Source organism: Rhizobium sp. 01T444 (genome assembly GCF_056398305.1).
The window spans coordinates 1-57671 of the sequence record NZ_JBFTPD010000001.1 but is presented as its reverse complement, the minus strand read 5'-3'; the positions used below and the strand labels follow the sequence as shown (position 1 = coordinate 57671).

Here is a 57671-nt window from a genome sequence, read left to right as displayed (position 1 = left end):
ATCCTGAAGCTCTGCGTCGATGCTGGCGGCTGCCTGACCGGCGAGCATGGCGTCGGCATCGAGAAACGCGATCTGATGCGTCATCAATATTCCGAGGCCGATCTTGCCCAGCAGATGGCGGCGCGCGCCGCCTTCGATCCGCAATGGCTGCTGAACCCTTCCAAGGTCTTCCCGCTCGAGGGGCGTCCTGCCGCATGATCGATCTGGTGCCTGCAAGCGAAGAAGAAGCCGCAGCAATCATCCGCGCGCATGCGCAAGAGGGTCGTGCGCTCGCCATCAGCGGCGGCGATACGCGTTCTGGTTTCGGTAACGCGGTCGACGCGGAGGATCGCCTGCGCTCGACTGGCCTGTCCGGCATCGTCTCCTACAATCCCGGTGAGATGGTGATGACAGCAAAGGCGGGTACACCAATCGCCGAAGTCGAGGCGGCCCTTGCCGAAAACAACCAGATGCTGGCTTTCGAACCCATGGATCATCGCGCCGTGATGGGCACCTCGGGCGAACCGACGATCGGCGGCGTCTTTGCCGCCAATGTCTCCGGCCCGCGCCGCTTCGTGGCGGGGGCTGCTCGTGACAGCCTGCTCGGCATCCGCTTCGTCAACGGCAAAGGTGAGATCATTAAGGCAGGCGGCCGCGTGATGAAAAATGTCACGGGCCTCGATCTGGTCAAGCTGCTCGCCGGCTCGCATGGCACGCTCGGCTTCCTGACCGAGGTGACTTTCCGTGTGCCGCCGCGTGCGAAGACGGAGGAGACTGTCGTCATCTCCGGTCTCAACGATGCCGAGGCCGCAAATGCTATGGCAGCGGCCATGGCTTTGCCGGTGGAGGCCTCGGGTGCTGCTCACCTGCCTTTGACGGTGACCTGGAAATTTCTCGGCGGCAACCTGCCCGAGGGCGAGGCGACGGTGCTGCGCATCGAAGGCCTACCCGGCTCGGTGGAATCGCGCGTGGCAAAGCTTCTGTCGGCGATGGCGCCCTTCGGGCAGGTCGCGAGCCTGGATCGAGCCGCCAGCCGCCAGCTCTGGCAGGAAGTCCGCGATGTGGCGCCCTATGCCGATGGCACCGCCCGACCTGTTTGGCGTGCTTCCGTCGCACCGGGCATTGGCCATCAGCTTGTTGCGGCCCTGCGGCTGGAAGCCGGTGTCGATGCTTTCTACGATTGGCAGGGTGGTCTAGTCTGGATGCGCATGGAAGCCGATCCGGAAGCTGATCTGGTCCGCCGCTTCATCAAGGCGCTCGGTGGCGGCCATGCGACGCTCATCCGCGCCTCGGCTCAGGCAAGAGCGGCGACGTCAGCCTTCCATCCGGAGGAAGAGGCAGTGGCACTGCTTTCGCGCCGCGTGAAAGAAAAGTTCGATCCGTCGGGGATCTTCAACCCGGGGAAGATGGCGGGACACTGAAATGCAGACCAACTTCACCCTTGCCCAGCTTGCCGATCCGCATGTGGCCGAATCCGAGCAGATCCTGCGCAAATGTGTGCATTGCGGTTTCTGCACCGCCACCTGTCCGACCTATGTCACGCTCGGCAACGAACTCGACAGCCCGCGCGGGCGCATCTATCTCATAAAGGACATGCTGGAAAACGGCCGCGCGGCGGATACGCAAGTCGTCACCCATATCGACCGCTGTCTCTCCTGCCTTGCCTGCATCACGACCTGTCCTTCCGGTGTCGACTACATGCATCTCGTCGACCATGCACGGGTTCACATAGAGAAGACCTATAAGCGGCCGTTCATGAACCGGCTGACGCGCGCCATTCTGGCGGCAGTGCTGCCCTATCCCGGCCGTTTTCGTGCAGCACTTGCGGTTGCCCGCATCGGTCGTCCCTTTGCCGGCCTGATGCGCGGGGCGGCACTGCAGCCGTTTGCAGCCATGCTGGCGCTTGCGCCAACAAGCATTCCGGCGCCGTCGCCTTTTGCTCGGCCTGGCCGGCATGAGCCACAGGCCGAGCGCCGCGGCCGCGTCGCGATCCTCACCGGCTGCGCGCAGCCCGTTCTCGATCCCGCCATCAACGAGGCGACCATCCGGCTGCTGACACGATTGGGCGTGGAGGTGGTCGTCCCCGAGGGCGAGGCCTGCTGCGGCGCTCTCGTCCATCATATGGGGCGCGAAGAGCAGGCTCTCGCCTCGGCCCGTCTCAATGTCGATGTCTGGACCCGCGAGATCGAGGCTGGCGGCCTCGACGCGATCATCATCACCGCCTCCGGCTGCGGCACGACGATCAAGGACTATGGCCACATGCTGCGCCTTGACCCGGCCTATGCCGGCAAGGCGGCGCAGGTTTCTGCCCTTGCCAAGGACGTCACAGAATATCTGGCCGGCCTCGATCTGCCCGCCCACATGCCGAAAGGCATCACCGTTGCCTATCACTCAGCCTGTTCCATGCAGCATGGGCAGAAGATCACCATGGCGCCAAAGCATCTGCTCAAGGCGGCAGGTTTTACCGTTCGCGATCCGGCCGAGGGCCATCTCTGCTGCGGCTCGGCCGGCACCTACAACATCCTGCAGCCGGATATTTCCGCTACCCTCAAGGCCCGCAAGGTCAAGAATATCGAGGCGACCAAGGCCGATATCATCGCGACAGGCAATATCGGCTGCATCACCCAGATCGGGTCAGGCACATCAACGCCAATCCTACACACCGTCGAGCTTCTGGACTGGGCTTATGGCGGTGCTGTGCCTGAAAAATTAAGGGATTTGCCGCTAGCCTGAGAGCATCGATTCATTGGCCGATCTCAAGGGCCGATCTCAGGAGTTCTGGCTATGTGGCGTGGATTGACGATGCTTGCCGTATTGCTCGGCGCGGCTGGTGCGGCGCACGCCGACAGTCGCTATTTCTGTTCTGCAGACGACAAGGACGTGCGCTTCACGCTCGAAAGCGCTTTTGAAGATGGAGGCGGTCACAAGCTGATCCATTTCCGTGGCGCGCTGATGCTCAAGGACGCCAATAAATCCAAAAACTTCGGCAAGCGGATCCTCGAATCGAAGGATTTGACAAACCGCTGGTCGCGCGATGGCGATCTGCGCCTGGAAGTCTTCACGACGGAAGGTACTGACGCTGAAAGCGAGTCTCTGGATCTCGCGGTTCTCGCCGGCGAGCACGGCAAGGCTTCGCCGAATTTCAGCGGCACTTATGCTTTGCGCATCGAAGGCAGCACAAGCTTCTTCGTCGTCGAAGGCAAGGTGAGCTGCGGCACCAAATAGTCCCGCAGCTCTATCTCTTTGTTTTTACATAATTCCGGACGCAAGACCGCTGTACGCTTTTGCTGGAATTGCTCCAGATTACCAGTGGTAGGAAATACCGACGTTGACGGCGTTGGTGACGATGTTCGTCTTCAGGCGGTCGCCACTGTCGATCGGAACGTCGACGCGCGAATAGGTGCCCTTGTATTCCACGAAGGTTGACCAGTTGTCGGTGACGCGGAAGTCGACGCCAGCCTGCGCCTGGAAGGTCACGCCGCCGAACTCATAGTCGAAGGTCGTGCCCTGCGGACGGGTGACTTCGACGTGCGGAATGTTTACCCCGACACCGGCGCCGAGATAGGGGGTCCAGCGGCGGGCCGGGTCCTTGAAGCGATAGAGGCCGTTGACGGTCAGGAGGTTCAGGCCGTCGGTGAATTCGAAATGCGTCCAGCCCGGCGAACGTGCCATGGTCTCGTCATCGGCATAGACCTTGTCATGGGTATAGTCGAGCGACACGCCCCAGTTCGGCAGGTTGAAGTCGCCCAGCCACCAGGTGACGCGGCCGCCGTAATAGGGTGGGCTGCCGAACGACTTGCCCTCCCAGCCGGCGCTGAAGGAGGTGCCGTCGGAAACATCGACGTGGCTATGCGGCGCCGTCTGGTAACCGCCATAGATGGAAAATTCCAGATCCTCGGCCGAAGCTGTGCCGGCCACCGATGCAAGCGCGGAAAACGCAATGCCCGCCAGAAGCACGGCGGAAAGACGCAATGCAAGTCTCATTGGATACTTTCGGATTAGATTTCTTTAAATACGCCACGCTTTTTGAAAGCGCTGACTAAGCCTGTGAGGGCGAGAACGGCCGCAAGCAGCAATACCAGCACGATTGCACGGGCTTGTTCCTGCTCCGTAATCGAGCCGACTGCGACCCTGTAAAACTCGGTTGCCAACAGTGCGATAAAGGTTGACGACACCGTGGAATAGTCCTTCGCCACGACCCGTTTCAGGTTGAACGCCATCCCCCTCGTCGATTCGTCAAAGGCGCCGCGCTTAAATGTCCATCGCGGGACATCTCGGCAGTAGGCTTTGTAGGCTGCGCCGAACTTATCATGGAGGAAAGCCTCTTCGGCGTAGACAATGCACTGGTAGAAAAAGGCGAAGAGAGTGCATCCGACCACGATCACGACCGGATTGCCGTGGAAGACGAACAGTCCGACGTAGATCAGCATGTTGCCTACGTAGAGCGGATTTCTGCAGACGCCGAACATGCCCTCGGTGACAAGCTCATCGGCGTAAACACGTTTGTTCAAGCCGCCCCGCCTGATGTAGGCATAGCCAATGACGCTTGCCCGCAAGATCAGCCCACTGACCACGATGAGCAGGGCCAGCGCGTCCTTCGCCTGTTCAAGCGCAGGATTTCCCCATGGCGCGGTCGACGGCGGCGCGGCGATAAAGAGCGCTATGATGATCAGCGGGAAAGCCTGATTGCGATACTTGAAGAGGAACGTGCCGATCCTCAGCATGATGTCTTTCATGATGCTCACTTGATTGCGACGATCCCGCAGAAATTGTACCAGCGGAAGAAGACCTCTGTGCTCTTGAAGCCGACCTCACGAAGGAGCTGGATGTTTTCCTCCAAGCGGTAAGGAATAAGGACGTTTTCCAGCGCCTCCCGCTTCTTCGAGATCTCGATGGTGGAGTAACCGTTCCGTCGCTTGAAATCGTAGTAGTGATCAATAAACAGGCGGTTGAATGTCGTGTCTTCACTGGTCAGCTTTTCAACCAGGAGCAGGCACCCCTGGTCGTTGAGCCCGTCGTAAATCGTCCGCATGACCCGCTCGCGGTAGAGTGGACGAACAAACTGCAGCGTCAGCACCATCGTTACGACGCTTGCCTTCTCAATCGAGAAGCCGCGATGAAGGTCGACCGTGTGAAGATCGATTGAGCGGTTGGTTCCTGACTCCGCGATCTTTTCGGCAGCTTTCTTCAGCATCTCCGGAGCATTGTCGATCCCGACGAAATCGATGTGATTGTCGACTTCACGGTCCAGCGCCAGAAGGGTCGTGGCCGTGGAGCAGCCGATGTCATAGAGTTTCGACTGAGGCTGTGCGAAATCCCTGGCGAGCTCGCAAACCATCCGTTGCATCTCGCCATAAAAAGGAACCGATCTGCTGACCATATCGTCAAAGACATTCGCGACGGTCGAGTTGAACGAAAAGTCGGCAACGGAATCGTGTTCTTCAGCAAAAACTTCGTCTCGCGAATTGGTATGCAATATTAGACGGTTAGACTGTTCGGTCATATCCGCTCCCAGGTCGATGAATGGAAATTGGACGCGTCATTCCCCCGCCCATAATGCGTCACAAAACTTTAACATCGAATCCTGACAATAGGCTGAAAGCGCGGTTGTATTAGACCTCGCGTCTGGTCCTCACGTCCTGGAAAAGCATGATCTGGGCGACCCGGCACGTGTCGGCCAGGTGGCGCAGGCGACTGTCGCCGGCTATTCAAAAAGAATGAGGCTTGCCGGAGTTGGCGGTAGCGGTTTGACCATGACGCCAGCAAAGCCGGCCAGTCTTGCCATCTCAGTCAGCTCATTTTGCGTATAAGCCTGACCGGCCGGCGTGCCGGCAAGCATCTCCCAGGAGAAGGCCGCGGGGAAAGGCGGCGACACGCCATCTTCGTTAGGCACGAAATCAACCGCGACGATCCGACCATCCTCAGCAAGGCTCGCGATGATCCTTCGCAACAGTTGGGCACATGTCGGCAAATCGAAGTGGTGCAGAAAATTCGGAAGTAGCACGAGATCATAACCCGTGCCCCATTCCACATCGAAGGCACTGCCGGCGATCGTCCGGTACCGATCGGCCACTCCGGCTTTTTCCGCATTCTGCCTCGACAGCTCCAATACGGAGGCCCAGTCGACGGCGACGATCTCCGCCGATGGAAGGGCCTTCGCAATTTCGATCCCGAAAACGCCTGGACCTGCAGCGATGTCCAAAACCTTTTTGGGAGGCCTCGGCCAGCCGGAGATCTCGCCAGCCAGTGCCTTGGCGCTCAGTCCGGTAAAGGAGCCCATGCCGCGCGCAAATTTCACCCAAACGGGGTTGTCTGCCGACATGTTCGCAAGCCCGGCCGAACCGCCGTTTCGCACGACGGCGGCCGGATCGCGCAGAAAATTATCCAGTATTTCAGGTGCGGCGGTGAATTCGACGGCAGAGCCCATATAGGCTGGCGAATTGCGATCGAGGAACATTCTGGTCGAGGGTGTCATTCGGTACTGTCCGCTCTCCTTCGTCAGGAAACCATGTACCACGAGGTAGTTGCACAGGATGCGCACTCCACGCTCCGAGGCGCTTGTCGCCGACGCCAGCAATGCTGCCGTTTTGCCCTCGCCGATATGAGTAAAGAGATCGAGCTCGATGGCCGCCCTGATCGCTGCTGTCTTTCGGCATGCAAACAGCGCATCGACCACGAGTTCGGGCGACACTACGCCAGAATGGGCGTCCTCAACACTTGCTTCCATGGTATCCTCCAGAGCCTCGACCGATCTTGCTGGCAGCGTCAGCCACAGAAATTATGCGTATATCCGCATATTCTACAATACATACCGCGCTAACCCTATCAGGTGAACAGGCCTCAATGGCCGAGTTGTCGTGCCGGCCGCCGCCGTTATTCGAGTTGCTCGTCCTCGCCTGCCGGCTGCAGATCGAGCATGGCAACCCGGCGGGGCAGCAGATGCGGCCCTTGGCTGACAGAGGCCAATCGATATGCGGGATTGGAGCCCGTGAGGGACGCTGAAATCATATCGGTCGCTGGAGCACAGCTTTGTGAGAAGGGCGTGAGAGGCTTAAGCAAAAGGGGCAACATTGCCCGACGTGGTTGCGGATCTCCTGGACGTACGCCAGCCCATCAGTCCCGCGGGTTCGCCCAAGGAGACAAAGAAGCGCATCGGAGTTTCAGCTTCGCGACGCGCTGGCACGCGCGGGATCCGAGAATTCGGCTTCCGCGTCGGGCTCGCCACGCGTCGCCATGCTCACTTGGCGCGAAACTGCGTTTTCGAAAGCCGCTCAAATCGGTCCCGTTCTATGCTCTGCGCAAGTGGAGGCGATGCTACCTTATCGTCAGATTGTTGCAAATCAACCAGTGAATGGTTGCCCGTTTCATCAGCGAATACCGGACGATACACGCTAAATTACGCCCCTTCGAATATTCCTTAATTCGCAAACGATTTTCGTAACGTTGAGCCACGTCCCGAAATCAGTTCTCGGTTAGAGGAGCCGGGACGGAATAGATCGGGGTGCGATCGATCACATGCCCGCTCGAGGAGGCAAGCGCATGCAGTTCAAATCGGCTACCGGACGCAATATTTTCTCCGTGGCGGCCTGCGGTGTCGTCGCCACGATCGCTGCATCGGGCGTCCTTTCTTATATCGCCTACAACGATATGCGCAAATCGAACCTCGACCAGATGCTCCAGATCGCTGCCACCAACGCGCTCAACGTTGAGAAATCCATGAGCGTGGCGCTCAATATCGTCAACGGGCTGGAAACGTCGCTATCGACGATGAAGGAAAGTGGAAACTCGGACCGCGCGGCCGCCGACGCCCTGCTTAGGAACACGCTGCAGGACAATCCGATGGCGCTTGGCGTTTGGAGCGGCTGGGAACCGAATGCCTTCGACGGCAAAGACAACGATTTCGTCGACAAGGAAGGCCACGACGCTACGGGACGCTATGTCCCCTACTGGGTACGCAGTGGCGACAAGATTCAGCACACGCCGCTGGTCGATTATACCGTGTCGGGCGCCGGCGACTACTACCAGCTTCCCTTTGTTCAGAAAAAGACCGTCGTCATCGAACCCTATGTTTACGCCGTCGACGGTAAGGACGTGCTGATGACCTCGGTTGCCAAGCCGATCATGGTCGAAGGCAAGGCGCTCGGTGTGGCCGGCATGGACATTTCGCTCGACGATGCGAACAAGGCGATCTCTGCGGTCCACCCGATGGAGACCGGCTATCTCAGTCTCGTGACAGGCGCCGGCAGCATCATCAGCCATCCCTCCGCCAAACTCGCAGGCACGAATATCAACGATGGCGGCGACCTGACAGCCGGTTGGGATCGGTTGATCGCAAGACCCGGTGTCGAGCAGGAGATCGCAGGCCCCGACGGCCAGGCCTATTTTTCGGTTGCCTATCCGGTAAAGCTCACGAATGACCTGAACTGGTATGCGGTCGTCTCGGTGCCCAAATCCACGGTCTTCGCCCAACTGAATAACATGGTCTGGAGCGCAGTTGCGATCACGGCTGTCGCCGCTTTCCTGCTCGGTCTCGCAGGCTGGCTCATTGCCCGCAGATTCATCCGCCGCATAGAAGGCGTGATCGCCGAGACCGATCGTATCGCCCATGGCCAACTCGACGTGCAGCTGAGCGACAAGAATGCCAAGGACGAAATCGGCGACCTGTCACGCTCCCTCGGCATCCTGCTGGAAAGCAATCGTCAGAAGATCAAGCTCGAAGTCGATGCGGAAACGTCACGGGCTCGCGAGGAGGTCGAACGGCAGGAACGTTCCGTCCTCCATGCCGCCCGTGAGGATTCGATCAAGTTCGCGGTGAGCGAACTCGGGAACGGACTCGCCGGCCTTTCGAATGGAGACATGACCGTGCGGCTGGAAAAGCCATTCACTGACTCCCTTGACGAGATCCGCGTCGATTTCAACGCATCTGTGGAAAAGCTCCAGGCAGCCCTGATTTCCTTCTCCGAAAACGCCGCCATCATCCAAGCCGGTTCCGAGGAAATCCGCTCGGGCGCCGATGATCTCGCGCGCCGCACAGAGCAGCAGGCGGCTTCCGTCGAGGAGACGGCCGCCGCGCTCGAGCAGATCACGACGTCCGTCAAGGACTCCACCCTTCGCGCCGAGGAGGCGGGGGCTCTCGTTGGTCGGACCAAGGAAGGCGCGGAAAAGTCCGGGGAGGTGGTGCGCAGTGCCGTTGAGGCCATGAGAGGCATCGAGCAATCCTCTCAGTCGATCTCCAACATCATCGGCGTGATCGACGACATCGCCTTCCAGACGAACCTTCTGGCCCTCAATGCCGGCGTTGAAGCGGCGCGCGCTGGGGAAGCCGGCAAGGGTTTCGCCGTCGTCGCACAGGAAGTGCGTGAACTCGCACAGCGCTCGGCGGCGGCAGCCAAGGAGATTGAGGCGCTGATCACCTCGTCCGGCGACCAGGTCAAGCGTGGCGTCAGCCTGGTCGGCCAGACGGGCAAAGCACTGCAGGCGATCGTCGCCGAAGTGCAGCAGATTGACATCAATGTCCAGGCGGTTGTCCAGGCCGCCCGCGAGCAGTCGACGGCTCTCATGGAGATCAACATGGCCGTCAACCAGATGGACCAGTCGACCCAGAAGAATGCCGCAATGGTCGAGGAATCGAACGCCGCCTCTCATACGCTGGCGACGGAGGTATCTGCTCTCTCAGGGCGTCTGGCCCAGTTCAACCTCGGCCAGGCGACAAAGGCAGCCTCCGCCGCTCGTGCGGCTACCAGGCCGTCGGCGCGCCCGGTCGCGACGCTTATTGCGCATAGAGCGGTTCCCGCCTCGACCACCAACAATAAGCCCGCTGCCTCGCCAGCCCGCACACTCGGTGGGAAGCTCGCAGTCGCGTTTGGCACGTCGCCAGCACAGGTGACGACCGAGGGCAACTGGGAAGAGTTCTAGACGCGGTGCGCGCCATGTCTGCATGGCGCCCGATTGGCAATGTGATGTTGACCGGTGCTTGATTTTTGCTGGTCGGATGCATTCATGTCTCCGGCCCGTTTACGTATTCGGTATGGCAGTTGGCCCTGATCTTGTCCGCTTGAACCGATCCCCATCAGGTTCATCTAAGGCCTCATCTTTTCTGACGTGCGAAGGTCGGCACGCCGCATATTCCGGGAACGTGCACGGAACTTATACTGGCTGGATAGGTTGTCTCTTCACGGCCGTGTGAACCCGGTCAGAGAAAGAGAAAAACCTCAATGAAAAATATGATCCTAGCGGCGGCGCTCGTCGGGGCGTCGGCACTGACTGCTGTCGCACAGACGGCCCCTGCTTCCTCCACCGATACCACAACGCCCCCCGTCGCAACGACCGATGCGAAAAACCCGGATGCCCCAGTCGCAGGCGCAAACAGCTTCACCGAGGCTCAGGCCAAGGAACGCATCGAGAAGGCCGGCTTTTCCGAAGTCAAAAACCTCAAGAAAGACGACAACGGCATCTGGATGGCAGCAGGCACGAAGGACGGCAAGGCCGTCATAGTCGCCCTCGACTATCAGGGCAACGTCGTCGCGAAGTAGCGCCACGCCTCAAATTCCCAAGGATATCTCTCATGAAAACCATTACTGGACTTTTTGACGACTACACCGATGCGAGTTCTGCCGTCAGCGCGCTTGAAGCAACCGGCGTTCCCTCGAACGACATCAGCATCGTTTCCAACAACGCGGACGATCGCCACTCCACTAACGGTGCTGCGACCGGAGCGGAATCCGGCGCGGGCCTCGGTGCCGTCGTCGGCGGCGCCGGCGGTCTTTTGACCGGGCTCGGCATTATGGCCATTCCAGGCGTCGGTCCTGTGGTTGCTGCCGGCTGGCTTGCCGCAACCGCAGTCGGTGCCGTGGCGGGCGCAGTAGCCGGCGGCGCGGCCGGCGGACTGATCGGAGCATTGACCGGCTCTGGGGTGTCTGAGGACGACGCCAACTTCTACGCCGAAGGGGTCCGTCGCGGCGGCACTCTGGTCACAGCCAGGGTCGATGATGCCCTTGCTCCGGAAGCCTCAGCGATCCTGAAGCGTTCGAACTGGGTCGATCCTGCAGAACGCAAGGCCGCTTACAATGAGCAGGGCTGGACACGCTTCGACGACACGCTCGACCCTTACGGACCGGAGCAGATCGAACAGGAACGCGACCGCTACCGTCGCCCTCCGACGGCTTGATCCAATGCACGGCTGCCTCACGGCAGCCGTGAACGTGACCGGAGCCCCGGTCCCACAGAAATTATTGCAAACCCCGAGGAGCCAATGATGGCCAAGCAAACCAAAACACTCGACGTCCTGTTTCACGACACCTTGAAGGACGTCTATTTTGCCGAAAACAAGATCGTTGCGACGCTGCCGAAAATGCATGCCGCAGCCAGCAGCAAACAGCTTAAGGACGCCTTTACGAAGCACCTTGCCGAGACCAAGGTGCAGGTCACCCGTCTCGAAGATGTCTTCAAGATCATCGGCAAAAAGCCGGAGCAGAAAACCTGCGATGCGATGATGGGCATCATCAAGGAAGGCGCAGAGATCATGGACGAGTATCAGGGCACGCCGGCACTCGACGCCGGCCTTCTTGCCGCCGCCCAAGCAGTCGAACATTACGAGATGTCGCGCTATGGCACCCTGCGCACATGGGCACTCGAGTTGGGAATGAAGGATGCCGCCAAGCTGCTGCAGACGACGCTCGACGAGGAACAGGCGACTGATATTGCTCTCACGTCCATTGCGACAAAAGTCGTCAATCAGAATGCCGAAAAGGCCGCCTGACGCCCTGACGAAACCCGTCAGCCATCACCCCACGGTCACCGCCGCATCGTCGGCGGTGACGGCCAAGGCAGTCGAGGCACCCAATGAAAGGGAACTCTCCGATGACCGAAATCCATGAGCTGCAGGGCCAGATAACGGAATTAAACACAGTTGTCGCCGCGACCATGCTGCCCATCGAGACGTGATCAAACAGGCGACGGCTCGACAGGACGCCGAACTCAGGCATTTGAAGGCCACTCTGAACTTGGACTAGGATGATGACGTGGTCGGTCGGCTGAGAATACGTTCGTCGTCGTCACCTCATCGTCATCCCGCCTATGTCTCAATGAAACGACTTCCTCACTCCAAGATTGTAAAAACAACGCTACAGAAGAAGCGATACCATGGATGACATCCAGGTAGACGTCCAGGCTATCGGCCGGATGGCGGAGGTGCCGACGATCCTCGAAGTCATCTGCAAGACAACCGGGATGGGGTTTTCTGCGGTCGCTCGGGTGACGGACATTCGCTGGATTGCATGCGCCATTCTCGACAATGGCGATTTCGGGCTGAAGGCTGGCGGGGAGCTCAAGGTTGAGTCGACGATCAGGCACGAGATTAGGCAAAGTCACGATTTCATTGTCGTCGACGACGTCGACGAGAGCCTACCTTACCTACCATATCGCGGCCATCACACGCCTGCGATCTACGGCCTGAAAAGCTATATCTCCGTGCCGATCATCAGAGGCGACGGCAGCTTCTTTGGAACGCGCTGGGCCATCGACGCGGCACCTCACAAGGTCGACAATTCCGTGACGATAGGGATGTTCCGGCTATTCGCCAAACTGATTGTGAGTACCTTGGGTAATAATGCCGATCTCGTGGCGACCGCAAAAAGCCAATCGAAATCGGCGCGACGACGACCGGAGGCCGTCTGGAACTCTGGGTCGCCAACAGTGGCCAGCCGATATCAGACAAGGTGAAGACGACACCGTTTCGGCCCTTTTTCCGGGGCGAAGTCCGAAGCAGCCAGCATGGTCTCTACATAGCGAGCGAGATCGCCAGAGTGCACGGGGGAAAGCTCTCCGTAAATTCGGACGAGTCCGAGACACGATTCACATTGATGATGCCCCTATAGGCGCGTCAGCGCAGGTCCAACAAACAGCGTGAGCGCCCTGCCCCGTAGTCTGAGCAGGGCGATGCCCAGGATTTGCTTGGTCCGTCCGGGGAGTGCTCCTGCAATGTTTCAAGAAGGGTCTCGGCGGAAAACGGCTTCCGTATGAAGCTCTCATTGCCCGGGAGCTTGCCCTCCTTCGGCGCTCTCGCTCCGGACGCGACGACGACCTCTATGTTCGGCCACCGCTCGGCGATCTTCCTCGCCAATTCAAAGCCGTCGAGATCACCACCCGTCTGCACGTCCTTAAAGAGCAGCTGGAGCGAGCTATATTTCTCGAGAAACGCCAGAGCTTCGTCAGCCGTGGCCGCCTCTACGACATAATATCCGGCATCGGAAATGATGTCGGCGATATCCATCCGTATCAACGGTTCGTCATCCACGACGAGTGCGATAGGGCCCGGAATCTTGTCGAGTTTCTCTTTGTCCATGCGCGGTAACACCATCCGTAAAGCCTTATTCCAAGCTTTTGATATAATTCCCAAAGCAATCAGGGCGGGCGCGATTGCAAAAATCGAGATGACGGCGAAATCCCCCTTCCGGGGTCGAACGAGCCGACCGCCGCCTCGACAACAGGACTATCGCGACACGGGAGGCAGGAGCGATCAGCCCTTGAGGGTCAGAATGAAGATCCGAGCGATCTCTACCAAACATTCACGGTTGGCGTCTTATTTTCGAAGTTTATAACTTGAAAGCCTTGCAAACCATCCATAGGACATCCATATGGCATCTATATGGATGGTGGATGATGATGGCTGACGGCGTTTACAAGCTTCGCGACAAAAATAGCGAGTCGGAAAAAATCACGATCAATCTCGGCTACGTCGATCTTGGTCGTATCGACCTTCTCGTGCAGGAGGGTTTTTATTCCAATCGCAGCGATTTCATACGAACAGCGATTCGAAACCAGCTTGCCAGCGAGAGTGAGGCTGTCAAACAATCCACCATCAGGCAAACGCTGGAACTTGGCCTAAGGGACTACAGCAAGGCTGATCTGGAAGCGATGAAGACCGCTGGAGAAAAGCTTGAGATCAGGGTGCTTGGACTGGCCCGGATCGCCCCGGACGTCACACCCGAACTCGCTCTTGCGACAATTGAATCGATCACCGTACTTGGCGCGCTTCAGGCGAGTGCGGAACTGAAATCGGCATTGGCCGAACGTATTCGCTAGGCTAAGGCCCGACCACAAGGACATCCGATGAACAATTTCCTCATTGCCATGAGGCGTGCGACGTCGTTGACGCGATCCTTCAATCTCGCCGAGGCAACCCGCGTGATCCAGGATGCACTCGCTAGCCGACCGATCTCCGGCGCTCATGCCTTAACGGAACCCGACATCTCGGACGCTGCACGAGCGCATCATTCGAAACCTTTTCAGATAGATCCGAACGCCGAGATCATCGAGCCTGAAACACCGCAAGCAGCCGGAGCCACGAACCCGCTTGAGGGTGTTGGATTTAATCGGCTGCGAAAGCCCCTTGGCGAGACACTTAGCATCCTGCGCGAGGGACGGGCAGGCGCATTCGCTTCTGTGCCGGGCCTGGGCCCGCACAAATCGATACCTGAACTCTCTGCTGCTGTGCCGTCGGGGGCACGATTTCTGGCACGATCCTATGCCTGCGCGGCCGGCATCCGAAGCTACAAACTCTACATACCGGCACCCAAACAGGGCGAGCCACGTGGATTGGTCGTCATGCTCCACGGCTGCAAACAGGGCCCGGACGACTTCGCCACAGGCACTGGCATGAACGCCGTTGCAGAGGCGCATGGCCTCCTCGTTGCCTATCCCCAGCAGACCGGAAAGGACAATGCCTCGTCCTGCTGGAACTGGTTCAGGCCCTCTGATCAAAAGCGCGATGCAGGGGAGCCCTCGATCATTGCGGGGATTACCGCGGAGATCATGGCGGAATTCCACCTCGATCGCAGTCGGGTTTTTGTTGCGGGACTGTCAGCCGGCGGCGCCATGGCCGCGGTTATGAGCGAGACATATCCCGATCTTTACAGCGCCGTGGGCATTCATTCCGGACTGGCCTGCGGTTCGGCAAACGACGTCATGTCGGCCTTCTCCGTCATGAGAGGGGATGCGCCTCTCAAATCTGATCCAAAACCCCGCAACCGCTCGACACCGGAGGTTCGCACGATCGTGTTTCAGGGTGGTGCAGACCGCACGGTCCATCCCTTAAATGCTGAGCGGATAGTCGCGGCGGCCATTCCGCCAGAACCCACCAGGACAATTCAAACTCATACCGGCCGCTCCCCCGGTAAGCGTGCCTACACCAGAAAAATTGTTACAAATGCGCAAGGGTTGCCGGCGCTAGAATACTGGCTTGTCGAAGGCGCCGGGCATGCCTGGTTCGGCGGCGACGCTCGCGGATCGTACACAGACCAGCGCGGGCCGGACGCAACAAATGAGATGGTGCGTTTTTTCCTCGAACCTGGCAACGCTTCGCACGAAAATGTGGCCGCCGAATAGGCTCGGCGCAGCGGCGCGCGAGCGCGGTGCATCCGGAACATGGATCCTCGAGTTGCTCGGCCCACGTCAAGGGCAGCACATTGTTCGTCACCGCTGAGAAAGTGCCCGATGGCGGCAAGTGGCCGTATTCCATCGCAGACGATTTAGGTGATGGCCAGCATCGGTATCGCATAAATCGTTCGGGGTCGCGTATGGCCATTGCCCATCTTGAAGGGATTCTAATCGACGGCCCAAACAGCGACCGTTCCGGTTCGACGCGACTTGGATCGATTGATCGCCAGCGCTTCTCTCACCTCCCAAGCCGCGCCAGTGACATTGCGATATCGATGGTGTCGTCACGGGCGACGGTCGGGTCTTCCCTGTTCCAGACGAGGCGGTGGTGAGGCGTCGGAGGTTTTAGCCGGACGAGCGCATCAACCCGCTCGGCTACCTCCTCGGCCGCGACCGCGTACAGCATGGGACAGTGACGGCAATCGCCGCGATGCGGACATACGGCCGGGATGGCGACTTCGCCATTTGGTTTGCACATAGGTCTTCTCCGGAAATTCTGGACCGGCAGCGGGCGAGCCTTCTCCCGCCCGCTGCCCGCCTTTCAGGCTGCCAGTTGCAATGCGCCGGCGAGCTGCGCGAAGTCGCCGACCGAAAGGGCGGGGCGGACGGCGAAATCGATGACAGCTTGGAAGACTTCCGGTGGCGCATCCTTCTTCATGGCTCCGAGCAGCGCAGCACGTTCGGCCGGATTGATCGCCGGGATCATGATGCGCATAAAGGCCATGCTCTTTTCCGGCGGCAGGGAAGCGATGATCCGCATCTCGATACCCAGCATTTCATCGTCGGTGAAGTTGCGCCACAGAAGTGGGCCAGTCACCGTTTCCTCCTCGTGCATATGCGCGAAGTCTTCAGCGATGTAAGCGGCGAAGGCGAGGTAAAGCTTACGCCCACAGGCCGGCTTGTGTAGCGGCCAGGCATTTTCCCAGGCGACGATCAGTTCTTCCAGTTCACGGAAGCCAGTGCGGTGGTCGTCGTGCTGTTCGTCGAGCGTGGTGGTGGAAAGGCCCTTGGCGGCGAGCGCTTCGTGGATGTGGTCATCTTCATGACCGACGTGGGAGGCGGCGAGCATCAGGTAGTGGCGCAGGTCCTCGATCAGGAAGCCGGTCTCCTCGGCATTGTGGAAATCGGCCGTGCCGAGGCGTCCAAGCAGGTCACAGCCGGCCTTGCGCAGGCCCTTGTGGACGGCGCCGTAGATATCGTAACGGCTATTGAGATCGGGAATGCTGGTAAGCGAAAATTCGCGGCTCATGACTGGTTTTCCTCTCTTTGGCCGACGCCGCGTCTCTGTGCGCCGGCGATGGGGAGGGGATAGTCGAAGTGCCTGCGAAGAGCTTCCTAAAACCATCCTAAGCGATAGTCGCGATTGCTAAGAATATACTATCTACTTAATGTGACTTCACAGTAGGGAGAAAAGCATTGCTGGGCTCGAAACTTGCGGAATTCATCGAAAGCCCCGTCATGATGCTGTTTGCGACGCGCGACGGGAGCGGCCGACCAATGATCGGCCGCGGGTCAGGCGTGCGCTTAGACCGGTCGAGCGGATATCTGCAATTTCTTGCCTCGCGCTGCCAGTGGCCGAGGGCCGTGGGCGAGGCGTTGGTCGGGCGCCCGATTGCCACGACCTTTGTTCGGGCGGCCGATTACAAGGCCTGTCAAATCAAGGGCCAGATCCTGGATGTCGGACCCGCAGACGCCGCCTGCCAGACGCTGGGCGAGGCCTATGTCGCCGAGCAGCTGGCGCGCATGCTAGCGCTCGGGGTCACCCGCATGCAGCTTTCCAGCACGCTGTCCGACCAGGATCTTGTCTGCCTCACGATTGAGCCGCAGGAAGTCTTCGAGCAGACGCCGGGGCCGGGCGCCGGACGCAGGCTGACGCCGGAAACCATGGCATGATCCCTCTCGAGCGGCTGCGCGACAGTTTCGAAGGCGTCATCCCCTCCGTTATCGCCACCACCGATGCCAATGGCATGCCCAACGTCTCCTATCTCTCGCACGTGCACTATGTCGACGAGACACATGTGGCGCTTTCCAACCAGTTCTTTTCCAAGACTGCCGCCAACGTGGCGCGCAACGGGTTCGCGACCGTCATGGTGGTCGACGGCTATAGCGGCCAGCAACACGTGCTCGACCTTGTTTTCGAGCGCTCGGAGACGGAGGGCGAGGCCTTCGAACGCGTGGCAGTCCATCTCGCGATCCTCGAAAGCCGGATGAGCGGGATCATGAAGCTGCGCGCCCTCGACATTTACCGGGTGGAGGACTGCCAGCCGGTCCCGGCCGCCAATCCGCTCGTCGCGCCCGAGCCGCTGGTGCTGCCCGACCTGATGGGCAAGGTGGCGAGGCTTGCGGCGTGGATGTCGGGCTGCGTCGACCCCGAAACGCTGCTCGACATGACGCTTGAGGGGCTGGCCGAGCACTTCGGCTATGGCCATTCCATAGTCCTGGTGCCGGACGGTGAACGCGGGGACCTGACGACGATTGCCAGTCGTGGCTACGAGCAGTTCGGCTTCGGCGCCGAGGTTGCGGCCGGGAGCGGCATCATCGGGGTCGCCGCCGAGCGCAGGAGCGCCGTCCGGATCACCGATCTCAGCCGCGGCCAGCGTTACGTCCAGGCGGTGCGGGTTATGGCCGGTATCGAGGAGACCGCCTCCATCCCGCTGCCGGCTCTCGAAAAGCCGCTGAGCCAGATCGCTCTGCCGCTGGTGGCGCACTCGAGGCTCGTCGGCGTGCTTTTCCTGGAGTCGACGGAACGCTTCACCTTCCGGCACCGCGACGAGGAGGCGCTGACAGTAGTGGCGGCGCACCTCGCCACCGCCCTCTCCTTCTTGTCCGATGAGCGCGAGCGGGCCGAGACGGGCCGGCGCGACGGGGCCGGCCCACAGGTGGAGCAGGTGCCGGCCGGTCGGCGGATTGCGGTGCGCTTCTACCAGCGCGATGGCTCGCTGTTCGTCGACGACGACTACCTAATCCGCGGCGTGCCGGGGCGGCTGCTGCTGCACTTTCTCGAAGACTACACCCGTAGCGGCAAACAGGAGTTCCTGAACCGCGAGATCCGCCGCGACCGGCGCTTGCAGCTGCCGGATTTCAAGGACAACCTGGAGACCCGGCTGATCCTGCTGCGCCGGCGGCTGGAGGAAAAGGCCGGGCCGATCAAACTGGAACGTGCCGACCGCGGCCGCCTGCGATTGACGCTCGCTGGCCGGCCGGAGATCGAGGTGATCGAGGAGTAAGCCTTCCGCACTTTCTTTCGCCAAGGCAGCCACATTGGCGCTGTTTCGGGTGCAGCGAACCAGCCGGCGTCGGTGCTGACCGTCACCATCCTTTTATAGCCACCTCCATCTCGCAGGTGAGGCTGACCTCGTCCTTCCGCTTGGCGACGATCCGTAGGCAGAAGCTGCCGCGACTGAAGACAAGCACCACCGGACAGCGGCCTCGACGCTTGGAAAGTATCCGGCGCTTTCCTGAGTGATCGCCCGCAATCGGCGAAAACTGCTCGGTCACAATATCTTATCGCATCCCGGCTCTGTCACATATCGATGACGAGCTCGCCTTTCGGCTGCGAGCAGCACAGGAGCAAATTACCGTCCGCCGGGGCATCGATCGGATCGGGACGGTAGCACACTGCACCGGAAATCAATCCGGTCTCGCAGGTGTGGCAGACGCCTGTCCTGCACGACCAGCGCACGGGCACGTCACATGCCTCCGCGAACTCCAGCAGATTGTTGAATTTGGGGTTCCAGGCGACGCTAAGACCACTGCGGGCAAACGAGATCAAGGCGCCTTCACCGGGAGGTCCGTCCGGCTGATGCGGTTGCCGGCTCGGCGAGGCCGCGATCCCTGGAGTGATGGACGAGGCCGATCCGAACATTTCGGTATGAATTCTGCCTCGCTCCACTCCGAGCTTCTCAATCCCTGCTGCAAGATCGTCCATGAAGCTTGCCGGTCCGCAGAGATAGAAGTCGCCGCCCAGCGGCAGGCGCAGCGACTGGATGACCGCCAGATCGAGACGAGATCGTCTGTCGTAGTTAATACCTGGCTTATCGGCCGGATCGGGTGCGCTGTAGCAGACAAGGCTTTGGGCATCCGGAAGGATTTGTAGTAGCCCTCTCACTTCGACCGCAAACGGATGTTCTCGTCCATTCCGTGCGCCATGGAGCCACAAGATTTTTCTGCCCGAGCGATCGACTGCCAGGGCGTGGAGCATGGCAAGGACGGGCGTCGCGCCAATACCCGCGCTGAGGAGGACGATCGGCGTTTCGCCCTCGGCCAGCGTAAAGCTGCCGCGCGGAGCGCTTACCTGCACCACCTCGCCGAGGCCTAGCTCGTCATTGACATAGGCGCTGGCTGCGCCGTGAGCTTCCCGCTTGATGCTCACTCTGTAATAGGCGTGATTTGACTGGCCCGACAGGGAATAGCTCCGCAGCAAGAGAGGAGCCCCTCTGGGCTGGAAACCGAGCACGATGAACTGTCCTGGAAGGAAGTCGGGCAGCCGCTTTCCATCCGTCGGCTCGAGCTCAAGAGACTTGACGCTTTCACTCTCGAGCGACATGCGCGACACTTTGAACGAGCGAAATCCCTCCCACGCCGGCCCGGGATCGTTCACCCCCGTAAGGCCAGCGTTTCCAGGCGAAGCCCCGTTTTTTGGAGATTGCTCCAGCAAGGACTGAAACGAGCGACGCCAACCGGGACTTAATGCGCTGATCCGCAATGCACGTTCCAATCGATCGCGCGGATGACCAGGCTTGTAGAGAAGATCGTTGATGGCGGCGACCGTCATACTGTCCTCTGCCGATGCCACGTGTTCGACTTCGTCACCCTCCTGAACTTTTCCTTCCTTCAGGACACGGAGGTAGAATCCCGGTCTCCCGTGCGAAACCAGCAGGGCAGCCATTTCCGGCAGCTCCATCCGAATACCGAGCCGATAGCACGTGACGCGAGGCTGGCTCACCTCGAAGACAGCGTCGCCGATGCGGTAGCGGTCGCCGATGCAGACTTCAGCGTCCGCAAGACCGTCGACCGTGAAGTTCTCGCCGAACTGACCGTAGACGAAATCACGTCGGCCCAGATGTTCCTCCCAATACCGGTAGGAATCCATCTGATAGACATAAACTGCGCGGTTCTCGCCACCGTGGCCAGCGCGATCCGCCTGGCCGTCGCCGTCGATATTGAGGCTGCGCACCATGCAAGGTCCTTTGACCGGCGTCTTCCAAATCGCCGTGTTCACCAGCCTCCCCTGCCACTCGACATCGCGTGGCAGGCCGACGTTGACCGAAAGCAAATGAACCATAACCTTCCCTTTCGAAGTTCATGACGAGATTTGTCTGCCAGAAGAACCGTCGCCCATGAGCTTGAAAATCCGCCCATGATGACCAGCAATCTCGGGTTCAAAAAAAGCTCAGTGCATCGCGCTCAAAGATTCCCGCTTCCTCTTTGTCCATAAGTGCTGAGTATCTGACCACAACGGCGGCCAGGATTGCAGAGAATTTGCGCTCCATGTCTTGGCTCCCAACATGAACTCCGCGCTACAAACCGTACATGATTTCGCCGCATGTTTCACGCGCGCCCGAATAGTCGCCCCCGAGGAGCGGAGTTACAATCCACCAAAGCGTGGTGGTGCTCCAAGCCTCCAAGGCCTCGTTTCACTCGAATCGATGCCAACTCATCTGATCCGCCATTGGATCAGCAAAAGCGTCACACCCAACAACAGCAAATATGAGTAAGAGCCAGATCTCCGATGGAAATACCGGGTCAGTTCCTAGTGGAAATCAACAGATTAGCGATATTTTACAATTCTTTTTTAAGGGACATAGTGCAGCAGGAGATGGCCGAGTGCTGGCGGCTGAAAGTTGGCGAAATCGATCTGGCCCAGTCCAAGGAAAGTGCACGTGAACACGAAACCCTGCGAACGCGTCAGTGGCATAAACTACGCCATGGGCGCAAACAGTCGCTCAGGCCGTAGCTTGCCCAATTCATCCTCGCTTGGAGATATCCGTTGAGTTTCATATCGACTGCAATGCGCTCCGCCACGAATGCGCCGACGGTTTTGACAGTCGAAGCTATTTTGGAAAATCGCTTTTACGCGCACGCCCTAAAGGATGCCGCGCTGAAGCTTATTGCCATGCACGATGCCGCACCTCGTATCGTCCGCTACACCGCAGATATGAAACGATGGTTGCTGACACAGTCAATTCTAGCTTTTCATTTTCAGCGTGTCACGTCGCCGTCTCATCCGGGCCTTACGGCCGCCAAACTGAATGCCCTCATCGCTGAGAGTAAAGTTGCCTCCAAGAACACGGCGTTCGCACATCTCGCAGAGATGCGCAATTACGGTCTCTTGGTTGATACTCATGAGAGCGGGGACAGGCGCGTTCGCCAGCTCAGAATTTCTGAAACTGCCGAAACCTTGATCCGCGAATGGTTCAACGAACATTTGAAATCACTCGACATGCTCGATCGGGGCACGCGATTCGCGCGATCATCAGCCGATCGGCGCTTGCTTTGGTACGCGCAGCCAAGAATGTCCCAGAGCCTCTTTCACGATCCAAACTGGACCAGCCCTCCGCAGACGGTGGACGCTTTCGTCCGAACCGCTTCCGGCAGCAACATCCTGCATGACCTGATGTCTCGCTTACCCCCGGCAAAGGAACTGGAGCCGCGCATGTCTATTGGTCCTTTGCGCATCGCAGAGTTCTTCAAGCGCTACGCCATCTCCCGGACCCATGCGCGGCGCCTTTTCGATCGCGCTCACTTGCTTGAGACTTGTGGATGGGACCTCTCCAACAGCGGTGATTTCTGGCTTGGAGCAGAGCTGATCCGCGACTATCGACATTGGCAGGCTGTGAAGTTTGCCGCAATCGACGAAGCGTTCGAATGGGCCTACTGTCATCTATCCGAGCCAACTGATGAGCAACAACAGGATTGAGCTCTTGGCGCGGCAGCGCAAGACTTAGTGGGCTTACATCCACCTTGTGCTCGCAAACTACTAGCGGCGCGATGCCGCCAACGCACGTCGAGTGACCCGCCGAAAAGAGTGGCTGCTCCACCATTTCGTCATCGACCTCGATAATTGCCTGCAGGCGCGTCCCGGCTGGCACTTCCTCGGCAATGCGGGCGATCGCAGGCTGCTGGACCTCAACGAAGATCCGTCCTTGCTGGCGGAACCCGGCGTCGGTTTGCAAGATCAAGAGCAGCACGCGCCATCGCCCGCGGGATCGCGATGATCGGTACGGCAAAGCTCGCAGTTTTTGGATCCTGGTAGATCATTCTCTTGCCAAGCCCGGTCGTCGTCTCTCGGCGCCACCAACCGCTAAACAGCTCGGTTCTTAAAGCTGCTCCCCGTACAGGACCTCAGTCTGGCGGCTTCACCGACCAAGGTCCCGGGGCACTGATCATCCGGTCGCCACCTGCCCATTTCCTGCTGTGACATGAAGTTGGAAATTCAGGACGCCGGGGCGAACGAAGGCGAGATGCGTCCCGTCGCTCCAGGCGGCTCGGCGATCGAATAAAGAACTATTCCTCGCGGAACGCCCGGTTGAACTGATCACTGAGCGGCTTCGCGAGGAACGACATAGCTGTTCGCTCTTTAGTCGAGACGAAGACTTCGACAGGCATGCCGGGAAGAAGCCTCCTGTTTCCAAGTTTTGCGAGCTCGGTTGCGGTCACGGCTACGTCGACAAGGTAAAATATCTGGCCTGTTGCTGCATCTGTGCTGGTGGCTGCGGAGACATAAGCGATGCTGCCGTCAAGCTCCGGCGTTGCACGCTGGTTGAAGGCGGAGAAGCGCATCCTGGCGTCCTGGCCAATGAAAACCTGGTCGATATCGGTAGGCGAAAGCCTCGCCTCTATCTTTAGTGAAGCGTCGACCGGCACCAACGTCACCAGTTTTTCAGCCGGCGTAATGACGCCGCCGATCGTATGGACGAAAAGCTCGTTCACTGTCCCGGCCAGTGGCGCCCGAATATCGGTCCGTGATAGCCGGTCTTCGACAGCGACACGTCGTTCCCGCAATTCGGATAGCTTCGGTTCGACGACGCTTAGCTCTCGTTGCGCCTCGGTGCGCGCAGCTTCATCGATGGCAATGATCTGGATCTGAATCTCACTCATCCGTGCTCTCGATCGTGCAATATTGGCCTGGATCTCCCCGCTCTCTCCCGTCAGCTTCGCGAGTTCGCGATCGATCACGTATTTGCGGGAAGTGTCGACGAGCTTCTTTTCCGCCAGACCTTTGATCTTGATATGTTCGGTCCTCACGAGATCGAGTTCGTCGGCCTTTGCTGCATGCTGCGCGACGAGGCCTTTCAGTTCCTCCTCAAGTTGGGATATTCCGTACTGAAGCTGCTGTTTCTGGTTTTGCCTGTTGCGACGATTTCCATCGAACAATCGCCGCTCACCGGATGAGATAAGCGGGAATTCGGCGCTGAACGCCGGCTCAAAAATGAGTTCATCCTGATTGTCCCGCTCGGCGATCAGGCGCGCCTGGCGTGCCGCCAGCTCGATGAGCTGCGTCTTGACGATGGACAATTCGGCGCGTGTCTGGGCATCGTCGAGGCGCAGCATGACCTGCCCCTTGCTCACGACATCCCCTTCCTTGACCGCGATTTCACTGACGATCCCGCCATCCCGATGCTGGATCGACTTCAGGTTCCGATCGACCTTGATGACGCCTGATGCGATGATCGCGCCTTGCAGCTGGGTCGTCGCCGCCCATCCGCCGGCCCCTGCAAAGAGCAGGAGGCCAAGCGCAATACCGGCCAGAATTCGCGATGTGACAGGGAACGTGTTGTTTGCCTCAGGTGAGGGAGCAGATTGGGTTTGCGATTGCTTCAAAGACACGTCTTGTCTCCCCTTCAGGTATTTTCGACGATCACGAGGAGATGGTGCCCCGTCAGATTGATCGTCATTTCATAGTGCTGATCCTTGTCCATATCGACTTCGATGAAGGTACGGCTCATGTCATCCGTTCCCTCATGACGTACGCGTATCGGCAGGGGCTGGGAGTCGGCCTTCTCGCCGTAAATATCCTCGAAGCGATCCTCCAGACCGTCCATGACCTCCTCGAAGATCTTGTACCTGGACACGTCGATACGGTCCCCGACCATGAAGTCCAGAATCTGATGGACGACCTCGGCACTCTCGCTCGCATGAACGCTGAACTCGAAAGTGTCGTTGCCCGCGCCGCCTTCGACGACAACAGCCACCGGTCCGGCCCGGACGACGTCATCGCCCGAACCGCCGATAATTTTCTCGAATCCGTCGATGCCATCATGGCCGACATCGAAACCGGTGGCCTTGCCGGTCGTCAGGTCGATAAGCAGCCCGTGGGCGGCCTGCGAATAGTCGATCGTGTCGAAACCGTCCTCACCCCGGAATTCGTCATCCGAGGCGTCGGCAGCCGCGGTAATCGTGTCATCGCCTTTGCCGGCGAGAATACAATCGGCATCGTCCCCGTCCCGCAGAAGGTCGTCACCTTCGCCGGTCCTGATGATCTCGAAGTTGCTTATCCCGTCGGTGCCGATCTCCTGACCGGACGCGTTCGCAGCAGCGAGGTCAACGACGACAGACATGAGCGCGGCCGAATAGTCGAGCGTGTCCATTCCGTTTCCGCCATCATAGTTGTCTGCCACGCAATCGAGGTCGCCTTTGATGACATCGTTACCATCACCGCCGTGGACGACATCCGAAGCGCCTCCGCCGCTCAGATGGTCATCGCCACCGTTGCCATGTATCTCTTCAGCCCCGGCACTGCCGGTGACGGCGTCGTCGTTTGCGCCAGCATGCACGATTTCGAAGTTCGAAATCGAGTCGGTGCCGATCTCAGCTCCGGAAGCGCTGCCATCTGCCAGATTGATCTCCGCCACCTCCACAAGCGCAGAATAATCGAGACTGTCGATCCCGGTTCCGCCGTCGTAAGTATCGTTGACCCGGTCACCATCACCGGCAACCGTGTCGTTGCCACCCTCCCCGTTGACCGTGTCCTGGCCACTGCCGCCGCGCAGTACATCGTTGCCGGTACCGCCGGCAAGGTTGTCGTTGCCGCCTCCCCCCTCAAGAACGTCGTTGCCGTCATCGCCTTTCAAAGCGTCATCGCCGTAGCCTCCGTGCAGGATGTCGCCGTCGGCACCGCCGCTCAGCAGATCGTCGCCGGCGTCTCCGAAGATACTGTCGCGGCCCTCTTCGCCATACAGCCGGTCATTGCCGGCGCCTCCAAAGATGGTGTCGTCGCCGAGACCAGCGAGAACGACGTCATTGCCTCTGCCCGCAAAGATCGTATCGTCTCCGCTGCCGCCAACGATATTGTCGTTTCCATCGCCGGCATCCACGGTATCGCTTCCGTCTCTGGCGTCGATATTGTCATCGCCGGCCAGTCCGTCGATATCATCAACGCAACTGGTACCGACGAGCAGGTCGTCTCCTTCAGTGCCGGTTATTGGTGCAGCCTTGACGACGGAGAAATGGGCGGTCTGCTGCACCGAGGCCATGCCGTCGGTAATCTGGTAGTGGATGGTCACGGGGCCGAGCCCTTCGGCCTCATAAGACCATCCACCGTCTGCCTGCACCAGCTTGCCGGATGAGACTTTGACGTCCTTGACCGAGAGCGCGTCTCCATCGGGGTCCGATGTGCCGCGCAAAAAATCGGCCAAGCCGATCAAGGCAATCGCGCAACCGGAAACATCAGCTAGCGTCACCGGGTTGCTAACACGCGGCGCGCGGTTGTGTGCCTTCTCCTGCTGAACCGGCTTATCCTCTTTCGCTTGCGGGGTGGCTGAGGTTGCTCTGTCAGCACCTGTCCAGGCCTGGTCCTTGGACATGCGCAAGGGAACGATTGATGCTGGTTTGGTGACCGTCCAGGCATTGTCGTTGGATGCGTGGAAGGAAACGGAGATCCCGCCTGACGTTTTCAGGAGAGTAAGGCTTGGCAGGTTCAGCCTGCCGAATTCTATCGGCGGAGAGTCCGATTGGAGGTAGCTCACGGCGTTCTTATGGTTGGACAGATGCACTCCCGCCTTCTTTGGAGCCGGTGCAGCCTCCTCTTCTTCGATCGTTGTTCTGGCTAAAGAGCCCGTGGTGACGGGATCAGTCGCCGGCAGGCCCTCGTCGGCATCCGGGGATGGCCGCGGGGCCGTCTCTTCGACCGGCAGGCCTTCGTGCTGCCCTGACAGCGCGCTCTTCAGATAGAGCGCGAATCCCGTGAGAAAGAGCGTCAGCAACATCGGCACTTTGGTGTTTTTGTCCTCATTCTTGAGAACATAGCGATCGTGCGGGTCGTGATCCTCCTTGGCGGTTTTGGTTGCCTTTACCTCGATCATTCTGACATCCTCGCTGTAATACGCGAGCCGACCTGTGTTGCGGCCGCAGGTTTGCTGCCAGTGTCCGCCACCGATGGCTTGAGGATGTCGTCCTTCGGTCCGAACGCTATCATCTTTCCATTCTGGATAACGGCAACCATATCAACGGCGGCGAGCGCGCTCGGCCGGTGAGCGATGACGATCGCGATGCCACCGCGGGCGCGGACTGCCTTGATCGTCTGGGTAAGTGCTACCTCGCCTTCGCCATCCAGGTTCGAATTGGGCTCATCCATGATGACGATGAAGGGATTGCGGTAGAGCGCCCTTGCAAGACCGATGCGCTGGCGCTGCCCGGCAGAAAGCGAGATGCCCTGGGGACCGAGGGCTGTGCGGTAGCCATCGGGCATACGCACGACCATTTCATGAATACCCGTCGTTTGAGCGGCTTCGACGATCGCGCGCGGATCGACCTGTGGCTCGAGGCGCGAGATGTTTTCCTCGATCGTCGCGTCCAGGAGCGCTACATCCTGCGGCAGGTATCCGACGTGCTGGCCGAGATCCGTATCCGACCATTGCGTGAGCTCAGCATCGTCGAGTCTGACGCTGCCGCGAAGGGTCGGCCAGACGCCGGTCAAGGCGCGCGCGAGCGTCGTCTTGCCGCCACCGCTTGGACCGATAATGCCGAGCGCCTGCCCTGCGGCGATCTCGAAGCTGACTTCACTGAGAAGAACCCTTCCCGAGCCAGGCGCAGCAACTGTTATCTTCTCGACCTTCAGCGAATGGGCGGGTGCTGGCAGCGCCATCGGCGGAACAGTGCCCGAAAGCGCGATGACCGTCTCCTTCAGCCGGTTGAAGGCCGTGCGGGCGGCGACAAAACCCTTCCAGTTGCCAATTGCGAGATCCACGGGCGCAAGCGCGCGTGCGGAGGCAACCGAAGCGGCGATGATTGCGCCCGCCGACAGCTCCCCTTGGATCGTCAACCATGCGCCGAGGCCAAGCACGGCAGACTGCAGGATCATGCGAAGCACACGGGATATCGCCCCGAAGGTGCCGCTAATGTCGTTGGTGCGCGTCTGTAGCTCGAGATGGTCCTGATTGGCGCGGTTGAAACGATCGACCGCGCGCCCCGCAAAGCCCATCGCCTTCAAGATATCGGCATTGCGAGCATTGGAATCGGCAATCGCGTTGCGCTCTATTCCCGATTTATGCGTGGCGCTTGCCAAGCGGCGGGTCATGAGTTCCGTCACGATCGTCAGCATCGAGAGGATGAAGGCGCCGGCGAATGTGAGCGCTCCGAGATAGGGATGGAGCATGTAGACAAAGATCAGATAGAGCGGCACCCATGGCAGGTCGAACAGGGCAACCGGGCCTTGACCGCCGAGGAAGGTGCGAACCGTATCGACATCGCGTCCGCGCTCAAGCGACTCCGCTGTCGAAAAGCCGAAGCGCGGCATGTCGATCGCGACCTGATGCGCCATGGGAGCGATCCGGCTGTCGAGCCGGGCACCCATGCGCACGAGAATTTGTGACCGGATGATGTCGAAGAATCCCTGGAACAGATAGAGGCCGATTGCCAGTGCCGAAAGTCCAAGGAGCGTCGGGACACTGCCGCTGGTCAGCGCACGGTCATAGATCTGCAACATGTAGAAGGAACCGGTCAGCGCGAGAACGTTGATAACCCCTGACGTAATGACCAGGAATATCAATATTCCCCTTAGTCCATGGGTCAGTTTCTCGATCTGTTTGCGCTTGCTGCCGGTCAACGGAGTTTTGGGGCGCATATCGTTCACCACTTCCTGCTTGTATTGGGCTATGCGGCGCGCCGGTCGGACCGGCGCGCCGCATTTGACGCATTACAGATTGAAGTCGGAAGTGGTGAGGTTGTGGTTCCCCTTTACGCTGAGGCGGAGCTCGGCACTGCTGTCGCCGTCGACGCTCGCCTGGACGACGGTGTAATCGCCATCGTCACGCGTCTCGTGGGTGACGATCAGTTGCGCAGCACCGCTGAGCGTGGATGCGGCGACGAGCGTGAACGCCTGATTTCCGGAGACACCATTGTTGGCGTCCGTGCTGCTGAGGTCGATCTTGTCTCCGGGTTGGAAGCCGATGATTGTATCGCCATCCGCATCCTTTTCGGACAGGAATACGAACCTGTCGTTTCCGGCCCCGCCATCGATGATGTTGGCGGAAGCATTGGCGGTGATCGTGTCGTTACCTGAGCCCGTGACGACGTTCTCTACGCTCCAGAGCGTGTCGTTGCCGGATTGGCTGCTCGATGCATTTCCTCTGCCCTTGAAGCCGCTTCCGAGATCGACCGTCAGGTTGGCGGTTATCGCTGCCATGTCCAGGGTGTCGCTGCCGGCATCGCCATAATAAATGTCGTCGCCGTCGCTTGCCTCGGCAATAAACGTATCGTCGCCGTCGCCGCCATGGGCCGTGTCGTTGCCGGCGCCGCCGAAGACCATGTCGGCGCCCTCGTCGCTGAAGATGCGGTCGGATCCCGCATCACCATAGAGCATGTCGTTTCCACTGCCGCCCATAAGGTCGTCGTTTCCGGCGCCGCCGAAGACCATGTCGTTGCCTGCCTCTCCACTGAGGAGGTCGTCACCGTCGTCGCCACGCATGATGTCGCCGCCGGCACCGCCGGTCGCCACATCATTGCCGGCGAATGCGACGATCATTTCCCCACTTGCCGTGCCGACAAGCACATCGGCGGCGACAGTGCCGACGACCGTGGTTCCCGTTGCTGCTCCGGGAACGGGTGGTGTCGGCGTTTCGGGCGTCGGCACCTCTTCTTCTGCATCGACCTCGCCGTTGAATTGCGGCAGGCCACCTTCGCTTGTGAAGCGAATGCTGTGCTGGCTGCTTGTCATCGTGGTCACGCCGTTTTCATCCGTCGTGATTTCGTAATCATCGGCAGTCGTGCCCGCGGGCAGGTCGATGACGTCCTGCGGTCGCAAGGTGCCGACGATCGTGTCATTGCCACCGTTCGAGCGGAACACGATGCGGTGCGCAGAGGTGAGTGCCGAGATGTCGATCGTGTCGTCACCGGCGCCACCATCAATTGTGATCGTGTTCAGTCGCAGGCTTGTTGCCGAGAAGTCGCCGATCACCTGGAACGTATCGCCGCCGGCAGAGCCGGGTCCGGACGGATCGATACCGTTGATCCGGATCTCTTCGATCTCGCGCAGCTCGGCGATCACAGAGGTGGCAAAATCGGTATTGGCGCCCCGCGTGATGACGATCTCTGTAGTGGCGTTCAGGCTTGCGCCATTGTTGCCTGCCAGTGCGTCCCATGCAGCGCGGGTATAGATGCGGTAGGTTTCTGCGACCGCGCTGTTGCCTGTGATCACAAAAGTGTCCCCGGCCTGCCCTTCCGTGCCGCCATTGACGATGTCGCGCCCGTCGGAATTGGCCAGCGAAGTCGCTGTCGCGTTGTTGGCGTTCCAGTTGAACGTATCGTCGCCGGCATCACCGTTGAGCGTGTCGTTGCCTGTGCCGCCGTTGACGATGTCGTTGCCGGCTCCCGCATTGACGGTGTCGTTACCGCCAAGCGCATTGATCGTGTCCGCACCAGCTGTGCCATTATGCGTCTGGCCGGCTGCCGCGCCGTTGATCACGTTTCCGGCAGTTGCGAGCGTGAAGTCGGAGATGTCGATACCGGCATTGTTGACCCCGTTGATCTGGATCGTGCCCTGGATGGTCGAGGCCGGCCCGTTCTCGCGGATGGTAATGATCGTGTTGCCGCCGCTGGCGGATTCGAACACCCGATTGGCGAAGTTCGCCGCCGTTATCCCCAGCCCGCTGAGGTCGATGCGATCCTGGTTCGCCGGCGTGCCGCCGGTGGCATCGAAGCTGTTGATGACATCGGCTCCGAAGCCGGTCGAATTGTAGATGATAGTGTTGACGCCGCCGCCTACATCGATCGTGTCGTTGCCGGCACCGCCGATGATGGTGTCATTGTCGTCACCGCCATTCAGCGTGTCGTTGCCATCGCCGCCGTCGAGCAGGTCAGCTCCGGCAGCACCATTGAGCGTATCGTTGTTGCCGCCGCCGAAGAGCTGGTTTGCGGCGCCATTACCGTTGATCGTGTTGGCGAGCGTGTTGCCGCGTCCGGTGACCGCCGCGCCGATGAGATTGAGGTTCTCCACCTCAGCCCCGAGCGTGTAGTCTACACTGGAGTCGACCCGGTCCGTGCCGCCTGCCGCCAGTTCCGTCACCACGTCGCCGGCATCGTCAACAGAATAGATGTCGTCCCCGACACCGCCCAGCATGGCGTCGGCACCAAGGCCGCCGTTCAGCGTGTCATTGCCGCCAAGCCCCGTCAGCGTATCGGCAAGATCGCCACCGGTGATGACGTTATTGCCGTCGTTGCCGGTGCCGGCAAACTGGTCGGCGTCGACACCCGTATAGGTCAGGTTCTCGACATTGGCGAAGGCGGCCAGTGTGTAGAGTGCTGCCGTCGTCTCGACCGTGTCGGTACCGCCAGCCGCGACCTCGACGATCAGATCCTCGCCGGTATCGTCGATATAGGTGTCGTTGCCGGCACCGCCGACCAGCGTGTCGATATCGTCGCCGCCGTCAAGCGTGTCGTTCCCGGCGCCGCCGACGAGCAGATCCTCACCAAGCCCGCCATTGAGCGTATCATTGCCCTCATGGCCGAACAGCAGGTCGAAGCCGGTATTGCCGGTCAGGGTATCGTTAGCCGTCGTGCCTGCGAGTGCCGTGTTGATGCCGACAGCCGCCGTCCGCTCGCCGTTGTCATCCGTGCTAAGCGCATAGTCGCCGGTCAGAACATAGCCTTCGAAGGTACTGCCGTTGAAGTTGATGAACTCCACCGCTTCACCGGCGGTGTCGAAGTGATCGGTGACGCTTGCCTGCTGGCCGTTGAACTGGATGACCAGGTCGTCGTTACCGCCGCCGGCGGTCACTTCAAACATGTTCAGCCCGGCAAGAGCGGCCGGTAGCGCCGGCGGCACGGTGCCTCCGACCGTGATGCGGTCGGTGCCGGCTGTCTCGTTGATGACGTCGATCCCGTCGCCGAGATTGATGACATAGGTGTCGTTACCGGCGCCGCCGTTCAATGTCTCGGTGGCGCTGGAGAAGGCGATCGACAGGTTATTGATCCCGACAAAGTCGCCGCTGTTATTCGTGCCGGCCACTACGAACCTGATTGCCGAATTGGCACCGAACGGTCCGTTCAATGGCAAGTTGTTTATCGATCCTGTGTTGGATGCGCCGGTTATGGTCTGGATCGTCTGATTGAAGTTGACGCCATCGGCGGCGAACAGAACCGTGACCGTTTCTCCCGCGTCGAAGCCGCTCTCATTGTAGGTGTAGCTGATGGTGGCGCTCGATGCGCCCGACAGATTGAAGGATCGGGTAATCGTCGCCGTGCCGTTGCCCGGATCGTTGTCATCATCGCGCAGGCGCAACTCGTTGGTACCGTCGTCAATGCGGATCTGGCCTGCGGCTGCACTATTCGTATTGCCGTTGTCTCCTGTTTCAACCCAAGGCGTGGCCCATGCCGCCGTCCCACTCGATCCATTCAGTACGGTGTTGTCGAAATTATCGGCATAAGTGCCTGAGGCGCCCGCCGTGCTCGGCCCACCGACGAGGATGTCGTTGCCGTCGCCGCCGTTGAGGACGTCGTTGCCGCCGAGGCCTAGCATCAGGTCGTCGCCGGTTGTGCCATTGAGAACGTCGTTGCCTTCGGTACCGACGATTATGCCGACGGTGCCATCGGTAAATTGCAGACGCTCTACATTCCGCAGCCGGTCGGAGCCATCGAGGTTGAGCTCGGTAACGTCGGTGACGGTGACCTGCCCATCGGCAGTCGCGCCGAACGTATAATCGCCCCTCGCACCCTGGAACACTGCCGTATCGACATCACCAGCCGTCGTATCGGTCCGGATGGTCCGCACGATCGCCAGCTGGCCAGGGTTTATCGAGCCGTTGAACATCGCGGCGGCCAGCGTCGTCATGCTGTTGTGCAGCGCGATCGGCTGACCGGTATGTTGCGTGTCGCCTGGTGCAAACACACCGATCTGGACGTCGAGCCATTTGTCGCCGTCGATGATGTCGTCACCGGCAAGGCCTTTCATGATGTCGCCGCCGTCGCCACCCAGAATGATGTCGCCGGCGCTGAATTCCGTGACACCCGCGCCAAGGATTTCCTGGAGGCCCTGGATGAGAGCGATGCCCTCGGCCGTCAGCGCACTGCCCTGATAGCCCTCGGTGCCGCCCTGAGCTGCGGGGAGCCGCTCTGCTGCGAGTGTGTTCGTGCCGGTCAGGACATCGCCGAATTTCGTACCCGACAGACCTTCGACCGACTCGTATTCGTCGAGCGCTGCATTCTGGGGCAGCGTCGGTGCCTCGTCGAAGACGATCGGGATCGACAGATCGGCGTTCACGAAGTTCGGGTTGTCCTTGTAGGTTGCCCAGTCAAAGCCGGACATGCCCACCATCTTGCCGCGACCGGCGCTGCCGACGAAGATATCGTCGCCGCCCTCGCCGATGAACTCGTCAAAGCCGCCATCGCCCAGGAACACGTCGTGGCCATCGATCTCGTCATGCGAGAAGATTTCGTCGAAGTTATCCCCGGGTGCGCCGTCGAATGTGCCGGTTTCGATCCAGTCATTGCCCTCGTTGCCGAGGATGCGTTCGGCATTCTTATTGCCGTAGATAAAGTCGTTACCGGTGCCGGCGAAGACTTCCGAGCCCATGTCCGTGCCGAGGAAGATGAAGTCCTGGCCGTCATTGCCCATCACCAGGTCGAGACCAGGCCCGGCATGGACGACGTCATTGCCCTTGCCGGCCTTGATATTGTCGTCGCCGCCGCTGTCGACGATGATGTCGTCGCCGTCGCCGCCATTTATGATGTCGTTGCCGAAGCCACCTTCGAGCCGGTCATTGCCGCCATCACCGAACAGCGTGTCGTCGCCGATGCCCGCGATGATGGTGTCATTAGCTTCGGTACCGCCCATGACCACATGGTCGCCACCTGTGTAGCGCAGGTAGTTGGTGTCCGGACCGACGGTAGCCGGGTTGTTGCGGATGACGAGTTGCGTGAGAATACCATCGCCAACCGGATCGGTGCTCTCAAGCACGCCATCGCCGTCAAGATCGTTGAACTGCCTGGCTTGGTTGACCTCCAGGATGAGGCCGGGGGTCGAGAAGACGTCCGACGGCAGATGGGTCGCGTCGGTATTGCGCATGATCATTGCGGCGAAGGAATTATTCTCCATCTCGCCGAAGAGATGCAGGCCGTCGAGGCGCTGCAGATAGTAGAAGCGGTCGCCGTTCTGTAGCTTCTCCATCTGCGTCTCGAAGACGAAATTGAAGGTCGAACCGAGCATGCCGCCAAAGGGCATGATCGCTTCGGCCAGTCCGCCGATCCATAGATCGACATCGTTGAGGCCGCCGAGCGTGCCGCCTGCATAGGTTCCGCTTGCGTTGAGGAAGTCGAGCCGGTCCGCTGGGACCTCTAGTCCGCCGACTGACACGCCGGAGATGATGGTGAGCGCTGCGTCGCGCTTGCCCTCGATTGTCGTCTGGCCTGCAATCAGCGAATGCGTACCGTAGGCCGCGACGAAGTTGATGATCGAGGCCTCGTGCTTGAGATGCCCGGCGAAATCAACCCAGCTTTCATAGGGCTTGAGGAGCACGTCCTGATTGGTCGCATTGTAGAATTGCGTGCGGGCTTCATTCAATGTTGGTACGCCGGTATCGCGGCCGCGGGCGAGGTTGATGGTCGCCAAATCCAGTGGCAGGCCGAGCAGATTGTTGCGCAGCGCGCTGGTAACGAACTCGTCGATCTCGTTGCCCGCCTGCCGCGTCATGCCGCGAACGATGGCGCCTGCCGAAATATTTGCATCGACGGTCGCTGTTCCGCCATTGTTCTCGAACTGCAGGGGATTCAGGAAGCCTTCGATCAGGCCGATATGATCTGGGTTGAAGTTCGGGTCGAAGCGATCGATCGATTCCGTCAGCATCGAGTGGCCGAAACGATAGACCACATGCGCGAATTCGGCGACGATGGAGGGGTCGATGGTGACGTCGTAGCCATCGGGAACCAGGAAAACGTTGATGTTCGGCTGGATCTTGCGGGCGAATTCTTCGAATACGAGGTGCTGATACTGCATTTCGGTGCCGAACTTGGCAGCCTGAAAGAGGCGCTCGCCGTCCCACACGAGGCCAGCCGCCGAGGCAGGAACCTCCGCAACGTCGTCAATGAGCCATTCGTTCAGGAAGGCCACTGCCTCTGCCTGGGAAGCGCCGTCGTCCAGCATCGCAACGGCATCCGTGAAGACCACATCCTTGGTGTGTTCCACCAGCCGGTTATGCTCCGAGTGGAACACGTGATGCACGGCAGTCAGGCCGATATTCTCGTTGGCTCGGCCATCGCCGGCGACGTAATGCGCATCGAGCAATTCGTTGTCGTAGACTCCAGGCTCGTTGCCCGGGTTTTCAAGCCCGATCTCGATGTCGCCGTCGGCCAGTCCACCCGGCACGGCATTATGAGCGATATCGGCGAGGAAGGCGTGGCCGGTCAGGATCGCATTCGCCGGAACGGCAACGCCTAATCCTCCATTGGCCAAAGGATTTCCTTCGACAAGGCCTGTAGCGGTCACCATCTGCGGGAAACCATTCGGTCCGCGGATGAATTCGCCATAGGGGTCGGTGGCGAGCAGCGGAACGTTGCCGACATTGGCGTCGACAAGCTGGATGCCCAGCATAGAGGCGGCCTGTGCCTTCAGATCCGCCCATGTCGCCATGCCGCCATTGCCGCCCTCGATGAGCTTGCCGGTCGAGACCGGGTCGCCGGCAGCGTTAAACACATAGGCCCTGAGGAAGACTTGATGAGACGGATGGGACGTATAGGTCTGGTTCTGATCGACAAATGAGGTCGTCGTGTTGACCGGACGATCTGTATTATCAGCAGCTTCGTTGACGGTCGTTGCCGGGTCGTCATTCATAATACCGTCGGCGCCGGGGCCGGCAAGGGTGGCGCGTGTGAGCACCATAAAGTTGGTATCGCTTCCCTCGACATAGAGCGGGTCGTCCGGCATCAGCGGAATGAAGACCGTGCCGTTGCCGCCCTTGGCGACGAGGTCGAGACCGTGATCGAAGAATTGGCCGAAGAGGGTGAACCAGGAATTGAATGGCGCCGACAGGCCCTCGTCAGGCGCGGCATTGGTGATCACCACATTGACGCCTTCGAGTTCGACGCCGCTTGCTTCGAGCAGCGCGACCAAAGCGTCATCTTGCGCATCAAGCGCTGCTTGCGCGGCGGCCAGATTGGCCGCGGTCGCGGCGGCGGCGTCCTGCAAGGCCTGATTATTGGGGCTTGCGGACGCGGCCGCCTGCGCCTCGGCGTTCAGCCGCTCAGCCGTGCCCACGGCGTTGAACAATGGACGCAGCGGCTCGTAGGCCGCCGTGATCTGGGCGGTGACCGTCATCTGCTGCGCCGCTGGGACAATGCCGGCGCGCTGCAGGGCCGTAAGGATCGCCGACGGATTGCCGAGCGTCTGATCGACGATCAGATTGGAGATCGTGCGGACTGTCGGGTCGAAGACGTCGCTTGGGGCCGCCGTGCCGGGTCCATCATTATCGACACCAGGCTGATAGGTCACGGGAACCAGGGCACCTCCCGGTCCACCCGGGACCATGATCGTCTTGAACTGGGTGCCGAGGTTTTCTGGAAACTCATTGTCGGCCGCACCCCATTCCGGATGCAGCGGGTTGTTGTACGTGCCGTCGACGGTGCGCAGCCCCCAAGCAAGATTATAGGTCGGGATCGAGCCGCCAGCGCCGAAAAGCGGCTTTGCCACATTGTTCGGATCGCCAGTCGATATGCCTTGCCGGAAAGCGGCATCGGCTTCCGCAATTTTGATCTGCTTCAAGATGAAATCGAGATCCGATCGAATATAGGTGACCATTTTACTCCCCCCTTTGGATTGCTCAGGAAACGGTATCGTTCCGGCAATGCTTCTTTTCCGGTCTGCGATGGCAGACACCGGCTGCTCCGCTGCGATCTTCTACTGGGGTTTCGGAGATGAGGTTGCGAAAGCCGATAGAAAATCTTCAGGATTGTCTGCGACGATCGGATAGTGTCTTGTGGCAAGGCGAAGAGATAGTTCCAAAGGTCCGCCGATATTTACGGACTTTGGTCTTCAGGAGGCCGGGACGTTAGGCCCGGAAGAAAATGTGACTTTGGTCCCGCTCACGAAGATCTCCGGCGGCTTGAGTTCCAAGATCTTGGCAACTTGGCACGGCCTTGATTTAACGAAGCAATTTCTGATTGTGGCAGGACTCGTCATCTGCAGTTCGATGGCGATCCTAGGTGAGTGGTTGAACGGCCAGATTGCGGCAAATCAGCTGAGAAGTCGCGCCGAATCCGGTGCCCTTTACATGGAGGGTTTTCTTGCTCGTCACATCGAGGGATCGTCAAGCGACCCCCAGGTGGCCGAAGCCCGCCGCAAAGAACTCGACGATCTGTTGATCGGCACCGATCTCGCGCGTCGGGTCGAAGGCTTCAGGATCTGGCGCAGTGATGGGGCAGTCATCTACAGCACCGACAAGTCTCTGATTGGAAAAATCTTCCCGTCGTCGGATATCGACCTGGCTTTTTCGGGCCAGGTCGTCGCCCAACTTGAAAACGGCCACAACGACGGCGAGGGGGGAGAAGCGACCAGGGGTCGACCGTTGATCGAAATCTATGCGCCGATCTATCGCTCAGGCACGCGCGACATCATTGCCGTGGGAGAGCTCTACGAGGATGCCGCCGAATTCGTCGTCCAGCGAGCACGGGTGCAGCGTCAGACATGGGCGATCGTTGGTGCAACGACACTGGCCATTATGGCCTTGCTGTTCCTCATCGTTCGACGGGCGAGCAATATCATTGCCAATCAAAGGATGACCCTGAAATCGCAACTAACTGAGGCTCAGACGCTAGCCAAGCAGAATACTGAGCTGCGCAAGGCCGCTGATCGGGCGCGCATGGATGCATCGAAGTCCAACGAGCAGCTTCTCAATCGCATTGGTGCGGATCTCCACGATGGTCCCGTTCAACTCCTCAGCCTGCTGATCCTCAAGCTGGGGGAAAGTACAGAGGCACCGGTCCCATCAAGCACAACCTTCGAGAGCGCGTCCGGAGTGCAGGAGGCCGATCTTGCTCCCGCACGTATCGCAAGCCAGGTGCTTACAGAGTTACGTGAACTCTCGACAGGGTTGGTTCTGCCGGAGATCGAACATTTGCCGCTGAAGGCGGCCCTTCGCATGGCGATCGACCAGCACGAATATGCCACCGGTTCGAAAGTTACATCGGAGTGTGAGGGGCTGCCTGAGCGTGTCGCGCATCCTTTGAAAATCTGTCTTTATCGGGTTGTCCAGGAGGGACTTAGCAACGCGTTTCGGCATGGCGGCGGCCATGACCAGCGGGTCTCTGCCTGGGCAGACCTGTCGGCCATCACTGTCGTTATTGCAGACAGCGGCCCGGGCTTTGGAAAGAGCAACTCGAGGGGGGACCACAGACCGCTCGGTCTGCAGGGTATTCGCAATCGCGTTGAAGCCTTCGGCGGTCGTGTTCACATTCGCCAGCGTCCCCGCTCGGGAACCGAGCTTGAGGTCGTCGTACCGATGGAAGGTAACAGTATCTAGTGGCGCTGAATCGTGTCTGTTCCACTCTCAAGCTTTTGAGCGGCGAGTAGAACTTCCAGCCGATTTCGCGCGTTCAGCTTCTGCATCAGGATCGTCATGTAGTTTTTCACGGTCTTCTCGCCGATCTGCAGGTCGGCTGCGATCTGACGGTTCGTGAACCCCCGCAACAACATCCGGATGATCTGGCCCTCGCGGATGCTGAGCTTCACTTCCGTACCTGTCACTTTTCGCAGCGAGGCTATCTTGAGCTCTTCTATGACCTTGCAGGCAAAGGCGGGCGTGATGAACATATCGCCTCGGTGGACAGTTGCGATGGCCTGGATGAGCTCCTTGGCACTACTGCCTTTGAGCACATAGCCGCTGGCGCCTGCGTTGAGTGCTCGCACAGCGTGATCGCTGCCAGTCATGGCTGTGAAGACCAGGATTTTCGTTCGTTTTTTTTCGACAAGTTTCGAGATCGTGTCGAACATGTTTCCGGGCATCATCAGATCGACGATAAAGACGTCGGGCGCCAAGCGCAGGCCGATCTCCAATGCCTCCTCAGCGCTCGACCCGGTCGCCGCGACAGCAAATGCCGGCTGCTTCCTAAGGATTTCAGTCAATCCGGCCAGCATTAACGGATGGTCGTCAACCAATGCTACTGAGATTGGACTCATGTTATGCGCCCTGTACCAAGTAATTGTATAATTTGTATTCGTAATTTAATTTCCTGTCTATGTAGCCATTTCTGACTATTACTCTCGTGGGTGGAGTAAGAGTCTAGCCACACATCACCCTCACCCGCGCTGCATTCAGTCCACACACAGTCCCAAGACGGCCTCGATATGGGGATGATCTCATCGGTGGTGCGGCAATGCGCGACAGAAACGCTGACAGCGCGAACTCTCCGGTGCCGGTCTAGTGGCCATGGAAATACACGACGCTATGGGAACGCCCTGGACACAAACTGGAATTAGATTGTTGCGAAACGGAAAAAGGGGCCACGCAGCGCCGGAACTCAAGACCAGAAGGCGACCGGCTTTCTCCGCAGAATAAACTTATCCGTTTGCAGCAATAGCGTTTCCATTCTATCAGCCTCTTACGTCCAGATGGATAAAAACCCGACTATAAATTTAAAGCAATATTAAGCGCCGTGCCGATCGCCGGGTCGACAGTGTTTGCGTGGCATTGCCATAATAGCCCAATATGAGTTTGCATTTATCGCGCGTTTGATTGGCTCCCGCTCAGCAAGCCGATTAGCCAATAGCGGAGCTACACATGTTCATTCGTGTGCTCGATTGCATCAGCACTGATCACAATCCGACGCTTGTCGTCGTTGCGATTGTTGTCGCGCTCTTCTCGGGCTTTGCACTGTTCACCATCCTCGACCACGCCAGAGCGCGACATGGCCGCACGAAGATCGTTTGGATATTTGTGGCTGCCTTCACGGCGGGGGGCGGAATTTGGTCGACGCACTTCATCGCCATGCTGGGTTTTCAGCCTGCTGCGGTTGTGAGCTACGATGTTGGTCTCACGGTAGTGTCGGCCTTTTTTGCAGTTGCCCTTGCGGGAACTGCAATGCCTTTGTTACTATCGCCCAACCCTGTCGACGCTCTGGCGGGCAGCCTTCTTCTCAGCGCTGCAATCGGTGTGATGCACTTCATCGGCATGAGGGCTCTGCTCTTTGCCGGCACTGTCGAATGGCATCTGCCTCTCGTTGCGCTCTCGCTCTGTGCGGGCTGCTTGCTTGTTATCGCGGCGACGTTCGCCGAACGTCGACGTGCTTCGGTCGGATTTCGTCTTGCGGCGGGATCCCTATTCGGTGCAGCTATCTGCACACTGCATTTCACCGCGATGAGCGCCGCCATTCTTAAGACAGATCCGTCTCTTCTGGTTCAAGATGGGAACCTGTCAGAATTTCTCCTCGGGATATCAGTTGCCGTCGTCACAGCATTGATCGTGATCTTCAGTCTGGTGACGGTTATGTTTGATCGACGTGCTCACGATGCGACCACTGATGCCCAGCAGATGCGATGCATTCTTGAGGCCGCACAGATCGGCATCCTGGTTTGCCAGGATGATGAGATCGTCTCTGCGAACAAGGCATTCGAGCGGTTAGTGGGCTGTGAAGGATCGAGTATCGAAGGGCGTGCCGTCGCCGACTTTTTCGAACCGCCGGCACGCGCCAATCGCCGCGAACCGCGCCCCCACGAGACCGAAGGACAACTAAAGACGGCCAACGGGATGCGGATGGACGTTGCGCTCAACACAACTCCGATCGTGTCCGGAGACACGTTGCGACATCTCGTCGAAGTGCGCGATATTGGCGATCACAAACGTGCTCGTGACCGCTTGGATCACCTTGCGAACCATGACGAGTTGACCGGACTTCCCAACCGCAGACTGTTAAATGCCGAGTTGCGACAGGAGGCACTGTCCAGTCAGGAATTCGGGCTAATGTGGATGGATCTCGATCGCTTCAAGGAGGTTAATGACACGCATGGGCATGCGATCGGAGATGCTCTTCTCCAGGCGGTGGCGCAACGCTTCCGTTCGGTTCTGGACGAGCGGCATTTGCTTGCTCGCGTGGGTGGAGATGAGTTCGTCGTTCTGTTCAGGCACTCATCGAGGCAAAGCGATCTCGCCAGCGCAGCTGAAAGCCTGTTGAAGGCAATGGTCAATCCGGTCGTCGTTGAAGGCCAGATGCTGGAAGTCGGGGTGTCTATCGGTTTGGCAAGGTATCCCCAAGATGCGGAGTCGACAGACGCTTTGATGCGCCGGGCCGATCTTGCTCTTTATGAGGCGAAAAAGACCGGTCGCAGCCGTTACGCCCCCGCAGCGTGAGCCTTGCGTTTTCCGTGAGGCGGCCGAAGAGGTTGCGTACGGACGCCGCCCCAGTCCGACTTCATCCAAGGGCGTCGATAGGTGCCGCTGGAATGTTGGGCGACGGTCGGACTCAGCAAGGATGGGTTTCTCACATCGGAATTATCGTATCGCGGAGCAATTCCTGTGCGTTGAAAGCGATCAGTCCTCGATCGGGAAAGCAAAGCCAGCTTTCACTCGATCCATTACCACCATGGTTTTGAAACCTTTGATGTCGTGGTTTTCATAGAAGAACCGACGCGTGAAGGCTTCGTAATCCTCCATGTCCTTTGCCGTGATAACCAGAATGAAATCGGCATCGCCCGTCACGTAATAGCCGATCATCACTTCCTTTGTGGCGCGGATCGCCGCCTTGAATCGATCAACGATGTCAGCCCGTTCGCGCTCCAGAGAGACAAGCACGATCATGGTGATGCCGCGCCCGGCAGCCTTGGGCGAGACGATCGACACATCAGCCTCGATCACCCCTTCCTCACGCAAGCGCTTCAGCCGTCGCTGACAGGCCGTCGGTGAGAGATTGACGATCTGCGCCAGCTCTTCCGAGGTCAGGCGATTGTTCTTTTGAACAGCCTGAAGCAGCGCTCTGTCGGCTCTATCGAGGGTACTCATGCAGAAATCCTGCGGGCACAGCCAAAATTAAGCACAATTCCTGCATGGAGGATCAGATCAATGCAGTCAAACGATCATGGCCTACCATTAGTCTCTTTGTAAACCCAATTTGGAGCTTCGCATGAAAGGTATCGCCAGTGCTGCGCTGAACAACCTGCAACGACCCGATCTGATCGAGCGCCGTGCCTTTCTGAGTGGCACATGGGCTTCGCACGAAGAGACGCTGAGCGTCACCGATCCGGCAACCGGCGAACACCTCGTCGACGTGGCAGCCTGCTCGCTTGAAGATGCCGACGCTGCCGTCGAAGCGGCGAAAAATGCCTTTCTCGATTGGCGTGACAAGCTTCCCGTCGAACGTGGTCAGATCCTTCGTGTCTGGGGAAAGCTGATGCGCGACAACGCGCAGGACCTCGCCGTCATCATGACGGCCGAACAGGGCAAGCCGCTGGCAGAGTCGCTAGGCGAGATTTCCTATGCCGCGAATTTCCTCGAGTGGTTTGCCGCCGAAGGCGAGCGTACTTATGGCGAAACGATACCGAGCCACCTGCCAGGCAGCCGTCTTTCAGTCCAGATGCAGCCGCTTGGCGTCACGGTGGCGATCACGCCGTGGAACTTTCCCTCGGCCATGATCACCCGCAAGGCAGGCGCTGCACTCGCGGCCGGCTGCACCATGATCGTCAAGCCTGCCCCGGAAACACCGCTGTCGGCGCTTGCCCTGGCAAAGCTTGCGCAGGAGGCCGGAATGCCCGCCGGCGTATTCCAGGTTCTCACCGGCGAAGCCGCGCCGCTTGCGCGCCGTCTGCTGGAACACACGGATGTGCGCGCTTTTTCCTTTACCGGCTCGACTGAAGTCGGACGCATCCTGCTCACACAATCGGCCGCCACGGTGAAGAAGGCCTCGTTGGAACTTGGCGGCCATGCACCATTCATCCTGTTTGGCGACGCCGAGCTTTCCAAAGCCGTAAAGGGCTGCATCGGCGCAAAATTTGCCACGTCAGGGCAGGACTGTCTCGCCGCCAACAGGATTTACGTCCAGCGCGGGCACTATGATCGGTTCGTCGATGCCTTCGCCACGGCGACCCGGCAGCTCAAGGTCGGTCACGGCCTCGACCCCCGCACCGATATCGGGCCGATGACACGCCCTTCGGTCGCTGAAAAATGCCGCCAGCAGATTGCGCAGGCACTTTCCGCCGGCGCGCGTCTCGTCTGCGGCGGACAGGATAGCCCGCTTGGCGGCAATTTCGTCACGCCGACCGTGCTTGCCGATGTCACCGATGACATGCTGATCGCACGCGAAGAGACCTTCGGCCCAGTTGCCGCAATCCTGCCGTTCGACGACGAGCAGGAGGTACTCACCCGAGCCAACGCCACCGAAATGGGGCTGGCAGCCTACGTCTACACCAATGATCTTGGTCGCGCGATGCGCCTGACCGACCGGCTCGAATACGGCATGATCGCCGTCAACACATCGAAATTCACCGGCGCGCCCATCCCCTTCGGTGGATGGAAGCAATCCGGCCTTGGTCGCGAAGGCTCGCGCCACGGCCTCCTGGAATATCTCGAAATAAAATATGTCTGCTTCGGCAACCTCGCTGCATGAAAGGATCTGTGCTGCCATGACCGCCAACCTCGATCAGATCGCCGAAATGGACCGCAATTCGGTCCTGCATCCCTTTACGCAGATCAAAGATTTCGCCAGCGGCAAATTGGGCGACCCGACGATCGTCGAAACCGGCAAGGGCATCCGCATCCAGGATGCACAGGGAAAGCAGCTGATCGACGGCTTCGCCGGTCTTTACTGCGTCAATGTCGGCTACGGGCGCACCGAGGTCGCCGAGGCCATCTCGCGCCAGGCCTATCGCCTCGCTTACTACCATAGCTATGCCGCCCACACGACGGACGAGCTCGCGATCCTCTCCGATCGTCTGGTGAAAATGGCACCTGGCAGGATGAGCAAGGTTTTCTACGGCATGTCGGGTTCCGACGCCAACGAAACCCAGGCCAAGCTCGTCTGGTACTACAGCAACCTGCGGGGCACGCCGAACAAGAAGAAGATCATCTCCCGTGAACGGGGTTATCATGGTTGCAGCGTCGTCTCCGGTTCCATGACCGGCATGAGTTTTTACCATGACCATATGGACCTGCCGCGTGCGGGTATTCTTCACACCGGCGCGCCGCATCATTATTGGGGCGCGGAAGCAGGCGAAACGGAACTCGAATTTTCCAAGCGCCGCGCCGACGAGCTTGAAGCCCTGATCCTGCGCGAAGACCCCGACACCATTGGGGCCTTCATCGCCGAGCCCGTACTTGGCACCGGCGGCATCACCCCACCGCCGCAAGGCTATTGGGACGAAGTGCAAAAGGTCCTCAAGAAATACGACATCCTGCTCATCGCCGACGAAGTCATCACCGGTTTCGGTCGCACCGGCTCGATGTTCGGATCGCAGCACTACGGCATCGAACCTGACCTAATTACGGTCGCCAAGGGCCTCACCTCGGCCTACTTCCCGCTATCGGGCGCAATCGTCGGCGAAAAGGTCTACAAGGTGATGGAAGAAGGGGCCGAGCGCGTTGGGGCCTTCTCGCATGGCTACACCTATTCCGGCCACCCGATTGGCGCTGCAGCAGCCAACGCCGTTCTCGACATCGTCGAGAAGGAGGATCTGCCGGGCAATGCACGCACGGTCGGCACCTATTTCCAAGCGCAGCTGAAGGAAAAGTTCGCTCAGCTTCCGATCGTCGGTGAAGTGCGAGGCGTCGGCCTGATGGGCGCCATCGAATTTGTGGCGGATCGCGAAAAGAAGACGCGCTTTGCGCCAAGCCTTGCTGTCGGTGCACGTATCTCGAAGGCCGCACGCAGTCGTGGACTGATTGCCCGTGCCATGCCGCATGGCGATATTCTGGGTTTTGCGCCGCCCCTCGTCACGACGAAGGAAGAGGTCGACGAGATCATTGTCATTGCCGAATCCGCTGTGCGCTCAGTCATGGACGAATTGGTCCAGGCTGGCGAGAGGATCTGATGCAAGCATGGCCGCCAGACGGGACAAGGCTTGCTCGGCACTGCCTCCTGCCGAGCAAAATCACGGCGATCGTGATTATTCCTGATGCAATCACGGCTCTGGCTGCGTAACGCTTCATCTTTGAGACGAAGCGTGCATAATGTCATGAAATAGTCGTCATCAAAACGAGACAATTTCATGCGACGTCAAGCCAATCCCCTGAACCTTGTTCCGATCACGGCCACCAAGCCGGTGGCATGGCAACCGCACCTTTCCAAGCAAAAGGGTGAGACGAAGCATGCAGCACTCACCGAGCGCATCATTGCCGATATCGATGCCGGCGTTCTCAAGCCAATGGATCGCATGCCGACGCATCGCGATCTGGCGCGCGAACTCGGCCTTTCCGTCCAGACCGTCAGCCTCTCCTACAAGGAGGCTGAGCGGCTTGGCTATCTGAGCGGTGAGATCGGTCGCGGCACCTTCGTCAAGACACGCGTCACCGACCGCGCCGGCCGCATGATGCTTGACCATAGCGCCAACGAAGTGCTCGACCTTTCCATCATTCGCGGCGTCTATCTCGATGCGCATGAGGCCGCATCGCGCGAGATCCTTCGTGAGCTTTCCGAAGGCGACAATGCAAGCTTCATGCGTCCCTGCCGCCCGATCGCCGGCCTTGATCGTCATCGAGAGACGGCGCGCATCTGGTTACGCACGCTCGGCGTCGCGGCCGGGGTAGAGCGCATTCTCCTCACCAACGGCGCCGCCCACGCCATTTTTCTTGCTCTGAGCTGCATTGTCCGCTCCGGCGATGTCGTCTTAACCGAAAATCTGACCGATCACGGTATCATCGGGCTTTCCAATATCCTTGGCTTCAGCCTGAAGGGCTTGCCTACCGACAATGAGGGCATTTTGCCCGATGCGCTGGAGGCCGTGTGTGCAGCAGGCGGTGTCCGGGCGTTGGTGCTCATTCCGACCCTCAACAATCCGACAGGTCATGTTGCGGGTGCGGGACGCAGGTGTGAGATAGCCGCGATTGCGGCTCGTCACGGCGTGTTCGTCATCGAAGATGAGGTCTATCGACCGATGATCGAAGAGCCCCTGCCTTCCATCACGGAAATGCTGCCTGATCTCGGTTTCTTCGTCACGAGCTTCACCAAAGTGGTGCTGACAGGGTTGCGCGTTGGCTATCTTGTTGTTCCACCAGCCTATTCCATCCGCGCCGCCTCAATCCTGCGCGTGTCGAGCTGGAGCGGCACCTACCTGACCGGCGAAATCGCAACACGCTGGGTCGAGAATGGCACGGCGCAGCGTCTGCTTGAAATCCAGCGTGACGAAGCACAGGTGCGCCAGAACATCGCCACAGAAATCCTCGGCGACCATATCGCCTCCACTCATCCGCTCTCGCTTTGCGCCTGGCTCAAGGTCCCGCCGCATTGGTCCGAGGAAGGTCTGGTTCGTTCGCTCACCAACCAGAAAGTCGCCGTCACGCCGTCCGAACCCTTCATTGCCGGACCGGGTCATGGTGGCGGCATTCGTATCTGTTTGGGCGGACGCCTGAACCATGCAAGCCTGGCCAAGGCGCTGACGACCGTGCGGCAGGCCTTTGAGCAACTGCCGCCGGTCTTTGATGTCGGTTCGATCGGCTAGAGCGACCCTACGGCAATCATTGAATCATTACAATATAATAATTGACATGATTTTAGTTCGCCCACAACATGACAATCATGAAGAGCGACGTCCTGTCCAGATTGACCGAAGAAAAGGCGCTGCCAGTTACGCTGGCGGATATCGAGCAGGCTGCGGCCCGCATCGTTGGGCGGGTGGCGCGCACGCCGCTTATTCGCTCTCGCACGCTCTGTGAACGCACCGGTCAGCCTGTCTATCTCAAGCTTGAAACACATCAGCCGACCGGCGCCTTCAAGCTGCGCGGCGCGATGAACGCCATCCTGTTGCTCGATGATGCGGCGCGCAAGCGCGGTCTCGTTACCGCCTCGACAGGCAATCATGGTCGCGCCGTCGCTTACGCCGCACGCGAGCTTGGCGTTCGCGCCATCATCTGCATGTCATCGCTCGTTCCGGCCAACAAGGTCGAAGCGATCCGCTCGCTGGGCGCCGAAATCCGCATTGTCGGCCTATCGCAGGACGATGCACAAGAGGAGGTCGAACGCCTGACCGAGAGCCGCGGCCTCACGCCGATCCCGCCGTTCGACCATGCGGACGTCGTTGCCGGTCAAGGCACGATCGGCCTCGAAATTGTGGAAAATCTGCCTGAACTTGCGGCCGTGCTTGTTCCTCTTTCCGGTGGGGGACTGGCCGGTGGCATTGCGGTTGCCGTCAAGGCCTTGAAGCCACAGAGCCGCGTCATCGGCATATCGATGGAGCGCGGGGCAGCCATGCATGCGGCGATTGCCGCCGGCAAGCCTGTCGCAATCCGCGAGGAGGAAACGCTGGCGGATTCGCTAGGGGGTGGCATCGGCCTCCAAAACCATGTCACCTTTACCCTTTGCCGCGATCTTCTCGACGACGTCATCCTCCTCAGCGAGGACGAGATTGCCGAAGGCATCCGCCATGCCGCGCGCAACGAGAGCGTAACCGTCGAGGGCGCTGGCGCAGTCGGTATTGCCGCCATCCTCGCAGACAAGGTCGGCCTATCAGGTCCAACCGCCATCATCATATCAGGCGGCAACATTGCCCCGAAGATGCACCAGAAAATCGTCGCGGGGACCACCCTATGAGCCGCATCAGCATTCTGACGGAAAAAGACCTTCGCACCATCGTCAAGCTCGACGTCGCTGCCGTCGATTGCGTCGAACAGGCCTTTGCGGCGCTTGCCACCAAAGCCGTTGCTATGCCGCCGATCATGCGCCTCGACATTCCGGAATTTCGGGGTGAGGTGGACGTCAAGACAGCCTATGTGCCAGGCCTTGACGGCTTCGCCATCAAGGTCAGCCCCGGCTTCTTCGACAACCCCAAGATCGGTCTGCCAAGCCTGAACGGGCTGATGATCTTGCTCAGCGCCAAGACCGGATTGGTCGAAGCCCTTCTTCTTGACAACGGCTATCTCACGGATGTGCGCACGGCGGCGGCCGGTGCCGTCGCCGCACGACATCTGTCGCGCGAAGACACCTCCGTCGCCACGATCTTTGGTGCAGGCATGCAGGCGCAGCTGCAGCTTGAGGCTCTCATGCTTGTGCACCGGATCAAATCGGCGCGAATCTGGGCACGCGATCATGCAAAGGCGCAGAAGCTTGCGATTGATTTCGCTTGCGACCACGGAATCGACGTCGCCGCCGTTGCCGATCCGCGCGAGGCCGTACGCGGGGCAGATATCGTCGTCACAACGACGCCGGCAGAAAGGCCGATCCTGATGGCCGAATGGCTCGAACCCGGTCAGCATCTGACCGCAATGGGATCGGATGCAGAGCACAAGAACGAGGTCGATCCGGCCGTCTTTGCTCGCGCTACTTACGTCCCGGATCGAATATCGCAGACCCGCATTCTCGGCGAGTTGCACCATGCCATCAAGGCCGGCGCAGTCTTGCCGGACCAACAGTTTGCCGAACTCGGAGCTGTCATTGCCGGCAAGGCGATTGGCCGGTCGAATGCGCACGAAATCACCTTTGCCGACCTCACGGGCACCGGCGTGCAGGACACAGCCATCGCCAACCTGGCGCTCGCCCGCGCGACAGACGCCGGACGGGGCCAGACGATCGAAAATGACATCAAAATGGGAGATGCAGCGTGAGTGTGACGCTGAACTTTACGCGCGAGGAATATGCCGCGCGCCTTTCCAAAACCCGTCACGCGATGGAACAGGCGGGGATCGATCTCCTGATCGTCACCGATCCATCCAACATGCACTGGCTGACCGGCTATGACGGCTGGTCCTTCTACGTGCATCAATGCGTCCTGGTGCCGCCAAGCGGCGAGCCGATCTGGTACGGTCGCAAGCAGGATTCCAACGGCGCCAAGCGCACCGCCTATCTGGACCATGACAATATCATCGGCTACCCCGATCACTACGTCCAGTCGAGCGAACGCCACCCGATGGATCTCCTGGCGCAGATCATCGATAAGCGCAGGTGGTCCAGCCTCACTGTTGGCGTCGAGATGGACAATTATTATTTCTCGGCCGCCGCCTTCGCCTCTCTGCAAAAGCATCTGCCAAATGCCCGCTTCAAGGATGCGGCGGGCCTCGTCAACTGGCAGCGCGCGATCAAGAGCCCGACTGAACTCGACTATATGCGAAAGGCAGGCAAGATCGTCGAACTGATGCACAAGCGCATTGTCGACGTCGTCGAACCCGGCATGCGCAAATGCGATCTCGTCGCCGAGATCTACGATGCCGGCATACGGGGTACGTCCGAATTCGGCGGCGATTATCCGGCGATCGTGCCGCTTCTTCCGTCGGGCGCAGACGCTTCCGCGCCGCACCTGACCTGGGACGACAAGCCGATGCGTTCGGGCGAAGGGACGTTCTTCGAAATCGCCGGCGCCTATAAGCGTTATCATTGCCCACTGTCGCGTACCGTATTCCTGGGCAGGCCGACGCAGGCCTTTCTCGACGCGGAAAAGGCGACGCTCGAAGGCATGGAGGCGGGCCTTGCCGCAGCAAGGCCCGGCAATATGTGCGAGGACATCGCCAACGCCTTCTTCGCCGTCTTGAAAAAATACGGGATCATCAAGGACAACCGCACCGGCTATCCGATCGGTCTTTCCTATCCGCCTGACTGGGGCGAACGCACGATGAGCCTGCGCCCAGGCGACCGTACGGAGCTGAAACCCGGCATGACATTCCATTTCATGACCGGTCTCTGGCTCGAAGACATGGGGTTGGAAATCACGGAGAGCATCGCGATTACCGAAACGGGTGTTGAATGCCTGTCCAATGTTCCGCGCCGGCTGTTCGTGAAAGGCTGAGACCATGCTGACGAGTGCGCCCCGCCCCTCGCCGATCGCCTCATCCGTCGATTTCGACGGGAAGGGTGTGCAGCACGGGCACCTGCGATTGCCTTATAGCCGTGACGACAGCGCCTGGGGTTCGGTCATGATCCCGATCTGCGTCATCTCCAACGGGCAAGGCCCGACCGCCCTCCTCACCGGTGCCAATCACGGCGACGAGTATGAAGGTCCGGCGGCTCTCTACGAGCTGGCACAGACACTGGATCCGGCGCAGGTGAGTGGGCGCATCATCATCGTCCCGGCGCTCAATTATCCCGCGTTTCGCGCAGGGACCCGCACGTCGCCGATCGATCGCGGAAATCTGAACCGTAGCTTTCCAGGTCGCCCGGATGGAACGGTGACGGAAAAGATCGCGGACTATGTCACCCGCCATCTTATACCGCTCGCCGACATCGTGCTCGACTTCCATTCGGGCGGCAAGACCCTCGACTTTCTTCCCTATGCCGCAGCGCACGAGCTGCCTGACAAGGGTCAGGAGGCGCGCTGTTTTGATGCCGTTGCAGCTTTTGCTGCGCCCTACTCGATGAAGATGCTGGAGATCGATGCGGTCGGCATGCTGGATACGACGGTCGAGGAGATGGGCAAGGTTTTCGTCACCACGGAGCTCGGCGGTGCTGGCACCGCCAGCGCAAGATCGATCGAGATCGCGCGAAAGGGCAGTCTCAACCTCCTGCGCCACGCCGGAATTCTGGAGGGGGCGCCGGCTACTCAGCCGACGTGCTGGCTCGATATGCCGTCGAGCGACTGTTTCACATTCGCAGAGGATGACGGCCTGGTCGCCTTTGCGCAGGATCTCGGAGATCCGATCCATACCGGCGATATCATCGCCAGCATCTACCCGGTCGGAAAGACCGGTGTCGCGCCAATCCGCTGCCGCGCAGCCATGGATGGCGTTCTGGCGGCTCGCCACGTGCCCGGCCTCATCAAGGCCGGCGACTGCCTTTCCGTCATCGCGACGATCACGGAGAAGACCAAATAAACGCAACCATGTGAGATCCGAAAACGGACCACAAGAAGCTTAACCAGAGGAGAATTCGAATGCGCATCTCAAAATCCATTTGCCTTTCTGCCCTTGCGCTCGGCATCGGCGTCACGTCAGCCAGCGCACTGACCGTCGAAGAAGCCAAGAAACAGGGATTTATCCGCGCAGCAACAGCCAACGAGGTACCCTACTCGTATATGCAGCCGGACGGCACCTCTGCCGGTATCGGACCCGACGTCGCCAATGCCGTCCTAAAATCCATGGGCATCGAGGAGGTCAATTGGACCGTAACGCCCTTCGGCACGCTCATTCCGGGTCTCAAGGCTCGTCGCTTCGATTTTGCCGCCGCCGAGCAGAACATATCGCCCGAGCGCTGCAAGCAGGTCGCCTTTACCGAACCCAACTCGTCCTACGGTGAGGGACTGCTGGTCAAGAAGGGCAATCCGAAGGGCCTGACGACCTATGGCGACATCGCAAAAGACCCATCCTTGAAAGTCGCCGTTGTTTCCGGCGCAAACAATGTCGACTTCCTGCGCGCCGTCGGCGTCAAGGACGAGCAGATCGTCTTCATTCCGGCGAATGCCGATGCGATCCCCACCGTGCAAAGCCGGGTCGATGCCTATGCGGCGACCGAGTTGACCGTTTCCGAACTTGCCAAGGGACAGGCCAATGTCGAGCAGGTCGCGCCATTCAAGGATCCGATCGTCAAGGGCGCACCGGTCCGCAACTATGGCGGCTTTGCCTTCCGTCCGGAAGACAAGGAATTGCGCGACGGGTTCAACACTGCGCTCGTCGCGTTCCGAAAGACGGACGACTACAAGAAGATCCTCATGAAGTATGGTCTGTCGGAACAGAGCATCGCGGCAGCGGCAGAGAAGAACGTCGCCGATCTCTGCGCCGGGAAGTAACAAGAAAGGCGCCCGGTCCCGGACTGGGCGTGACCTGCTTTCATTCGGAGAGATTGCCAGATGAGCTGGACAGCCTATCTGCCGATGCTTTGGCAAGGCGCTACCGTGACGATGACGATCACTTTGGCAGCGATCGTCTGCGGCGCGGTGCTTGCCTTCGTTTTCGGCATCCTGCGCGTCGAGGGAGGACCGATCCTGTCAGCCGTCGCGCTCTGTTACACGGAGGTGTTTCGCGGGACCTCGCTGTTCGTTCAGCTCTTCTGGTTCTATTATGCGCTGCCGCTCGTCGGTCTGAGTTTCGATCCGATCACCACCGGCATCCTGGTATTGGCCGCCCATGTCGGCGGCTATGGGGCCGAAATCGTTCGAGGGGCCCTCATGTCGGTCTCCGTCCAGCAGCTGGAAGCCGCCCGGGCATTGAATTTCAACCGTGCCCAGACCCTCTTTCGCATTTCGCTGCCACAAGCCATCGTCGAAATGATGCCGGCCTTCGGAAACCTCGCCATCGAAACGCTGAAGCTGTCCTCGCTGGTGTCGTTGATCTCGATAGCCGATCTCACCTTCGCGGCCCAGTCCATCCGCAACATCACGCTGGACAGCGCAAGCATCTATTCGATCACCCTTGTATGCTACTTCGCCATGTCGCTCGTCTTGATGGCCGCCGTGCGCGTGATCGAGCATTTCGTGCGGCGCGGCGATGTCTTCCCTCGCTCGGCTCATTCGTGAGGACCTTGCGGCTATGATGTATGGTTACGAATGGGACACAACAACCTGGATTACCTACACGACCTCGATCCTGCCAATCATTCTGATTGGTTTGACCGTCACGTTGAAGGCTGCAGCGGCTGGATTTGCGATTGCACTGATGCTCGGCCTGGCGTTCGCCCTCTTGCGCCGAAGCCGCGTCAAGGTGATCTCCTGGGCGACAGCCTTTGTCGTGGAATTCCTGCGCGATACGCCGCTTCTGGTGCAGCTGTTCTTCCTTTACTACGTGCTGCCCGATTTCGGTATCGTGCTGCCGGCCTTTCTCACCGGTGCACTGGCACTCGGTCTGCAATATGCGGCCTATACGTCGGAGGTCTATCGCGGCGGCATCGAAGCCGTTCATCACGGCCAATGGGAAGCGGCAACCGCGCTCAACATGACCCGCATGCAGACCTATTACGACATCATCCTGCCTCAGGCCATTCCGCGTATCGTGCCTGCCATGGGCAATTATCTCGTGGCCATGATCAAGGAGACCCCAGTTTTATCGGTAGTTACCGTTCTTGAGATGATGGGCCTTGCCAACATGATCGGCGAACGCACCTTCGAATATCTGGTGCCGCTGACGCTTGTCGGGCTGATCTTCCTTCTGCTGACGCTGATTTGCTCAGCAGGTCTCCACCGCTTGCAGAAAGCTCTTCCAAAGGCAGGAATACCCTTGCGATGACCGACAATATCGATCCGCCCATCATCGAGTTTTCCGACGTCACCAAGCGCTTCGGGATTCTGACAGTGCTTGACCACTTCAATTTCAGCGTCGCGAAGGGCGAGAAAGTCACGCTTATAGGACCGTCAGGCTCCGGCAAATCGACGGTCCTGCGCATTCTCATGACACTCGAACCGTTCCAGGAAGGCAAGCTGACGCTTGCTGGTACCTCCTACCACGAGCAGGGCGGCAAGGGCCGGTTCCAGGCCTCTGAAAAACACCTGCGCCAAATCCGCAATCATGTCGGCATGGTCTTCCAGAGCTTCAATCTCTTTCCTCATATGACGGTCCTTCGCAACGTTGTCGAGGCGCCGGTGCGGGTACTGGGAATGGCGCGGGCTGAAGCCGATGCGCGTGCGCTTGAACTGCTGCAGATGGTGGGGCTCGCGGATAAGAAGGACCACTATCCGGTCCAGCTTTCCGGCGGGCAGCAGCAGCGCGTGGCAATCGCCCGCGCGCTTGCGATGCGCCCACGAGTTCTGCTTTTCGATGAACCGACATCAGCGCTTGATCCGCAACTGGTGGGCGAAGTGCTTTCCGTCATCCGCGCACTGGCGCATGAACATGATCTCACGATGCTACTCGTCACCCATGAGATGCGCTTTGCCCGAGAGGTCTCGGATCGCGTCTGCTTTTTCGATAAGGGGCGCATCTGCGAGCAGGGCGCGCCTGAAGAGATATTCGGCGCGCCGCAAGTGGAGCGGACGCGCGAATTTCTGTCATCGGTTCTCGGATAGTCTGAAAACCCAGCGGGGAGAGACTTCGGCGGACTGCTTAGAAATTGAGCGGCTAGATAGACGTTCTTGAAAGGATGTGACACTGGTTTGGGTCGTGATGGGTCGTCCGCGTTTTGGATGTCGAGGAGGAAGCACTTCGTGCTCGCCAACAGGCGATGATCCAGGCCATTGAGGCCCTCTTCCACGGCAATGAACCTGATTTTTCAGAGGTTTGCGATTGCAGGATGTGCCGGATCGGTGCCTTGACCCGATTGCCTCAGTTATCGCCGAGATGCCAAGCGTCGAACACCGGGCCTGAGGCGCCTTGCACCGGATCGGATTCGGGCAAGGCGACGTCGGCGATTGTTCTGAGGAGTTCTGCAGTTGGAGCGCTTGTCTGAATATCGGCGAGTTGGCCTGGCGGGTAGGCACCAACCACTCGAAAGTCGCTGCTCGCTTCGAGGTTCTGATGACCGGTCCCCGCGGGAAGGACGAGACAATCTCCCGGGTGCAACTCGAACACCTTACCGGTCGGGCCGCCGATCAGGAGCTTTCCCGTTCCTTTTCCGACACCAAGCACTTCGTGAGCGCCCGCGTGATAGTGCTGATAGCCAAAAACACCATCGCGCCAGATGCCTTCCCAGCCGTGCGAGGTGAAGAGACGCGCGAACTCCTCGCACCCGTCATCGCAGATGAAGATCTCGCGATAGACGATAACAGGAAGCATCTGGTTGTTGGGCACCCAGTCGCTTTTCTCAAAAAAGATCCTCTGCGTTTCCATGTCTTCCCCCATCACCGATAACCTCGTTTGCGGAACGCACTGTCATTGAGCCGTCACGCGCCGCACCGTATTGCCGACGTCGTCGGCGCTCAGTAGCCCACCCTGCTTGGCAACGCCAACACCCGCCGGCCGGTTTCGATGAGCCGCCCGCGCCCCGATAATCCAGGGCAACCACCTCAAGGTCCTTTTTGACCAGGAGCGGAGTGACCTTGCGCCACTCATGGCTTGTCTGCGGGAAACCAGGGAACAGTATGGCCGTGCGTGGGCCGCCTCCTCCGTCAGATAGTGCAACTTTAGATCGCCTCCGATGCTTGCGACAGAATGGCGAGATGTCATGCGAGAGCTACTTCCTCCTTCTCACCTATCGAGAGCGCCTGCGGCCTGAGGTGGCGACCGGCCTTCATCCACATCGGGACGAAAACGGAGCCCGGCTGGTGACGCATTGTTCAGACATGAATCGCACGACGGACCACGCCTGGCGACCATCAGTCTATCGAACGCATTGCCATTCCAATCGTTCCCGCGCGAGGGGAAAGCGATCGGCCAGTGTCATTCCTCCCAGGCGATCGTGGTTGCGCTATGGCTGATGGCGCCTACGATTTTGGAACCGTTATTCCTGCTTGGTCGCTGGTTTTCCGGGCGGATGGACTCGGCCAAGAAAATCACCGACGAGTGAGAGCACCTCATCGAGGTTGGTCTCAAGAAGCCAATGACCACCATCCAGTAGATGCAGTTCGGCGTCTGGGAGATCGCGGAGATACGCACGCGCCGACTTCGCCGGCATGTACCCGTCCTGCGGTCCCCATACGATCAGCGTCGGCGGACGATGCTTGGCGAGGTAGTTCCGGTATTGAGGAAACCAGGCACGGTTCTCTTTCAGGCCTGCGATCAGATCAATCGCAACTTCCTTGCGCTTCGGCGTCATCAATGACCAATGCAACTTCCAGAGGTCGGGCGGAATCTGTCGGGCGAGCTCAGGCCTCAGATCGTTCAGGAATTCCTCTCTGAATGTCTCTTCTTTGATCGCCTCCGACACTTTCAGCCTCATGTCGGAACGGGGCAGCCGCCAGGTACTCTCGATCTCGGCATATTTCGGCCCCAGCGCATCCTCGTACGGGATATCGCCATTTTGGATGATGAGCGCTGCGATGCGCTCTGGTGCCTTGATAGCCAGCCGCGCGCCGATGGGGGATCCGAAGTCATGGAGATAAAGCGCGAAGCGCTGCAGGCCGAGCGTCTTCACGAAGCCGTCCAGAAAGCTGGCATAGCCGTCGAAGCTGTAGTCAAAGTCGTCCGGGGTCGCGCTGTAGCCGGCGCCGGGAAAGTCCGGCGCAAGCAGCCGCCAACGATCCGCCAGCCCTGGCATGAAATTGCGGAATTCGTACGACGAGCATGGATAGCCATGCGGCAACAACACCAAGGGTGCGTTTTCAGGCCCTGCTTCGCGGTAAAAGATATCGATGCCGTTGACGGTCACATGTCTATGGTTCGTTGGTTGCACGCATACCTCTCGGCGGCTCAGACTCCTTGAAGATTGACCACCAAACCCGTCGAACATCTGTTGGTTCCATGTGCTCCGGCAAAGCGGGGTGGCGGTGATGAGTGTCGTCACATTCGGAGAGAGGGCCGTCACCGGCCCGTGGTCGAGAGATTGTCCGCGCATGATAGTGTGCGACCGTGGCGACCCGAGAGCGGACGGTTCACTGTCTGATCGATTGTGTCAAAGTGCGGGGTGGGCGATTGTTGGAAAGCGAAACAGGCCTGGCAAGGAGATGAAAAATGACCTTCCATATCTGCACTGCTTGCGGAATGCAGTTCGACGAAAGCTCAGAACCACCCTCTGCCTGTCCCATTTGCGAAGACGATCGTCAATTCGTGCCACCATCAGGTCAGGTTTGGACACATATGACGGCCCTCCGGTCGACCCACGACTTGATCTGGACCAAAGAAGCAAAAGGCATACATTGCCTGCAGATCTCACCAGACTTTGCGATCGGTCAGCGAGCCTTCCTGATCGAAGGGCCTGACGGCAATATATTGTGGGACTGCCTCAGCCTCCTGGACGAGTCCAGCATAAGCCGAATTGCTGTAATGGGCGGGCTTGCGGCGATCGCCATTTCACACCCACATTTCTATTCCTCCATGATGGATTGGAGTTCAGCCTTCGGCGACGTACCTGTCTATATTCACAACGATGATCGAGAATGGGTACAGAGATCAGGCCCGGCGCTCAGCCACTGGGTGGGTGAGGTTTTTGAATTGAACCAGGCGACCCTTGTGCGCTGCGGCGGCCATTTCGCAGGCAGTTCAGTGCTGCATTGCCCTTGGCTGGAAGATGGGAAGGGCGCGTTGTTCGTGGGCGATACAATGCAGGTAACGCTCGACCGGAGATATGTGAGCTTCATGCGCAGCTTTCCGAACCTTCTGCCGTTGAGCGGGCGAGCGGTGAAGGGCATAGGCGAAGCGCTGCGCCCCTTCCGCTTCGAAGCTATCTATGGTGGATTTTCGGGCAGGACGATCAAACAGGAAGGATCGCGCGTTATCGAGCGGTCGATCCAGAGATACATCCATGCCATCGAGGGTGGCCCGTCATAACGAGAATGAATTGCGTTGATCGGGGTCGAACATTGGGCTCAACGTTCTCATGTCGTTTCCCGACGACAGGTCATGACGAACCCAGCCGTCACTTTCAGCGCTGCTGGGAAGCATGATGGGAGAGGCTGGCTTATTCGCCTCGTTTCCTGAAATTGGCACGAACAAGCGCGCCAGAGGCGACAGATCGATTGGAAGCTGTGGAAATCTCGCTGAACGAGCGCCATCGCCGGTGTCGCCTCCATGACAATGGACGCGGTCGGTGTCAGGGATTGCGCATCAACGACGATGCGGAGAACGACATGACGACGACCAACGAAATCGCAGACAAGATTGCTGGCGAACACGGTCTGACGAAGGTACAGGGTAAGGCGATCGTCGAGGCGGTCCTCGCTTCGATCACCGAGGCAGCTCTTGCCGGCAACGAAACCT

Annotated in this window: 48 protein-coding genes (1 of these 48 running past the window's edge); 31 read left to right on the top strand and 17 right to left on the bottom strand. The window is 59.5% G+C overall.

Annotation, left to right across the window (positions count from 1 at the left end):
• The 4 genes in view from AC1DTN_RS00240 to AC1DTN_RS00225 are tightly spaced (at most 51 nt apart) and all read left to right on the top strand, a layout consistent with a single transcriptional unit that may run on beyond the window.
• On the top strand, positions 1–198 hold the end of the coding sequence (locus AC1DTN_RS00240; RefSeq protein WP_477919488.1) for an FAD-linked oxidase C-terminal domain-containing protein. The gene continues 1242 nt to the left of window position 1, outside the view; only the last 198 of its 1440 coding nucleotides appear in the window; the start codon falls outside the window, past its left edge; it ends in the stop codon at positions 196–198.
• Positions 195–1400 carry an FAD-binding protein gene (locus AC1DTN_RS00235; RefSeq protein ID WP_477919486.1) on the top strand — a complete coding sequence of 402 codons (1206 nt, stop codon included), beginning with the start codon at positions 195–197 and terminating at the stop codon, positions 1398–1400. Before AC1DTN_RS00240 ends, AC1DTN_RS00235 begins: the two co-directional genes overlap by 4 nt.
• A 1-nt stretch (position 1401) precedes the next feature.
• A complete protein-coding gene (glcF, locus tag AC1DTN_RS00230; protein ID WP_477919484.1) occupies positions 1402–2712 on the top strand; it encodes a glycolate oxidase subunit GlcF in 1311 nt (436 codons plus the stop codon).
• Positions 2713–2763: 51 nt separating this feature from the next.
• Complete coding sequence (locus AC1DTN_RS00225) at positions 2764–3204, top strand: hypothetical protein (RefSeq protein ID WP_477919482.1); 441 nt, start codon at positions 2764–2766, stop codon at positions 3202–3204.
• A 78-nt stretch (positions 3205–3282) separates the two neighbouring features.
• Here AC1DTN_RS00225 and AC1DTN_RS00220 read toward each other — a convergent pair whose 3' ends face one another.
• The 4 genes from AC1DTN_RS00220 to AC1DTN_RS00205 form a co-directional block, all read right to left on the bottom strand.
• Entirely contained in the window at positions 3283–3963 is a 681-nt protein-coding gene (locus AC1DTN_RS00220; RefSeq protein WP_439018444.1) for an outer membrane protein, read from the bottom strand.
• Between the two features lie 14 nt (positions 3964–3977).
• Complete coding sequence (locus AC1DTN_RS00215; protein WP_477919480.1) at positions 3978–4715, bottom strand: methyltransferase family protein; 738 nt, start codon at positions 4713–4715, stop codon at positions 3978–3980.
• Positions 4716–4720: 5 nt separating this feature from the next.
• On the bottom strand, positions 4721–5482 hold the full coding sequence (cmoA, locus tag AC1DTN_RS00210) for a carboxy-S-adenosyl-L-methionine synthase CmoA (RefSeq protein ID WP_113320986.1): 762 nt from the start codon (positions 5480–5482) through the stop codon (positions 4721–4723).
• Positions 5483–5683: 201 nt separating this feature from the next.
• The gene (locus AC1DTN_RS00205; protein WP_439018446.1) at positions 5684–6706 is read right to left on the bottom strand and encodes a methyltransferase; all 1023 of its coding nucleotides are present in this window, start codon (positions 6704–6706) and stop codon (positions 5684–5686) included.
• Between the two features lie 812 nt (positions 6707–7518).
• Here AC1DTN_RS00205 and AC1DTN_RS00200 point away from each other — a divergent pair.
• The 6 genes from AC1DTN_RS00200 (at position 7519) to AC1DTN_RS00175 (ending at position 12854) form a co-directional block, all read left to right on the top strand.
• Positions 7519–9894, top strand: a complete 2376-nt coding sequence (locus AC1DTN_RS00200; RefSeq protein ID WP_442206516.1) for a methyl-accepting chemotaxis protein — start codon at positions 7519–7521, stop codon at positions 9892–9894.
• Positions 9895–10193: 299 nt separating this feature from the next.
• A complete protein-coding gene (locus AC1DTN_RS00195) occupies positions 10194–10511 on the top strand; it encodes a periplasmic substrate-binding domain-containing protein (RefSeq protein ID WP_113320990.1) in 318 nt (105 codons plus the stop codon).
• Between the two features lie 32 nt (positions 10512–10543).
• The gene (locus AC1DTN_RS00190) at positions 10544–11146 is read left to right on the top strand and encodes a general stress protein (RefSeq protein WP_113320991.1); all 603 of its coding nucleotides are present in this window, start codon (positions 10544–10546) and stop codon (positions 11144–11146) included.
• An 87-nt stretch (positions 11147–11233) separates the two neighbouring features.
• On the top strand, positions 11234–11737 hold the full coding sequence (locus AC1DTN_RS00185; protein WP_113321123.1) for a YciE/YciF ferroxidase family protein: 504 nt from the start codon (positions 11234–11236) through the stop codon (positions 11735–11737).
• Positions 11738–12120: 383 nt separating this feature from the next.
• On the top strand, positions 12121–12699 hold the full coding sequence (locus AC1DTN_RS00180) for a hypothetical protein (protein ID WP_442206515.1): 579 nt from the start codon (positions 12121–12123) through the stop codon (positions 12697–12699).
• Positions 12618–12854 (top strand): ATP-binding protein, encoded by a 237-nt coding sequence (locus AC1DTN_RS00175; protein WP_442206646.1) that lies wholly within the window; start codon positions 12618–12620, stop codon positions 12852–12854. The genes AC1DTN_RS00180 and AC1DTN_RS00175 overlap by 82 nt, the downstream gene beginning before the upstream one ends.
• 5 nt (positions 12855–12859) lie before the next feature.
• Here the strand turns inward: AC1DTN_RS00175 and AC1DTN_RS00170 are convergent, their stop codons facing one another.
• Positions 12860–13321 (bottom strand): response regulator, encoded by a 462-nt coding sequence (locus AC1DTN_RS00170; RefSeq protein WP_442206514.1) that lies wholly within the window; start codon positions 13319–13321, stop codon positions 12860–12862.
• A gap of 320 nt (positions 13322–13641) precedes the next feature.
• Between AC1DTN_RS00170 and AC1DTN_RS00165 the strand changes: the two genes are divergently transcribed.
• On the top strand, positions 13642–14061 hold the full coding sequence (locus AC1DTN_RS00165; RefSeq protein WP_113320992.1) for a CopG family transcriptional regulator: 420 nt from the start codon (positions 13642–13644) through the stop codon (positions 14059–14061).
• A 27-nt stretch (positions 14062–14088) separates the two neighbouring features.
• A complete protein-coding gene (locus AC1DTN_RS00160) occupies positions 14089–15363 on the top strand; it encodes an extracellular catalytic domain type 1 short-chain-length polyhydroxyalkanoate depolymerase (protein WP_442206513.1) in 1275 nt (424 codons plus the stop codon).
• A gap of 289 nt (positions 15364–15652) precedes the next feature.
• Here AC1DTN_RS00160 and AC1DTN_RS00155 read toward each other — a convergent pair whose 3' ends face one another.
• Complete coding sequence (locus AC1DTN_RS00155; protein ID WP_442206512.1) at positions 15653–15892, bottom strand: hypothetical protein; 240 nt, start codon at positions 15890–15892, stop codon at positions 15653–15655.
• Positions 15893–15955: 63 nt separating this feature from the next.
• Entirely contained in the window at positions 15956–16663 is a 708-nt protein-coding gene (locus tag AC1DTN_RS00150; RefSeq protein WP_477919475.1) for a hemerythrin domain-containing protein, read from the bottom strand.
• 167 nt (positions 16664–16830) lie between these two features.
• Between AC1DTN_RS00150 and AC1DTN_RS00145 the strand changes: the two genes are divergently transcribed.
• On the top strand, positions 16831–17307 hold the full coding sequence (locus tag AC1DTN_RS00145; RefSeq protein WP_113320995.1) for a hypothetical protein: 477 nt from the start codon (positions 16831–16833) through the stop codon (positions 17305–17307).
• Positions 17304–18641 (top strand): GAF domain-containing protein, encoded by a 1338-nt coding sequence (locus AC1DTN_RS00140; protein WP_477919473.1) that lies wholly within the window; start codon positions 17304–17306, stop codon positions 18639–18641. The genes AC1DTN_RS00145 and AC1DTN_RS00140 overlap by 4 nt, the downstream gene beginning before the upstream one ends.
• Positions 18642–18937: 296 nt before the next feature.
• Here the strand turns inward: AC1DTN_RS00140 and AC1DTN_RS00135 are convergent, their stop codons facing one another.
• On the bottom strand, positions 18938–20698 hold the full coding sequence (locus tag AC1DTN_RS00135) for an MOSC domain-containing protein (RefSeq protein WP_477919472.1): 1761 nt from the start codon (positions 20696–20698) through the stop codon (positions 18938–18940).
• A 705-nt stretch (positions 20699–21403) separates the two neighbouring features.
• Between AC1DTN_RS00135 and AC1DTN_RS00130 the strand changes: the two genes are divergently transcribed.
• Both AC1DTN_RS00130 and AC1DTN_RS00125 read left to right on the top strand, forming a co-directional pair.
• Positions 21404–22333 carry a hypothetical protein gene (locus AC1DTN_RS00130; protein WP_477919470.1) on the top strand — a complete coding sequence of 310 codons (930 nt, stop codon included), beginning with the start codon at positions 21404–21406 and terminating at the stop codon, positions 22331–22333.
• A gap of 91 nt (positions 22334–22424) precedes the next feature.
• Positions 22425–22631: a hypothetical protein gene (locus tag AC1DTN_RS00125; RefSeq protein WP_162747932.1), complete on the top strand. Its 207-nt coding sequence runs from the start codon at positions 22425–22427 to the stop codon at positions 22629–22631.
• Between the two features lie 289 nt (positions 22632–22920).
• Here the strand turns inward: AC1DTN_RS00125 and AC1DTN_RS00120 are convergent, their stop codons facing one another.
• The 4 genes from AC1DTN_RS00120 to AC1DTN_RS00105 all read right to left on the bottom strand — a co-directional run bounded on the left by AC1DTN_RS00120 (position 22921) and on the right by AC1DTN_RS00105 (position 36637).
• Entirely contained in the window at positions 22921–24243 is a 1323-nt protein-coding gene (locus AC1DTN_RS00120; protein WP_477919468.1) for an HlyD family type I secretion periplasmic adaptor subunit, read from the bottom strand.
• Positions 24244–24257: 14 nt separating this feature from the next.
• Positions 24258–26717, bottom strand: coding sequence for a cadherin-like domain-containing protein (locus tag AC1DTN_RS00115; protein ID WP_477919466.1), 2460 nt, complete (start codon positions 26715–26717; stop codon positions 24258–24260).
• Positions 26714–28477, bottom strand: a complete 1764-nt coding sequence (locus AC1DTN_RS00110; RefSeq protein WP_477919464.1) for a type I secretion system permease/ATPase — start codon at positions 28475–28477, stop codon at positions 26714–26716. The genes AC1DTN_RS00115 and AC1DTN_RS00110 overlap by 4 nt, the downstream gene beginning before the upstream one ends.
• A gap of 72 nt (positions 28478–28549) precedes the next feature.
• The gene (locus AC1DTN_RS00105; protein ID WP_477919462.1) at positions 28550–36637 is read right to left on the bottom strand and encodes a peroxidase family protein; all 8088 of its coding nucleotides are present in this window, start codon (positions 36635–36637) and stop codon (positions 28550–28552) included.
• A gap of 268 nt (positions 36638–36905) precedes the next feature.
• Between AC1DTN_RS00105 and AC1DTN_RS00100 the strand changes: the two genes are divergently transcribed.
• Positions 36906–38357, top strand: a complete 1452-nt coding sequence (locus AC1DTN_RS00100) for an ATP-binding protein (protein WP_162747933.1) — start codon at positions 36906–36908, stop codon at positions 38355–38357.
• Here the strand turns inward: AC1DTN_RS00100 and AC1DTN_RS00095 are convergent.
• Positions 38354–39013: a response regulator gene (locus AC1DTN_RS00095; RefSeq protein ID WP_113321004.1), complete on the bottom strand. Its 660-nt coding sequence runs from the start codon at positions 39011–39013 to the stop codon at positions 38354–38356. The genes AC1DTN_RS00100 and AC1DTN_RS00095 overlap by 4 nt on opposite strands.
• 601 nt (positions 39014–39614) lie before the next feature.
• On the opposite strand from AC1DTN_RS00095, the gene AC1DTN_RS00090 reads away from it, so the two are divergent.
• Complete coding sequence (locus AC1DTN_RS00090) at positions 39615–41180, top strand: sensor domain-containing diguanylate cyclase (protein WP_477919459.1); 1566 nt, start codon at positions 39615–39617, stop codon at positions 41178–41180.
• Between the two features lie 180 nt (positions 41181–41360).
• Here the strand turns inward: AC1DTN_RS00090 and AC1DTN_RS00085 are convergent, their stop codons facing one another.
• On the bottom strand, positions 41361–41828 hold the full coding sequence (locus AC1DTN_RS00085; RefSeq protein WP_113321006.1) for an Lrp/AsnC family transcriptional regulator: 468 nt from the start codon (positions 41826–41828) through the stop codon (positions 41361–41363).
• A gap of 121 nt (positions 41829–41949) precedes the next feature.
• On the opposite strand from AC1DTN_RS00085, the gene AC1DTN_RS00080 reads away from it, so the two are divergent.
• The 11 genes from AC1DTN_RS00080 to ehuA all read left to right on the top strand — a co-directional run bounded on the left by AC1DTN_RS00080 (position 41950) and on the right by ehuA (position 53887).
• On the top strand, positions 41950–43428 hold the full coding sequence (locus AC1DTN_RS00080; protein ID WP_477919456.1) for an NAD-dependent succinate-semialdehyde dehydrogenase: 1479 nt from the start codon (positions 41950–41952) through the stop codon (positions 43426–43428).
• 16 nt (positions 43429–43444) lie between these two features.
• The gene (locus AC1DTN_RS00075) at positions 43445–44848 is read left to right on the top strand and encodes an aminotransferase (protein WP_477919454.1); all 1404 of its coding nucleotides are present in this window, start codon (positions 43445–43447) and stop codon (positions 44846–44848) included.
• 177 nt (positions 44849–45025) lie between these two features.
• Positions 45026–46474: a MocR-like ectoine utilization transcription factor EhuR gene (gene ehuR, locus AC1DTN_RS00070; protein ID WP_113321008.1), complete on the top strand. Its 1449-nt coding sequence runs from the start codon at positions 45026–45028 to the stop codon at positions 46472–46474.
• A gap of 68 nt (positions 46475–46542) precedes the next feature.
• Positions 46543–47562 (top strand): hydroxyectoine utilization dehydratase EutB, encoded by a 1020-nt coding sequence (eutB, locus tag AC1DTN_RS00065; RefSeq protein ID WP_477919452.1) that lies wholly within the window; start codon positions 46543–46545, stop codon positions 47560–47562.
• Positions 47559–48572: an ectoine utilization protein EutC gene (gene eutC, locus AC1DTN_RS00060; RefSeq protein WP_477919450.1), complete on the top strand. Its 1014-nt coding sequence runs from the start codon at positions 47559–47561 to the stop codon at positions 48570–48572. The genes eutB and eutC overlap by 4 nt, the downstream gene beginning before the upstream one ends.
• Positions 48569–49747: an ectoine hydrolase DoeA gene (gene doeA, locus AC1DTN_RS00055; RefSeq protein ID WP_442206498.1), complete on the top strand. Its 1179-nt coding sequence runs from the start codon at positions 48569–48571 to the stop codon at positions 49745–49747. Before eutC ends, doeA begins: the two co-directional genes overlap by 4 nt.
• A gap of 4 nt (positions 49748–49751) precedes the next feature.
• Positions 49752–50768, top strand: coding sequence for a N(2)-acetyl-L-2,4-diaminobutanoate deacetylase DoeB (gene doeB / locus AC1DTN_RS00050; protein WP_442206497.1), 1017 nt, complete (start codon positions 49752–49754; stop codon positions 50766–50768).
• Between the two features lie 59 nt (positions 50769–50827).
• Positions 50828–51679 carry an ectoine/hydroxyectoine ABC transporter substrate-binding protein EhuB gene (gene ehuB / locus AC1DTN_RS00045; RefSeq protein WP_442206496.1) on the top strand — a complete coding sequence of 284 codons (852 nt, stop codon included), beginning with the start codon at positions 50828–50830 and terminating at the stop codon, positions 51677–51679.
• A gap of 60 nt (positions 51680–51739) precedes the next feature.
• Positions 51740–52405, top strand: coding sequence for an ectoine/hydroxyectoine ABC transporter permease subunit EhuC (gene ehuC, locus AC1DTN_RS00040; protein ID WP_310380970.1), 666 nt, complete (start codon positions 51740–51742; stop codon positions 52403–52405).
• 13 nt (positions 52406–52418) lie between these two features.
• Positions 52419–53111: an ectoine/hydroxyectoine ABC transporter permease subunit EhuD gene (gene ehuD, locus AC1DTN_RS00035; protein ID WP_442206645.1), complete on the top strand. Its 693-nt coding sequence runs from the start codon at positions 52419–52421 to the stop codon at positions 53109–53111.
• Complete coding sequence (gene ehuA / locus AC1DTN_RS00030; RefSeq protein ID WP_442206495.1) at positions 53108–53887, top strand: ectoine/hydroxyectoine ABC transporter ATP-binding protein EhuA; 780 nt, start codon at positions 53108–53110, stop codon at positions 53885–53887. Before ehuD ends, ehuA begins: the two co-directional genes overlap by 4 nt.
• Before the next feature lie 256 nt (positions 53888–54143).
• On the opposite strand, the gene AC1DTN_RS00025 is transcribed toward ehuA, so the two are convergent.
• The 3 genes from AC1DTN_RS00025 to AC1DTN_RS00015 all read right to left on the bottom strand — a co-directional run bounded on the left by AC1DTN_RS00025 (position 54144) and on the right by AC1DTN_RS00015 (position 56124).
• Positions 54144–54647, bottom strand: coding sequence for a cupin domain-containing protein (locus tag AC1DTN_RS00025; RefSeq protein ID WP_113321016.1), 504 nt, complete (start codon positions 54645–54647; stop codon positions 54144–54146).
• Positions 54622–54897 carry an alpha/beta fold hydrolase gene (locus tag AC1DTN_RS00020; RefSeq protein ID WP_442206644.1) on the bottom strand — a complete coding sequence of 92 codons (276 nt, stop codon included), beginning with the start codon at positions 54895–54897 and terminating at the stop codon, positions 54622–54624. The genes AC1DTN_RS00025 and AC1DTN_RS00020 overlap by 26 nt, the downstream gene beginning before the upstream one ends.
• 360 nt (positions 54898–55257) lie before the next feature.
• On the bottom strand, positions 55258–56124 hold the full coding sequence (locus tag AC1DTN_RS00015; protein WP_442206494.1) for an alpha/beta fold hydrolase: 867 nt from the start codon (positions 56122–56124) through the stop codon (positions 55258–55260).
• Between the two features lie 302 nt (positions 56125–56426).
• Here AC1DTN_RS00015 and AC1DTN_RS00010 point away from each other — a divergent pair, with 302 nt between their 5' ends.
• Both AC1DTN_RS00010 and AC1DTN_RS00005 read left to right on the top strand, forming a co-directional pair.
• Positions 56427–57242 carry an MBL fold metallo-hydrolase gene (locus AC1DTN_RS00010; RefSeq protein WP_113321019.1) on the top strand — a complete coding sequence of 272 codons (816 nt, stop codon included), beginning with the start codon at positions 56427–56429 and terminating at the stop codon, positions 57240–57242.
• A 299-nt stretch (positions 57243–57541) separates the two neighbouring features.
• On the top strand, positions 57542–57671 hold a 130-nt coding region (locus AC1DTN_RS00005), incomplete at its 3' end, for an HU family DNA-binding protein (RefSeq protein WP_477919877.1).

What these genes read in the sequence shown, in the direction of transcription:
- AC1DTN_RS00235 (WP_477919486.1), top strand. Translation starts at nt 195, where the DNA reads ATGATCGATCTGGTGCCTGCAAGCGAAGAAGAAGCCGCAGCAATCATC.
- glcF (WP_477919484.1), top strand. Translation starts at nt 1,402, where the DNA reads ATGCAGACCAACTTCACCCTTGCCCAGCTTGCCGATCCGCATGTGGCC.
- AC1DTN_RS00225 (WP_477919482.1), top strand. Translation starts at nt 2,764, where the DNA reads ATGTGGCGTGGATTGACGATGCTTGCCGTATTGCTCGGCGCGGCTGGT.
- AC1DTN_RS00220 (WP_439018444.1), bottom strand. Translation starts at nt 3,963, where the DNA reads ATGAGACTTGCATTGCGTCTTTCCGCCGTGCTTCTGGCGGGCATTGCG.
- AC1DTN_RS00215 (WP_477919480.1), bottom strand. Translation starts at nt 4,715, where the DNA reads ATGAAAGACATCATGCTGAGGATCGGCACGTTCCTCTTCAAGTATCGC.
- cmoA (WP_113320986.1), bottom strand. Translation starts at nt 5,482, where the DNA reads ATGACCGAACAGTCTAACCGTCTAATATTGCATACCAATTCGCGAGAC.
- AC1DTN_RS00205 (WP_439018446.1), bottom strand. Translation starts at nt 6,706, where the DNA reads ATGGAAGCAAGTGTTGAGGACGCCCATTCTGGCGTAGTGTCGCCCGAA.
- AC1DTN_RS00200 (WP_442206516.1), top strand. Translation starts at nt 7,519, where the DNA reads ATGCAGTTCAAATCGGCTACCGGACGCAATATTTTCTCCGTGGCGGCC.
- AC1DTN_RS00195 (WP_113320990.1), top strand. Translation starts at nt 10,194, where the DNA reads ATGAAAAATATGATCCTAGCGGCGGCGCTCGTCGGGGCGTCGGCACTG.
- AC1DTN_RS00190 (WP_113320991.1), top strand. Translation starts at nt 10,544, where the DNA reads ATGAAAACCATTACTGGACTTTTTGACGACTACACCGATGCGAGTTCT.
- AC1DTN_RS00185 (WP_113321123.1), top strand. Translation starts at nt 11,234, where the DNA reads ATGGCCAAGCAAACCAAAACACTCGACGTCCTGTTTCACGACACCTTG.
- AC1DTN_RS00180 (WP_442206515.1), top strand. Translation starts at nt 12,121, where the DNA reads ATGGATGACATCCAGGTAGACGTCCAGGCTATCGGCCGGATGGCGGAG.
- AC1DTN_RS00170 (WP_442206514.1), bottom strand. Translation starts at nt 13,321, where the DNA reads ATGGACAAAGAGAAACTCGACAAGATTCCGGGCCCTATCGCACTCGTC.
- AC1DTN_RS00165 (WP_113320992.1), top strand. Translation starts at nt 13,642, where the DNA reads ATGGCTGACGGCGTTTACAAGCTTCGCGACAAAAATAGCGAGTCGGAA.
- AC1DTN_RS00160 (WP_442206513.1), top strand. Translation starts at nt 14,089, where the DNA reads ATGAACAATTTCCTCATTGCCATGAGGCGTGCGACGTCGTTGACGCGA.
- AC1DTN_RS00155 (WP_442206512.1), bottom strand. Translation starts at nt 15,892, where the DNA reads ATGTGCAAACCAAATGGCGAAGTCGCCATCCCGGCCGTATGTCCGCAT.
- AC1DTN_RS00150 (WP_477919475.1), bottom strand. Translation starts at nt 16,663, where the DNA reads ATGAGCCGCGAATTTTCGCTTACCAGCATTCCCGATCTCAATAGCCGT.
- AC1DTN_RS00140 (WP_477919473.1), top strand. Translation starts at nt 17,304, where the DNA reads ATGATCCCTCTCGAGCGGCTGCGCGACAGTTTCGAAGGCGTCATCCCC.
- AC1DTN_RS00135 (WP_477919472.1), bottom strand. Translation starts at nt 20,698, where the DNA reads ATGGTTCATTTGCTTTCGGTCAACGTCGGCCTGCCACGCGATGTCGAG.
- AC1DTN_RS00115 (WP_477919466.1), bottom strand. Translation starts at nt 26,717, where the DNA reads ATGATCGAGGTAAAGGCAACCAAAACCGCCAAGGAGGATCACGACCCG.
- AC1DTN_RS00110 (WP_477919464.1), bottom strand. Translation starts at nt 28,477, where the DNA reads ATGCGCCCCAAAACTCCGTTGACCGGCAGCAAGCGCAAACAGATCGAG.
- AC1DTN_RS00105 (WP_477919462.1), bottom strand. Translation starts at nt 36,637, where the DNA reads ATGGTCACCTATATTCGATCGGATCTCGATTTCATCTTGAAGCAGATC.
- AC1DTN_RS00095 (WP_113321004.1), bottom strand. Translation starts at nt 39,013, where the DNA reads ATGAGTCCAATCTCAGTAGCATTGGTTGACGACCATCCGTTAATGCTG.
- AC1DTN_RS00090 (WP_477919459.1), top strand. Translation starts at nt 39,615, where the DNA reads ATGTTCATTCGTGTGCTCGATTGCATCAGCACTGATCACAATCCGACG.
- AC1DTN_RS00085 (WP_113321006.1), bottom strand. Translation starts at nt 41,828, where the DNA reads ATGAGTACCCTCGATAGAGCCGACAGAGCGCTGCTTCAGGCTGTTCAA.
- AC1DTN_RS00080 (WP_477919456.1), top strand. Translation starts at nt 41,950, where the DNA reads ATGAAAGGTATCGCCAGTGCTGCGCTGAACAACCTGCAACGACCCGAT.
- AC1DTN_RS00075 (WP_477919454.1), top strand. Translation starts at nt 43,445, where the DNA reads ATGACCGCCAACCTCGATCAGATCGCCGAAATGGACCGCAATTCGGTC.
- ehuR (WP_113321008.1), top strand. Translation starts at nt 45,026, where the DNA reads ATGCGACGTCAAGCCAATCCCCTGAACCTTGTTCCGATCACGGCCACC.
- eutB (WP_477919452.1), top strand. Translation starts at nt 46,543, where the DNA reads ATGACAATCATGAAGAGCGACGTCCTGTCCAGATTGACCGAAGAAAAG.
- eutC (WP_477919450.1), top strand. Translation starts at nt 47,559, where the DNA reads ATGAGCCGCATCAGCATTCTGACGGAAAAAGACCTTCGCACCATCGTC.
- doeB (WP_442206497.1), top strand. Translation starts at nt 49,752, where the DNA reads ATGCTGACGAGTGCGCCCCGCCCCTCGCCGATCGCCTCATCCGTCGAT.
- ehuB (WP_442206496.1), top strand. Translation starts at nt 50,828, where the DNA reads ATGCGCATCTCAAAATCCATTTGCCTTTCTGCCCTTGCGCTCGGCATC.
- ehuC (WP_310380970.1), top strand. Translation starts at nt 51,740, where the DNA reads ATGAGCTGGACAGCCTATCTGCCGATGCTTTGGCAAGGCGCTACCGTG.
- ehuD (WP_442206645.1), top strand. Translation starts at nt 52,419, where the DNA reads ATGATGTATGGTTACGAATGGGACACAACAACCTGGATTACCTACACG.
- ehuA (WP_442206495.1), top strand. Translation starts at nt 53,108, where the DNA reads ATGACCGACAATATCGATCCGCCCATCATCGAGTTTTCCGACGTCACC.
- AC1DTN_RS00025 (WP_113321016.1), bottom strand. Translation starts at nt 54,647, where the DNA reads ATGGAAACGCAGAGGATCTTTTTTGAGAAAAGCGACTGGGTGCCCAAC.
- AC1DTN_RS00010 (WP_113321019.1), top strand. Translation starts at nt 56,427, where the DNA reads ATGACCTTCCATATCTGCACTGCTTGCGGAATGCAGTTCGACGAAAGC.